At 28.8% G+C, this 57,671-nt stretch carries 50 protein-coding genes, 1 other RNA gene and 1 pseudogene (2 of these 52 running past the window's edge); 6 read left to right on the top strand and 46 right to left on the bottom strand.

Annotated elements, in window-relative coordinates:
- Nucleotides 1-1,259, bottom strand: the 5' portion of a protein-coding gene (locus EJL03_RS08060; protein WP_125153454.1) for a radical SAM/SPASM domain-containing protein. The gene continues 55 nt to the left of window position 1, outside the view; 1,259 of the gene's 1,314 nt are visible here — the first part of the coding sequence; its start codon is at nt 1,257-1,259; its stop codon lies beyond the left edge, outside the window.
- Between the two features lie 653 nt (nt 1,260-1,912).
- Between EJL03_RS08060 and EJL03_RS08055 the strand changes: the two genes are divergently transcribed.
- The 3 genes and pseudogenes from EJL03_RS08055 to EJL03_RS16815 form a co-directional block, all read left to right on the top strand.
- Nucleotides 1,913-3,148, top strand: a complete 1,236-nt coding sequence (locus EJL03_RS08055; RefSeq protein ID WP_125153453.1) for an MFS transporter — start codon at nt 1,913-1,915, stop codon at nt 3,146-3,148.
- A 354-nt stretch (nt 3,149-3,502) separates the two neighbouring features.
- A complete protein-coding gene (locus EJL03_RS08050) occupies nt 3,503-3,694 on the top strand; it encodes a hypothetical protein (protein WP_125153452.1) in 192 nt (63 codons plus the stop codon).
- Between the two features lie 15 nt (nt 3,695-3,709).
- Nucleotides 3,710-3,826: pseudogene (locus tag EJL03_RS16815) on the top strand (winged helix-turn-helix transcriptional regulator); the annotation flags it as partial.
- Between the two features lie 388 nt (nt 3,827-4,214).
- Here EJL03_RS16815 and EJL03_RS08040 read toward each other — a convergent pair.
- From EJL03_RS08040 to EJL03_RS16810, 12 genes are all read right to left on the bottom strand, one after another.
- Nucleotides 4,215-4,787 carry a restriction endonuclease subunit S gene (locus EJL03_RS08040; protein ID WP_125153451.1) on the bottom strand — a complete coding sequence of 191 codons (573 nt, stop codon included), beginning with the start codon at nt 4,785-4,787 and terminating at the stop codon, nt 4,215-4,217.
- Nucleotides 4,788-4,916: 129 nt separating this feature from the next.
- The gene (gene xerA, locus EJL03_RS08035; RefSeq protein WP_125153450.1) at nt 4,917-5,897 is read right to left on the bottom strand and encodes a site-specific tyrosine recombinase/integron integrase; all 981 of its coding nucleotides are present in this window, start codon (nt 5,895-5,897) and stop codon (nt 4,917-4,919) included.
- Nucleotides 5,898-6,078: 181 nt separating this feature from the next.
- Complete coding sequence (locus tag EJL03_RS08030; RefSeq protein ID WP_125153449.1) at nt 6,079-6,615, bottom strand: hypothetical protein; 537 nt, start codon at nt 6,613-6,615, stop codon at nt 6,079-6,081.
- A gap of 2 nt (nt 6,616-6,617) precedes the next feature.
- Entirely contained in the window at nt 6,618-6,851 is a 234-nt protein-coding gene (locus EJL03_RS08025) for a hypothetical protein (RefSeq protein WP_125153448.1), read from the bottom strand.
- Between the two features lie 64 nt (nt 6,852-6,915).
- Nucleotides 6,916-8,043, bottom strand: coding sequence for a restriction endonuclease subunit S (locus EJL03_RS08020; RefSeq protein WP_125153447.1), 1,128 nt, complete (start codon nt 8,041-8,043; stop codon nt 6,916-6,918).
- Between the two features lies 1 nt (nt 8,044).
- The gene (locus EJL03_RS08015) at nt 8,045-9,595 is read right to left on the bottom strand and encodes a class I SAM-dependent DNA methyltransferase (protein ID WP_125153446.1); all 1,551 of its coding nucleotides are present in this window, start codon (nt 9,593-9,595) and stop codon (nt 8,045-8,047) included.
- A 20-nt stretch (nt 9,596-9,615) separates the two neighbouring features.
- Nucleotides 9,616-12,924 carry a type I restriction endonuclease subunit R gene (locus tag EJL03_RS08010; RefSeq protein WP_125153445.1) on the bottom strand — a complete coding sequence of 1,103 codons (3,309 nt, stop codon included), beginning with the start codon at nt 12,922-12,924 and terminating at the stop codon, nt 9,616-9,618.
- A gap of 379 nt (nt 12,925-13,303) precedes the next feature.
- The gene (locus tag EJL03_RS08005) at nt 13,304-15,148 is read right to left on the bottom strand and encodes an FtsX-like permease family protein (protein ID WP_243108676.1); all 1,845 of its coding nucleotides are present in this window, start codon (nt 15,146-15,148) and stop codon (nt 13,304-13,306) included.
- Nucleotides 15,149-15,464: 316 nt separating this feature from the next.
- The gene (locus tag EJL03_RS08000) at nt 15,465-15,749 is read right to left on the bottom strand and encodes an ATP-binding protein (RefSeq protein WP_125153444.1); all 285 of its coding nucleotides are present in this window, start codon (nt 15,747-15,749) and stop codon (nt 15,465-15,467) included.
- Nucleotides 15,746-15,946, bottom strand: a complete 201-nt coding sequence (locus EJL03_RS16870; RefSeq protein ID WP_341472419.1) for a winged helix-turn-helix domain-containing protein — start codon at nt 15,944-15,946, stop codon at nt 15,746-15,748. The genes EJL03_RS08000 and EJL03_RS16870 overlap by 4 nt, the downstream gene beginning before the upstream one ends.
- A gap of 28 nt (nt 15,947-15,974) precedes the next feature.
- A complete protein-coding gene (locus EJL03_RS16865; protein WP_341472418.1) occupies nt 15,975-16,424 on the bottom strand; it encodes a response regulator in 450 nt (149 codons plus the stop codon).
- Between the two features lie 360 nt (nt 16,425-16,784).
- Nucleotides 16,785-16,961, bottom strand: a complete 177-nt coding sequence (locus EJL03_RS16810; RefSeq protein WP_125153617.1) for a helix-turn-helix domain-containing protein — start codon at nt 16,959-16,961, stop codon at nt 16,785-16,787.
- Between the two features lie 528 nt (nt 16,962-17,489).
- Between EJL03_RS16810 and EJL03_RS07985 the strand changes: the two genes are divergently transcribed.
- Nucleotides 17,490-17,930: a hypothetical protein gene (locus EJL03_RS07985; RefSeq protein ID WP_125153443.1), complete on the top strand. Its 441-nt coding sequence runs from the start codon at nt 17,490-17,492 to the stop codon at nt 17,928-17,930.
- 555 nt (nt 17,931-18,485) lie between these two features.
- Here the strand turns inward: EJL03_RS07985 and ssrA are convergent.
- From ssrA to EJL03_RS07855, 26 genes are all read right to left on the bottom strand, one after another.
- Nucleotides 18,486-18,838, bottom strand: a transfer-messenger RNA (tmRNA) gene (gene ssrA / locus EJL03_RS07980).
- A 153-nt stretch (nt 18,839-18,991) separates the two neighbouring features.
- Nucleotides 18,992-19,462 (bottom strand): SsrA-binding protein SmpB, encoded by a 471-nt coding sequence (gene smpB, locus EJL03_RS07975; protein WP_125153442.1) that lies wholly within the window; start codon nt 19,460-19,462, stop codon nt 18,992-18,994.
- 171 nt (nt 19,463-19,633) lie between these two features.
- Nucleotides 19,634-19,918, bottom strand: a complete 285-nt coding sequence (locus EJL03_RS07970) for a hypothetical protein (protein WP_125153441.1) — start codon at nt 19,916-19,918, stop codon at nt 19,634-19,636.
- Between the two features lie 105 nt (nt 19,919-20,023).
- Nucleotides 20,024-22,219: a ribonuclease R gene (gene rnr / locus EJL03_RS07965; RefSeq protein WP_125153440.1), complete on the bottom strand. Its 2,196-nt coding sequence runs from the start codon at nt 22,217-22,219 to the stop codon at nt 20,024-20,026.
- 195 nt (nt 22,220-22,414) lie between these two features.
- Complete coding sequence (locus EJL03_RS07960; protein ID WP_125153439.1) at nt 22,415-24,436, bottom strand: sodium-translocating pyrophosphatase; 2,022 nt, start codon at nt 24,434-24,436, stop codon at nt 22,415-22,417.
- Between the two features lie 104 nt (nt 24,437-24,540).
- Nucleotides 24,541-24,768 carry a preprotein translocase subunit SecG gene (secG, locus tag EJL03_RS07955; protein WP_125153438.1) on the bottom strand — a complete coding sequence of 76 codons (228 nt, stop codon included), beginning with the start codon at nt 24,766-24,768 and terminating at the stop codon, nt 24,541-24,543.
- Between the two features lie 236 nt (nt 24,769-25,004).
- Nucleotides 25,005-26,300 carry a phosphopyruvate hydratase gene (gene eno / locus EJL03_RS07950; protein ID WP_125153437.1) on the bottom strand — a complete coding sequence of 432 codons (1,296 nt, stop codon included), beginning with the start codon at nt 26,298-26,300 and terminating at the stop codon, nt 25,005-25,007.
- Nucleotides 26,301-26,373: 73 nt separating this feature from the next.
- Nucleotides 26,374-27,912 (bottom strand): 2,3-bisphosphoglycerate-independent phosphoglycerate mutase, encoded by a 1,539-nt coding sequence (gpmI, locus tag EJL03_RS07945; RefSeq protein WP_125153436.1) that lies wholly within the window; start codon nt 27,910-27,912, stop codon nt 26,374-26,376.
- A 79-nt stretch (nt 27,913-27,991) separates the two neighbouring features.
- Nucleotides 27,992-28,744 carry a triose-phosphate isomerase gene (gene tpiA, locus EJL03_RS07940; protein WP_125153435.1) on the bottom strand — a complete coding sequence of 251 codons (753 nt, stop codon included), beginning with the start codon at nt 28,742-28,744 and terminating at the stop codon, nt 27,992-27,994.
- 122 nt (nt 28,745-28,866) lie between these two features.
- Entirely contained in the window at nt 28,867-30,063 is a 1,197-nt protein-coding gene (locus EJL03_RS07935) for a phosphoglycerate kinase (RefSeq protein WP_125153616.1), read from the bottom strand.
- A gap of 116 nt (nt 30,064-30,179) precedes the next feature.
- Nucleotides 30,180-31,187: a type I glyceraldehyde-3-phosphate dehydrogenase gene (gene gap / locus EJL03_RS07930; RefSeq protein ID WP_125153434.1), complete on the bottom strand. Its 1,008-nt coding sequence runs from the start codon at nt 31,185-31,187 to the stop codon at nt 30,180-30,182.
- Between the two features lie 116 nt (nt 31,188-31,303).
- Nucleotides 31,304-32,335 carry a sugar-binding transcriptional regulator gene (locus tag EJL03_RS07925; RefSeq protein ID WP_125153433.1) on the bottom strand — a complete coding sequence of 344 codons (1,032 nt, stop codon included), beginning with the start codon at nt 32,333-32,335 and terminating at the stop codon, nt 31,304-31,306.
- Between the two features lie 105 nt (nt 32,336-32,440).
- A complete protein-coding gene (rpoN, locus tag EJL03_RS07920; protein ID WP_206427356.1) occupies nt 32,441-33,799 on the bottom strand; it encodes an RNA polymerase factor sigma-54 in 1,359 nt (452 codons plus the stop codon).
- Nucleotides 33,800-34,043: 244 nt separating this feature from the next.
- Nucleotides 34,044-34,979 (bottom strand): ABC transporter permease, encoded by a 936-nt coding sequence (locus tag EJL03_RS07915; protein WP_125153431.1) that lies wholly within the window; start codon nt 34,977-34,979, stop codon nt 34,044-34,046.
- Complete coding sequence (locus EJL03_RS07910; protein WP_125153430.1) at nt 34,972-36,063, bottom strand: ABC transporter permease; 1,092 nt, start codon at nt 36,061-36,063, stop codon at nt 34,972-34,974. The genes EJL03_RS07915 and EJL03_RS07910 overlap by 8 nt, the downstream gene beginning before the upstream one ends.
- Entirely contained in the window at nt 36,056-37,600 is a 1,545-nt protein-coding gene (locus tag EJL03_RS07905) for an ABC transporter ATP-binding protein (protein ID WP_125153429.1), read from the bottom strand. Before EJL03_RS07905 ends, EJL03_RS07910 begins: the two co-directional genes overlap by 8 nt.
- Before the next feature lie 59 nt (nt 37,601-37,659).
- Nucleotides 37,660-38,763 carry a BMP family lipoprotein gene (locus EJL03_RS07900; RefSeq protein WP_125153428.1) on the bottom strand — a complete coding sequence of 368 codons (1,104 nt, stop codon included), beginning with the start codon at nt 38,761-38,763 and terminating at the stop codon, nt 37,660-37,662.
- Between the two features lie 195 nt (nt 38,764-38,958).
- A complete protein-coding gene (locus EJL03_RS07895) occupies nt 38,959-39,798 on the bottom strand; it encodes a DegV family protein (protein ID WP_125153427.1) in 840 nt (279 codons plus the stop codon).
- A gap of 14 nt (nt 39,799-39,812) precedes the next feature.
- Nucleotides 39,813-40,280: a tRNA (uridine(34)/cytosine(34)/5-carboxymethylaminomethyluridine(34)-2'-O)-methyltransferase TrmL gene (trmL, locus tag EJL03_RS07890; protein WP_125153426.1), complete on the bottom strand. Its 468-nt coding sequence runs from the start codon at nt 40,278-40,280 to the stop codon at nt 39,813-39,815.
- 148 nt (nt 40,281-40,428) lie between these two features.
- Nucleotides 40,429-41,448, bottom strand: coding sequence for a spore photoproduct lyase (gene splB, locus EJL03_RS07885; protein WP_206427353.1), 1,020 nt, complete (start codon nt 41,446-41,448; stop codon nt 40,429-40,431).
- A gap of 36 nt (nt 41,449-41,484) precedes the next feature.
- On the bottom strand, nt 41,485-42,306 hold the full coding sequence (locus EJL03_RS07880; RefSeq protein ID WP_125153424.1) for a Cof-type HAD-IIB family hydrolase: 822 nt from the start codon (nt 42,304-42,306) through the stop codon (nt 41,485-41,487).
- Nucleotides 42,307-42,391: 85 nt separating this feature from the next.
- On the bottom strand, nt 42,392-43,195 hold the full coding sequence (locus EJL03_RS07875) for an N-acetylmuramoyl-L-alanine amidase family protein (RefSeq protein ID WP_125153423.1): 804 nt from the start codon (nt 43,193-43,195) through the stop codon (nt 42,392-42,394).
- A 173-nt stretch (nt 43,196-43,368) separates the two neighbouring features.
- The gene (locus EJL03_RS07870; protein ID WP_125153422.1) at nt 43,369-45,597 is read right to left on the bottom strand and encodes a transglutaminase-like domain-containing protein; all 2,229 of its coding nucleotides are present in this window, start codon (nt 45,595-45,597) and stop codon (nt 43,369-43,371) included.
- A complete protein-coding gene (locus EJL03_RS07865) occupies nt 45,594-46,739 on the bottom strand; it encodes a DUF58 domain-containing protein (RefSeq protein ID WP_125153421.1) in 1,146 nt (381 codons plus the stop codon). The genes EJL03_RS07870 and EJL03_RS07865 overlap by 4 nt, the downstream gene beginning before the upstream one ends.
- Complete coding sequence (locus tag EJL03_RS07860) at nt 46,736-47,683, bottom strand: AAA family ATPase (protein WP_125153420.1); 948 nt, start codon at nt 47,681-47,683, stop codon at nt 46,736-46,738. Before EJL03_RS07860 ends, EJL03_RS07865 begins: the two co-directional genes overlap by 4 nt.
- Before the next feature lie 120 nt (nt 47,684-47,803).
- Complete coding sequence (locus EJL03_RS07855) at nt 47,804-49,315, bottom strand: VanW family protein (RefSeq protein ID WP_125153419.1); 1,512 nt, start codon at nt 49,313-49,315, stop codon at nt 47,804-47,806.
- 137 nt (nt 49,316-49,452) lie between these two features.
- On the opposite strand from EJL03_RS07855, the gene EJL03_RS07850 reads away from it, so the two are divergent.
- A complete protein-coding gene (locus EJL03_RS07850; protein ID WP_125153418.1) occupies nt 49,453-50,493 on the top strand; it encodes a M42 family metallopeptidase in 1,041 nt (346 codons plus the stop codon).
- 40 nt (nt 50,494-50,533) lie between these two features.
- On the opposite strand, the gene EJL03_RS07845 is transcribed toward EJL03_RS07850, so the two are convergent.
- The 4 genes from EJL03_RS07845 to EJL03_RS07830 form a co-directional block, all read right to left on the bottom strand.
- Nucleotides 50,534-51,193 (bottom strand): class II aldolase/adducin family protein, encoded by a 660-nt coding sequence (locus EJL03_RS07845; RefSeq protein ID WP_125153417.1) that lies wholly within the window; start codon nt 51,191-51,193, stop codon nt 50,534-50,536.
- 89 nt (nt 51,194-51,282) lie between these two features.
- Complete coding sequence (locus EJL03_RS07840; protein WP_125153416.1) at nt 51,283-52,284, bottom strand: zinc dependent phospholipase C family protein; 1,002 nt, start codon at nt 52,282-52,284, stop codon at nt 51,283-51,285.
- 260 nt (nt 52,285-52,544) lie between these two features.
- Entirely contained in the window at nt 52,545-53,351 is an 807-nt protein-coding gene (locus EJL03_RS07835) for a TPM domain-containing protein (RefSeq protein WP_125153415.1), read from the bottom strand.
- 4 nt (nt 53,352-53,355) lie between these two features.
- On the bottom strand, nt 53,356-53,934 hold the full coding sequence (locus tag EJL03_RS07830) for a LemA family protein (protein ID WP_125153414.1): 579 nt from the start codon (nt 53,932-53,934) through the stop codon (nt 53,356-53,358).
- Nucleotides 53,935-54,127: 193 nt separating this feature from the next.
- Here EJL03_RS07830 and EJL03_RS07825 point away from each other — a divergent pair, with 193 nt between their 5' ends.
- Complete coding sequence (locus EJL03_RS07825) at nt 54,128-55,354, top strand: competence/damage-inducible protein A (RefSeq protein ID WP_125153413.1); 1,227 nt, start codon at nt 54,128-54,130, stop codon at nt 55,352-55,354.
- 80 nt (nt 55,355-55,434) lie between these two features.
- Here the strand turns inward: EJL03_RS07825 and EJL03_RS07820 are convergent, their stop codons facing one another.
- From EJL03_RS07820 to EJL03_RS07810, 3 genes are all read right to left on the bottom strand, one after another.
- A complete protein-coding gene (locus tag EJL03_RS07820) occupies nt 55,435-56,607 on the bottom strand; it encodes an NAD(P)-dependent malic enzyme (protein ID WP_125153412.1) in 1,173 nt (390 codons plus the stop codon).
- A 70-nt stretch (nt 56,608-56,677) separates the two neighbouring features.
- Nucleotides 56,678-57,298: an endonuclease III gene (gene nth, locus EJL03_RS07815; RefSeq protein WP_125153411.1), complete on the bottom strand. Its 621-nt coding sequence runs from the start codon at nt 57,296-57,298 to the stop codon at nt 56,678-56,680.
- 52 nt (nt 57,299-57,350) lie between these two features.
- Nucleotides 57,351-57,671: the 3' end of a lysophospholipid acyltransferase family protein gene (locus EJL03_RS07810; RefSeq protein WP_125153410.1), read on the bottom strand. The gene runs 381 nt beyond the window's last position; 321 of the gene's 702 nt are visible here — the last part of the coding sequence; its start codon lies beyond the right edge, outside the window — the gene reads right to left on this strand; it ends in the stop codon at nt 57,351-57,353.

The raw sequence follows: 57,671 nt of genomic DNA, 5'->3' as shown, positions 1-57,671 counted from the left end.
TGAAACCCGCATATAGGCTTATTCCCATTTTGTAATCGTGAAAAAGGGCATCCACTTCCACATATAGGCAAGTGATTACATTTTTTACATTGACTAGGGGTATCTAAAGTTAACCATTTTAAATATTCTTCATTTACAACTATTCCATCATAAACATTTCCTATACTCCTATTTTTAACTCCAACCAAATCCCAACATGTATAAAAATTACCTTCTGGATCAATAACTAAAGAATTAGCACAAATGGCAGCGCAAGATGTATATGCCTTACGAGGATACATATCATCAATAAAACTATTATTCTTCTTATTATGTATAATATTTAATAATTGTTTATGAACCATACCAAATTCGTCCTGAGTAAAACAATTACTAATATTCGCTTTACAAGCATCTGTTTGTTTAACAATAGGATAGAAGTATATGTTAACTTTATCTCCCCAACTTCTTTCATCTATTAAATAATCTATTAAATTAGGTATATCATGAAGATTTTCTTTATCTATATTAATTCGTATTATAACTTTAAGCAATTCCTTAATAGTTTCAATATTATTGGTAATAATTTCAAAACTATTTCCTTTACTTTTTAAAATCCTTCTTTTGTTATGTACATTCTTAGTCCCATCAATTGTAATTTGTACTGAACTAACATTACACAAATTTTTAAGTGTTTTAGCAGTAGCTTTATCTAATAAAATACCATTAGTAACAATAGATGAGGTGTATTTTATATTATTTTCATCACATATTTTTATAAGTTCTTTTGACAACTTTTTAATAGTATCCAAAGCTATTAAAGGTTCCCCTCCATACCACTTAGTTGTCAAAGTTTTTACTCCATTTTCCAATAGATAATTCTTTATAAAGTCTATTAGTTTTATTAAAGTATCTTCACTAATTTTACTATTATTTTTTTCTTCATAACAATATGGACATGCCATATTACAATTCATAGTTGGTGCAATTGTAAGTTTTAATTCTTTAGTACTATATCTTTGGAGTCTTTGAATAAGATTTATTCGTTCATATTCATCTATATTTTCGTCTACCAAAAAACCATTCTCTTTTAATATATTAATGTCTCTTTGTACTCTACCATCATTGTTTAAATTATCCTCCAACTTTTCTATGTTATTATATATTTTTTGAGTATCTTTATTCATAATTCCTAACGCTGTTGTATATCCATTAAAAAGAAGTTTATCACCATTTTTATTGGTGTAAACTTCAATATTATATTTAGATCTTTTTAACAATTAACTCACCCTCAAACTTTTTTAAAATAATAAGTATAGATAGAAAATCTATACTTATTATTTTATTCTAGTATTTATATTTAGAGTCTAGTGTATAACACAAATTTTAACTTCATCTTCTTTTCTAATTTTTATCATTGTCATTTTTCTCCACCCCCTTTGTTTAAATACTTCATAGCTTATTTATTTTTATCCATTACAAGATAATTAATTTTTTAAAACCTTGCAACAATGGATTTCATTGTTCTTTCACCCCATTTATTATTTAAATCTATAATAATACTATATATCAATATTTTAAGATACTTGTCCAATTATAAATAACACACTTAAATTGTTAAAATATTCAAAATAATGAATGATGTTGTCTTTAAAATATTATATAGTTATATATTATTTTTGTCAATATAATATATAAATTAATTTAAATTACAATTATAGAATTAATTTACATGTTTAAGAGAGCTTATTTATCCACTATGTACTTTAAAACGCATTACTATATAAAATGTGTTTAATTATATACCTATTGAATGGTAATTATAAAAATGAATAGTTTAAAAATAATTAATTCATTTTTCCCCTTAATAATTTCAACAAACTATATTTTAATGGTATAATTAGTAAAACAGTAAAATAATTGAGGAGAAGTTATGGATAAAAAAAATTTAAAAAATAAAAGTTTTATTTGTTTTATATTAGGTGTATTAGTATCTAAAATAGGAACAGAAATTCAAGCTGCAGCTTTTTCAGTATATGTTATGGAGCTTACAGGTTCAACTAAAGCTTTCGGATTTATTTTGGCACTAAGTATTATTCCCAAAATAGTTTGCGCTCCAATTTTTATGACTTTTATTGATAATCTCAATCCTAAAAAAGTGGTTTATGGAGTGGATATGTTTAATGGACTATTTTTATTATTTATATTTATATATAGCGAATTTTATACTTTAGGTATAGGTTCAATAATATGTATAAATATTATACTAGCAGTTACTATAACACTTTTCTCACCAGCAAGTAATACGCTTATACCACTTATTGTAGAAAGGGACAACTTGGTAAAAGCTAATTCAATAAATTCAGTAGTTACATCAGTTGCTCAAATACTTGGACCTATTTTAGGAATATATTTATTTGAAGTATTTGGAATTAAAATAATCGTACTAGTTAATGGAATTAGCTTTGTAATCTCAAGTATTTCAGAAATGTTCATCACATGTAAAGAAAAAAATGTAGAATCAAAAAAACGTAAAATTAGCTTTAAAAGTAGTATAATAGAACTTTATGATTATATTAAAGATCAAAAATCCCTTAAAAAAATTTTAATAATTAATGTATTCTTAAATTTTATAGTAAGTCCAATGTTACAATTAGGAACTATCCACATTGTGAAAGTATCCTTAAATCTCCCAAACATGTTTTATAGTATATTTGAAAGTATTCTAGTAGCAGCAATTTTATTAGGAAGTATTTTATCTATAAAAATTTCAAACAAATACCAATTGACAGATATATTTAAAAGGCTTATATATATAACCACCATATGTTTCATTATAGCCGCTATAACAATAAATGGTTCTATAAAAATTCCAAGTATATATAAGTTTGTAAGTATTCTTATTGTTTTCTCTTTAATAGCAATAGCTATAAGTTTATTCAATGTAATATTTATGGCATTATTACAATCTGAAATAAATATATCTATATTAGGACGTATAAGTTTAGCAATACAAGTATTATCAATGTCATCAATACCTTTAGGTCAAATATTTTTTGGATACCTTTTAGAAGAGTTAAGTACAAGTATTGTATTTATCATATCCGCAATACTTTGTTATGTTCCATATAAGTTGTCAATGTCAAAACCTAACTTAAAGAAATCATAAATAAAAGCATAGGAAAAACCCATCACAAATTTGTGATGGGTTTTATTGGTGGAGGCGAGGGGAGTCGAACCCCTGTCCGAAAGTAGCAACCCCTGAGCATCTCCTTATGAAAATGGAGCAAAGTGGGAAGCACTCAAAATATATATCAATCTAGAAGTTCATTATAATGAAGTATATGATATTTTATCAGAAACCATCAAGCTTCTAAAATGCAAGTATGGCAAACAAATTGCTAATATAGGAAGAGAGTTTTATGAATATTGGAATGAATATCAAAAAACTAATGATATTACTGAAGTGATTAGTGAAAAGTTAAATGTATCTTGGGGTCATAGTGCTTTAGGGACTATTGTAATGCCACTTCTATTTTTGCCAATGAATGTTACAATTTCTATTTACGAGTCAGAAGAACAGAATAAAGATATTATCCGGATGAGCATTTTGGTTGATCAACGTTTTGTATCCAGAAGTAGTACAATTAAAAAGGAAGATATTATTAATGTCGGCAAGCTTTTAAGCGATAAAAGTAAAGTTGATATATTGTAGTATGTTAGTAAAAAACCTGCTTATGGCAAAGAAATAGCAAATGAACTTAATTTATCTGCCGCGACAATTTCCTATCATGTAAATGCATTGATTAAGGTGGGTTTTTTTAAAAGAAAGTGTAAATTTAAATAGAGTATATTATAGTATTGACCAAGCTAGGATTTCATCCTAGCTCGATGATATGAAAAAATATTTTAATACGTTGTGAATTTATTTGGTAAATCTAACGAAATAGTATATAACTTCCATTTTTGTATACGTAAAAACGGACATTCTCTTCCGTATATAGGATTATAAGTAAATTTATTGCATTTATCAGGAGTATCTAAAGTTACCCATTTTAAATATTCTTCATTAAATTTATTAATATTTTATAAAATAAATCTATAAAACAGATCTGTATTATAAAACCATCTTATAGTTTTATATGTATATATTACCATATTATTTAAAATTCATATTTTAAAAACAAGAAAAACCCATCACAAATTTATGATGGGTCTTTTGATAAATCAAAACCTTACTCTAATTCTTTTAAACTACTCTCCATTTCAAATTTCAATTTGTCGACCTCGTTAACAAAGTCTGCAAACTCATTTTGAAGTTCTATTGGTGGAATTGGAATCATTAATCGTCCAAGAATTTGTTGATTTAAATTTTGTATGTTAGCACCTCTACCAGCCATATTTTTTCTCATAGAATCTGTTTTAAGAACTTGTAACAAATACGGTATTTCTAATTTTTCATCTGTTTTTCTATATCGAATGCAAAATCCACTATATGTTGTTGAAATTCCTTTTGGATACACAACTAAGCATCGTCCTACTAGAGCTTTATTCCCATTTGAACGCACAAACACAATATCTCCATCTTGTAGAATATATTCTTTACTTGGCTTCTGATTTAAACTTACTTTTCCTAAACTACTAACATCATCAATCTTTGATAAATCTTTAAAATCTCCAACACCTAAATATTGTAGTTCAATACCTGTTTCATCTGCACTAAAATTCATACCATTTTTACAACTACCACTATCTAAAAACGGTTTTAGTTCCCACCCTAATGGATTTTGGATAGGGTCTCCAAACATCTCGATAAATCTCGATTTAACTTAGAAATAAGTCTTCTTTAAAAGACATTAATCTAATAATCTTTCTTCTAAATAGGAATACTTTAAATACTCTGGGTTACTATAATAAACTTAAATTAATCTAAAATATTATCCTATATACTTCCTATGTGAAATCTTAACATTATTCTGATTTACCATTGCATACTCAAGTGTAGTATCTATTTTCTGATGTCCTAAAAGATGCTGCACCTGTTCTATAGGCATTCCCTTATCTATTGCCCTAGTTGCAAGGGTTCTCCTAAATTTATGAGGAAATACTTTACTTATATTTAGTTTTTGTCCTAACTGTCTTAATCTTATTTCTACACCACTTATTTTCAATCTTTTATAAGGTTTTAACAAAGAAACAAATAATGCTTCATTATCATCAATTCTACTTTTAAGATAATTTTTTAAATGTATTTTAGTTTTAGCATCAAAATATACTCTTCTTTCTTTACTACCCTTCCCTAAAACAATACATTGTCTTTCATTAAAATTAATATCTTCAATATTTAAATTTACCAATTCACCTACACGCATACCTGTAGAATTAAGCAAATCTATAATTGCAAGATCGCGAATTTCTTTACAGTTATCACGCATTATTTCTAAATGCTCATCTGTATATGTTTCCTTCACAATCTTTCCAGTTCTAATTTTATGAATCCGTCTTACCGGACTTTTTAAAATGTAATTCTCATCTTCAAGCCAAGAAAAAAAAGTGGATAAAATACGTCTTATATTATCAATAGTGACCTTACTACAATTACTATTTTTATGATATTTGGAAAGATAATTTCTTAAATCTTCTGTTGTAATGTGTTTTACTGGCTTTTTCAATATTTTAAACATATTATCTATAGTGGACTTATAATATTTTATAGATTTATCAGAACACCCCTCTACTCCTTTTGCACAAATAAATAGATTACAGTAATCAACTTTATCATCATATGACTTATTAGACCTACCCAAAAATATTAATCCATGGAAGTTTTCCATTAACACCTTATGAAGTTCCTCCATTTGAAAATTATTAAGTAAGCCAACCATTCTTTGTTCAATTTCAATGATTAATTTTTCCATTACAATCTTCCTCTCTTTATCTCAGTCTTAAAAAACTTATTCAAGAGCATGTCATCCATTATCTCTCATCTAGAAATTATGGAAATATTAAAAATATTAGCCTTGAAATAAAAATTTTAGATTGTAATATTATTGCCAGTTATAGAGAATAACTTTCCAGAATTTACTTCATAAATCTATATTAATCTTTACCCCTGTCAATACTTAGTTCATTTTCTACTTCCTTTATAACACGTTTAGCTCTTTTACTTAAATTTAAAGCTTCTTCAACTAAGCTATTTATATTTATTAAAACTTTAAATGCTATATCAATCATATCTTCACTATAAAATCTATTTTCTTTAGGATACCTATGTAATATGAAATTATTATCTAATAACTTTAACGCATTATAATCTTCTTTAGTAATTTCAGCCCCTAAATCAAGTTTAATAGACTCATAAATAAGTCCTGTTTCATGAATCAACAACTCTAATCCATACTCTTTGATAACAAATGACTTGAGTATTCTCTCAATAGTTCCATGTATCATCTCTAACTGCCTTGGATAAGATATGCCCACTTTATTAGCAAGTATCGCATCTCTAAACATAACATTAGAATCAGCTTTCCAAAACTTATAATTTTCCTTTTTTACGTTATTGGGTTTAAATTTTTTTAACTTTAGTGATTTATTGGTTCTACATTCCAATGTAAATCTATTAATCAATTCTTCCATAATTATCCTCTTAAGAAATCAACTAAAATATTAAATCCATACCCTTTAGCATAGTCTTCAATATTAGTAAGGATTTCTCCCATTTCTTTTGCTTTTATATTTGATTTAACATAAACTTGTATAACATAGTATCCATCTACTTCGCTGTATTTAAATTCTGATATTTTATCCAATATATTTTTATCTAACGTATCTAAAACATTATTAATTATCTTATTATATTGCTCTTTACTCACTTATAATCACACCTTTCTTATATCTTGCTATTATAGATTTCATCCTAATATTTATAATCTACTACTACTTAAACAATTCTCCCTTAAAAGCTTTTTGCATCAATGAATTAAAATTATCCTCTAATTCTTTTAAACTACTCTCCATTTCAAATTTCAATTTGTCGACCTCGTTAACAAAGTCTGCAAACTCATTTTGAAGTTCTATTGGTGGAACAATGACATTTTGTTCGCTCAATATTTTAAGATTTATATTTTTCTGTGCTGATTCTGGTGCTGAATCTTCTAATATTTTTTGCAAGAAAGACATCCAAAATTGAATAAACATATTATTAGTTTTTTCACTTGGAATGAAAGCAACTACACTATCTGGAAAACAAGCATCGAACGTTAATATACTCGTCTTTGCAATATTAGCAGCAATAGTAATGCATAATATGCCTTTCTTCCACATTTTACTCTGTTTAAGGCCTAATTCTGAATAAGTCTGTGTATACTCCTTTAAATATATTCCAGCATTTGCAATATCCCCAGTTTGAATTAAAGGATATGGGCCATTTAATAACTCTGGAGCATTTCTAGGTCTATGTTTTGATTTTCCTCTTGCTAATTCTCCTAACTCATTTAACTTTTCCTTATCCCATCCTTTTGAATTAATAACTGGGTCTCCAAACATCTCGATAAATCTCGATTTAACTAATTCATCTAATAAATTAATAGCTTCCTTTTTCTTTTCTAAAGCATTTTTAGCCTTTTCTAAAACCTCTACTATTTTCTTTTGAATTACCAGTTTTGGTACTGGTATTTTAGCTTCAGTCAAATTCCCAAGTTTTATATATTTTATAACTCCACCTATAGACTGATTTCTGAGGATATCAATATAATTATTCATATAATAGTATAAGTACTTTGTATCTAAATAAAGTTTATCTTTACTTTCAACTATATACGTTCTTTGATAAGCATCAAATTTCCCTTTATAATATTTAATATTTAAATCACCATTACCAGCTACTAAAACACACTCACAATCATATGAATACTTGTCAATTCTTAAAGTAGTTATAGAACATGTAAAAAAAGGATATTTACCATTTTCAGTGGATGCATTTGCATCTAACTTTCCTGTCTTTATATTGACTAAATCACCCAATTTTTTGATTTTAAATTCATTTGCTAAATTATTACCTACCATTTTACTTCACCATTTCCCTTATGATAGCTATTTCTTCTAAAATTGATTTTTCTAAAGATTCAATTCTGTCCAAAATAACACTTGGAGCGTCATACACTACTTCTTCATATTCTATCTCTTTATACTTATTTATAGATAAATCATAGCCATTTTCTACGATCTCTTCTTTTTCAACCCAAAACCACTTATCTTCTTTAGTTGGCTCTACTCCCTTATCTTTCTTTATCTCTCTCCATTTTTCTATTATATCTGGAATATCTCCATCTTTATCAAGCTTATTTCTCTTATCATCTAAAGAGAATCCATCGCTTTCCATATCATAGAACCATACTTTATTTGTCTCTCCACCTTTTGTAAATAAAAGAACTGCTGTAGACACCCCTGCATAGGGTTTAAACACCCCTGATGGCATAGATATTACCCCTTCTAGGGCATTTTCTTCTACTAAAGTTTTTCTTATTTCTTTATGTGCTTTTGTAGATCCGAATAAAACTCCATCTGGAACTATTACTGCACATCTTCCACCTAAATCTAAAATTCTATTTATAAGTTTCATAAATAATAATTCTGTCTTAGTGGTTTTAGCTCCCTTTACCAATTTAGCATTTATATCTTCTTTATCTACACTTCCTTTAAAGGGTGGATTTGCAAGTACTATTGTATATTTATTTTCTTCCTCATATATTTTTGATAATGTATCCATTTGCCTTATATTTGGATTATCAATACTATGAAGCATAAGGTTCATAGAAGCTATTCTTACCATGGATGGATCAAAATCAAATCCATAAAACATTTCACTTTTAAAATTTTCCCATTCATCCTTTGTCAGCATATCTCCAATTCTATTTTGTAAAACCCCATCTTCATCTATAAATACACTCTCTGGATTTGTGTATTTTTCCAAAATATACTCTAATGAATTAATTAAGAATCCAGCAGTCCCACAAGCAGGATCACATATTTTGTCCTCACTCGTAGGATCCATGAGTTCAACCATCATTCTTATTATGTGTCTTGGAGTTCTAAACTGACCATTTACCCCTGATGTAGAGAGTTTTGATAATAGATATTCGTATAAATCTCCCTTAGTATCTGCATCATCCATATTTATCCCATCTATGAGTCTAACAGATTCTTGAAGTAATGATGGCTTTGGTACCATAAACACAGCATCTTTCATTTCAGATGTAAAACTTGAATCTTCCCCACCCATGGATTTTATAGCCAAAAAAACTTTTTGTGATACTATATCAAACATTTCAAATACATCTAAATGTTTAAATTCTCTCCATTTTAATAATTCATAATTAAAATCTTCTTCTATTTTTCCCTCTTCTTTTAGTTTTTCTGTTAAATTCATGAAAATTGATTTATATGGTTTTTCCAGTCTATTAGCCTTCCTTTTATTAAAATTATCTATATCATCTAATCTTTTTATAAATAATAAATAGGATATTTGTTCTACAACAGTCAAAGGGTTAGATATTCCCCCTGACCAAAAGCTATTCCATAGTTTATCAATTTTACTCTTAATTTCTGCACTTAACATTATTATGACTCCTCCTAAATTTAAGATATAACCCTTACTCTAAACGGTGCTATTAATTCAAAAACATCATCCGCCATTCTCCCAAATATCCCGTCTACACCATTAGGATTAAAAGATATATATGGCTCTGCAAATAATTCTGCAAAGGATATTCCTTTATTTTTAGAAATGCGATTTTTAATTATTTCTAAAGTTTTAATCTGAGTTGCATTCATTCTTTGATGATGTTTTTGAATAAATTCTTCAAATCTTTTATTTAGCTCTTTTTTATCAACACCTACAAATTTTCTAATAATACTTACTATATCTTCTTTATCTATATCTGTTTTACTTGAAAGTTCCTCTACACTATAAACAAAATCTTCTCCTAATATTTTATAAATACTATGAAGTTCTGTTTGAGAAAGCTTTTCTCCCTTTCTAATTTTATGGATTACTATATTATTATTTAATTTTTCTTCTATGGCCTTTCTTACCCTATTTTCATATGGCTCCATATTAGCTCCATAAAGTACTGATCCAGCACTTATTTCTTTTACCACACCTCCAGTATCTTTTATATCCATTACCACAAAAGTTCCTTCATTAGCTCCAATATATTGCATTAAGTCTCTTAAATCTATTCTTATTTGTTCTAGCTTTTCATAGCTAAGATTGTCCCAACCCCATGGCCTTAATAAAGATTTTACAATTTCTCTTTTTGAGTCAAACTGATTTATATTTAGCTTCAACCTCGCAAGCTTTGCCATAGTAGAATTTATTTCTTTAACTAAATCCTTTTTACTCCCTACCAAAAAACTTTGAAGTATTCTATAAATTGAGTTATCAAATAAAATAGCATCTAAACTATCTTTAGCTACAATCCACTGTATTAAAGGTGATATTTCTAATTTTAGTTTTTTTATGAAATCATCACTTAAAGACTTCCAATATTCTTCTTTTTTTATATTGTCAATTTTTCTTCTATTTTTCTTTATTTCTATACTATCTTTTGGTAACTTATTTATATCTTCTTTTAGTTTTTCTACAAAATCTTTACATATATCTTCTCTATCCATAGACTTATATATTTTTAAAAGATTACACATAAGTTCAAACCTTACCTGCATAGATGTTTTTTGTGGTTTGGGAATAAAACCCTTTGGATTCATTTCAAAATACTCAAAGTTTTTATAAAAATCAAATATAGCAAACTCTGTTTTATCTATCCCATGTCCAAATAAATTATCACATCTTCTTGTTCCTCTACCTATCATCTGCCAAAACTTAACCTTTGAATAAATAGGCTTTGCAAATACTAAATTAACTATTTCAGGTACATCAATACCTGTATCTAAAAGATCAACAGAGATAGCTATTCTAGGAAAATCTTCTTCTTTAAATTTTTCTATAAGTATTTCCTTATCTTTTATCCCTGAATAAATAACAGCTGTCAATTTACCTTTATACTCAGGATACATTTCATTAAATAATGAATCTATTAGATTGGCATGTTTTTTAGTTTTTGCAAATATAATTGTCTTGCCTAAATAGTCTCCTACTTTAATGCCATTTTTCATTAATGTTTTTAATATGAATTTATTTGTATCCCTATTAGATACCTTTTTTTCTAAGGCATCCTTATTAAACTCAATATCATCACCATCATAGCCTTCATCTTCCACCTGTCTTCTTTGCTCTTCTGTCATTTCACTATACTTTATTCCTTTTCTTAAAAAGTTTGTAGTAGAATCAATTACCCTTGGTTCAATCAGATATGGTGGAATATGACTCCATGCCTCATCTATTGAAAAATTAAATGTTGGATCCTCATGCTCACAATCAAATAAATCAAAAGTATTTCTTTCTATAAAATCAACAGGTGTAGCTGTAAGACCTATGATACGTGAATCAAAATGTTCTAATATATCCCTATAGGTTTTATATATACTTCTATGTGACTCATCACAAATAATAAAATCAAAAAATCCCACACTAAAATCACTATAATAGTTTATCATAGTTTGATACGTAGAAAAATATAATGTTGCTTCTCTATTATTAGAATTTTTACCTGTAAACCTACAGGATATTTGTTCTGGCATATAGGTTTTAAAACTATTCTTATCCTCTTTTGCTTGCCTAACAAGTTCATCCCTATCAGCTAAAAATAGCACCCTTTTAGCCCAATTTGCTTCCATCATACCTTTAGCTAATGCTATAACAGTTCTAGTTTTTCCTGTACCTGTAGCCATTACTAAAAGTGCTTTCCTATGTCCTTTAGAATATTTCTCATATACTCTTTTAATCCCTTGTATTTGATATGGTCTACCTGCAATATTACTATCTATCTTAACCTTATTTAAATCTTTCATATACTTATGCTTAAAAAATAACTCCTCTAAATCTTCTAGAGTATAAAAACCCCATATTTGTCTTGGCTCACTATATAAATCATCCCACATATAGATTTCGTAACCATTTGTATAAAACACTATAGGTCTTATTTTATAGTCTCTTTCAATGGTATTTGCATATTCTACACATTGCTGCCGACCTATAATAGGATCAACGGAAGACTTCTTAGCTTCCACCACTGCAACTATCTTTCCTAATTTATTAAATAATACATAATCAACACGACCTTTTTTCCCCTGTTCTTTATGGTTTTCTAAAGGAAACTCTTCCCTTACTAACTGACTATTAAAAACATCCCACCCTGCTTCTTTTAGCTTTATATCTATAAGTTTCTTTCTAGTTTTTGCTTCATCAAGATCTAAACTTTCTTCAACTTCTTTTTCTATGATTTTATCCTCTTTTGTAATAACTGCTGTTTTTGCTTCTTCTCTAACTTTATTTAATTCTTTAAAATGCTCCTGTTTTATTTCTTCTTTTTCTTTTATATACTGCTCAATATTATATAAAGGTGATTTAAAAGTATTTTTTTTAGGTATTTTATATGTTAATGGTTTAATTGATAAATCTTTTGTTACCTTAATATAAAACCATGCAGCTACCTTGTACATAGAAACTAAACAGTCTAAAGCATGCTTTTTATTTTCATAACCTTCATGATTGGCTTTATTCCCATAGCGCCTTACCAAATCAAATAAGTTTGGTATGGCCTGATTTATTTTTCTTGTCCTTAAAATTTTAATTTTATCATCCTGAGTTGAAAATTCTGATACTTCTATATTTAAATCTGATAAAATATAATCTATTATTTTCTCACCAAACATACGCATTTTTAACATGGAAGCATTATCATCTATGTGAAGATAATTTTCTGCTTGTACGCCTAGTTTTGCTAATACTGGCCATTTATTTTCTAAAAAAGTAAAATTAGACATATTAATCCCCCTTATTTCATTTTACTTAGTGCCCAAGCACTTTTCCCTCCAATAAATCCCTTATAATACAATATTACCTCTTATTTAAAGCCAATTCAATTATATTATTGTAATTACAACCATTTATAGAATTATTTATTAATTTATCACTTCCCCCCAAATCCTGTGAGCTATTATCTCCTACCTAAAGAAGATAAAAGTATTACAGATGTTAGTCCTGAAATAAAAATATAGAATGTATACTAAAAAGACTAATTTAAAATTTAAACCCCTAAATTTTTACTTATACTACGCCCATAAATAAACAAAAGCCCTGAAGTGCATAAAACACTGAAGGACTTTTTAAAATTTATATATATTACTTAAAATAATTTTTCTTTTATCTATCTACTTTTATATTTCTTTTAAATGTATAGTAAGTTGCAAGAAAATAACTTACATAAAGCATAATCATAAGAAATATACCTATACTCATATTTACTACAAACATACTTTCTCCTATAAAAACTTTTATAAGCTCTTCATAAATTATATAATAATTATATATAAAAATTACAAAAGCTATTGTTCCTATTACTATAGGAATTGTAAAATATATACCTATTTGTTTTAACACTATTTTATTAATTTCACTTTCTTCTATTCCAAGTTTTTTTAAAACATTAAACCTATCTTTATGCTCTATAGAGTCTATAAGCTGCTGCAGTGCAAGTACTGTCAAGCTTATCATAAGTAAAACCGCCCCTAGAAATAATCCTAATATTCTCATAGCTAAACTAATATTTAATATTTCAGAGGTTTCCGCTGATTTAATTCTTCCATCAATGAACTTACCCACACTTTTATATTTTTTTAAAAGATCTTTATTATTTTTTTCAAACCATGTAGGGATATATTTGGTCTCAAATTCAAAAGCATCCTTATAATTCATATGATTTTTAGTTGTAATAAATAAATCTACCTCTACTAATTTAAGCTCTTTACATATTATATCTTTAAGTATAATAATATTTGTTACAGGATAATTATAAATAGCTTCCCCTAATGATTCTTTATAGTATGGGTTTTTACTTAATTTTAAATTATTTCCTAATATATTTATGCTTTTGTTTTCCTTTATAAATTTTTCTATCTCAGACTTATCAGTGATTTTATCCCATTGCACTGTGTACTCATTATCTTTTAAACTAATTTTATTATAGCCTTTCATACTTCTTAATTTATTAAAATCACTTAAACTTATAATAAATGGAGCAGTAGACTTTACATTCTTTTTTTGAAAATCCTCCTCCTTTTCAAAATATTTTTCTACTTCTTCATATTCCTTTAATTCTACCCCTATACCTTTCAAATGATTTATAATTTCCGAATAATTATAATTGGCCATATCCCCTATTTTATTACTAAATTTATCTACCCTATAAGAGTAGCTACCACTTCTTAATTCTATATCAAAAGGTATTCTATAATCTAAATATCCTAAAGACCACTGGGACATTAATAATGTAAGTATAATACTTATTGCTGAACCTAAAAATGCTATGGATACAGTTGCCATAAGCATTGGCGTTGTCCTTAGTTTAGATAATATTGTACCTAATAAAAAAAGATTAGTTCCTTCATATTTAAAATTTATACTTCTTTCCTTTATTCTTATAAGAATATAAGATATAGAATAAAATAATGCATAAGTAGCTATTACAAAGGATATTATGCAAACTCCCTCTGCCATAATCATCCTTATACTATTAGCTGTATAATTACTATAATTTGTTGATTTTTTTACATCCAATATAAATTTAGTAGAATAAGCAAAAATACCATAGGATATTATTGATAAAATAAATACCATTAAATGAAGGTTTTTACTTCTTTTAAACTTAAATTCACTTATTTTACTATTATTTATCATATCTATTAATTTTAATTTGTTTAAAACTTTCATATTAAAAATTCCAACTATAAAAAACATGCCTATAAAAAAAATAAATGTCTGAATAACCGTATCCAAATAAAAATTAAAAGAAAATATAATCTTTTGGTTAACGCTTATATAAACCATGGCTATGACAACTTGGGAAAAAAGTACTCCAATAAATATGCCACATATTATAGCCAAGATTCCTATAAAAACCATCTCTATAAAAAACATAATTGCTATATACATTTGTTCCATACCAAGTAATATATATGTGGCAAATTCCTTTTGTCTTCTTCTAATCATATACTTGCTAACATATGCAACTAATAAGGATAGAAAAGCTGTAATTACATAGGTTGAATATTTTAATATAGTTTTAAAAACTGAAAATTATAAGAATCTTCTGTGATTAGATTGCAGTTTGAGCTTGATAAAGATGTAAAGGCATAAAATAGACTTTCACACATAGTTATAAAATATATTAGGTAATCTTTAATAGATTTTTTTGCATTATTTAGCCATAACTTAATATACATCTCTTACGTCACCACCTAATAATGCAACTACATCTAATACCTGATTAAAAAATTCTTTTCTCTTACTTAGATTTCATTTAATATTAAAATAAGGTTACAATATCGTAATAATAACTTTCTTCATTAAAATTTACAAAACCTGCCTTTTGGAATAACAATCTTAACCTTTGTGTATTCATCTTTTTTGATACTATATTTATTAATATACCTAATTTATCACATAGATTCTTGAATAAATATAACCCTATACCTGTGGATTTATTATTTAATCTCCCTTTATTTCCTGTAAATCTTTTATCAAATACCCTTCTTATTTCATTACTTAAAATTCCACCTGTTTTATTTTTTAAATACTCCCTTACACTCATACCATATACCCTTGTCCTCTTTTTGTTTTAATATAATCTTTTATTCCTAATTCCTCTATTTTAGCTCTTATTCTAGTTATAATTACAGTAAGTGTATTATCGTTTACAAAAAGTGTATTGTCCCATAAATATTCTAAAATATCTACTCTTGATACTATTTTCCTATTATTTTTTAATAGATAATATAAAATTTTCAATTCATTTTTATTAAGGTCTACAGACTTATTATTCTATTATACTTTTCACCATATTTAAAATAATTTTATTATGCTGTAAACACTCTGCTTTATTTTCAGTAGGATATGCCCTTTTTAAAATAGAATCTATTCTAGCTAAAAGAATTTGAGTATTATAAGGCTTTGTTATAAAATCGTCCGCTCCTAACCTTATTCCCATTAACTCGTCAATATTTGTATTTCTATTTGTTACTATTATTATTGGCACCTTTGAAAATGTCCTTATCTTTGTACATATCTTAAATCCATCATCCTTAGGCAAATTAACATCTAGTAATATTAAATCTGGACTATGGTCTTTTACTTCCTTTGCTACCTCCTTAAAATCCATTATTTTTATTGCCTCATACCCAGATTTATTTAATAAATTATAAATCTCATTTCTTATTAATTCATTATCCTCTAATACCATTATCTTAAATATTTTTCTAATCTCCATTTAAAATATTTTATCTATAATATATGCATATTATACCACTAGGTATCTATTCAATATGATAAATAGACACTTTTATCTTGCATACTTAAAAAATAGTGGCATTAGATGCATTAATTTTTTACACTTACTTTTAACTCATATACAATAAAGCCATCATTTCTGATGACTTTATTACTATATTTTTTGATAATCTTTTTTTAAAAATTTATTTTCTTTTGTATACATGGCTGATGATTTAATATCTAAACAAAAAAGATTACAGGTATCAAACACAGAAGAATTTCTTCCGAATTGAGCTTGTAATCTTACTTACTAATATGATATAAAACATTGTAATTAAATGGGATATCAAAATGGATGTCATTGAACTATGTCTGAAATCTTTATTTTCAGCGTTTTACAAATTTTAATAAAATTTGATAACCTAATCTTAGAAAATGGTGAGTATATTAATATTATTAATGTAACAATATTAATATTTGTTTTGCAAGCTAAAATATTAAGTTTAATGTGTTTTAGCTTGATTTGTTTTTTAATATTAAACTTTAATGTTTTTGAGTAGTTATTATCTTATCATCATTTTCTAATACTGTTTCAATATTTGCCACTACATACATCCCCTTTAAAAATTATTATATATTCTTTATACTTTATCTCAGGAGCTCAATTATATAACCTACTATTATTAAGGTTAACACTTTTTTCTATAATTATAAATAACATATGTTCTCGTTTTTATTATTTAAATTAGATATCTAATTTAAATATTTCTTTATTTTTGATATAATGATTATATGAAATAATGTACTAAATTTTTAAATTTATAACATATAAGGTATATATCATTAATATTAACACTGGTGCTATTTAGTATACTAATTTTAAATAATTCAGTAAATCCAGTTAATGTAGAAGGAATAACTTTTATAAATATACCTGTTAAATGATAAGGAAGTACAAAAAGAGATAACACTAATTTAATAACTAAGTATAAACTTATAAATCTATTAAAAATCAGTAAAAAAACCGATTTTTAGACATCTATAATCAAATTATACAAGGGGGATGATCATTATAAAGAAAAAAATAATTATAGCCATACTCATTGCATCAATTGCTTTAATTTCACTTTTTATGTATCATGGTAAAAACAATGAAAAAATTGATATTTATAATATAGTAAAAGAAACATTTTTAACTGATAAAGGATATTATGATGAATTGTCTAAACATGTTTCAGAAAATGTATTTAAACATACAAATATATATACTGTCTATGGGCTAAATAATCCAAAATACAATAAACCTTTCAAAATAAATTTTAATCTAAAAGAAAAATTACAACATAAGAAAAACAATTTAATTTTTGTGAAAATGATTTATACCGTTGAAATAAATGATTCACAAAATAACACTATAGGAGGATCTTATGATGTACCAATTACATTCACTGTTAAAAATGAAAATGGTAATTTGTACATTATATCAAAAGAGGAAAAAGCTTAACTAACAAATAAGTTATAACTTTTAATATATGTGAAAACACAAAAATATCTCTTAAGCCCCTAAATATACTTGGATAATTGCTTTTGAATTAGATATAATAAGAAAAAGCGATTGGAGGTAACTTATGAGAGGTAGAAGTTATACAAAAGAATTAAAGGAATCAATACTAAATGAGGTTAAAGAAGTAGGCAACGTTTCATTCGTTGCAAGAAAACATAGAAAGACGTGAATGCGGACTGATTATAAACCATAAAAAAGTATACAGACTATGCAAGGCCCTTGATGTTCTAGAGAATCAAATAGTTTAAAAAACTAAGATTAAGCGTACTATGCTAATAGATGTATAACAGGCTCTAACCAATTGTGGAAAATGGATATCAAATATGGATACATGGCTGATGATTTAATATCTAAACAAAAAGATTGCAGGTATCAAACACAGAAGAATTTCTTCCGAATTGAACTTGTAATCTTACTTACTAATATGATATAAAACATTGTAATTAAATGGGATATCAAAATGGATGCGAAATAGCTTCTATCCGTTAATATGTATGGTGGAGGCGAGGGGAGTCGAACCCCTGTCCGAAAGTAGCAACCCCTGAGCATCTCCGAGCGCAGTCCTTAATTTAAAATTCCCTCTACCAGACGCCTAAGGACAGGCTTCTGATTTCGGTAGCTTCATAATTTCCGTTCCTAAGTCAAAGCTTTCTTAGGCTCGGGACCCCACTGTCGACGCCAGGCCCTAAGTCGTGGGACTCTTAGGCTGACGAGCTGCAACTATTAGGCAGCTAATGCTAAATTATCGTTTGCGTTTATCGCTTTTCCCAGTTTTTTAACGCGGGTCCAGGAACCCTCGGCTCGCTTCTCAGAGGCAACTTACCCCCGTCGAAACCATTTACGCCCCCATGTTATATGGGTTTTAAAATGATTAATGCACTGGATATTTTAACACTTCTTTAAAATACTTATTTTTTTGTTTTGTCTATGACAACTATTATAATATATCAATTTTAGATATTTATCAATAGCAATTATTAGATAAGTTTTAAATCTACTAATTAATATCTATTTCTTTCCTTCATTTGTCTATCTATATCTCTTTTAGCTGCTTTTTCAAGCATGTCATTTCTCTTGTCATAATTTTTCTTACCTCTTGCTACCCCTAGATTAACTTTTACTTTACCATTTTTTAAATATAAAGATAAAGGTATTAAAGTATAACCTTTTTGTGCAGTAAATGAAGCCAATTTTAGTATTTGTTCTTTATGAAGTAAAAGTTTTCTTTCCCTTAAAGGATCTCTGTTAAAAATATTTCCCTTTTCATAAGGGCTTATATGCATATTGCATACAAAAACTTCTCCATTTCTTATATCCGCATAACTATCTTTTAAATTAGCTTTTCCAGCTCTTATAGATTTTACTTCTGTTCCTACTAATTCTATACCGGCTTCAAAAGCTTCTTCTACAAAATAATCATGTCTAGCTTTTCTATTTTCTGCAAGAGTTCTATTCCTTGTATCCTTTCCCATAGAAACACCTACTTTTAGTTAGTATATTGTAATATCTTATTATAACATACTTTTTAAAAATAAAAAACTTTTAAGTTATATATTAAATATTTTCATATGTAATAAAAGTATTAAAGGAATTTGTTATATAACAAATTCCTTTAATTTTTAATAATGATGCCACATAAGTAATTATTCTTTATTTTTTAGTTCTAAAAATATAGGGGCTATATTTAGTAAAATAGATATAATTGTGAGAAACCATAATGCCTTTTCCATTGTAGGTATAACATCTAATAAAGCCAACCAATCCTCTCCGTTTACCAACTTGGATACAGCACTGTATTCTGCACAAAGTGTCAATGCTGTAAATGACAATCCAAATGCCATAGCAAGTTTATAGTCTTTTCCTGTTTTATACATATAAAGATTTATAAAAGTTGCTACTATAGCAATAACCCCCAATATTATCCACATGATTATACCTCCATTATTATTTTTTAGTTACACATAATTTTACCAATCTGACTTAATAATAAGAATATTGTAACATATGTTCCCGTATAGTCCAATTTCCTTTAATTATTTTTCCTCAATAAATTCTGTTACCTCAGATTGATCCCCTTTTCCTTCACTATGAATATGATCATTATTTGAATTTTCTTCTTCCTTTAATAATTCAAAATAAATCTCATGAGCATCTAAGTCTACTTTATCTACTATTACCTTTACTTCGTCTCCTAATCTATGAATATTTTTGCTTCTTTCTCCTACTAAACATAAATGTTTTTCATCATAAATATAATAATCATCCGTTAGCGTGCTTATATGCACTAAACCTTCTATTGTATTAGGAAGTTCTACAAATAATCCAAAAGCAGTTACAGATGATATTATTCCCTCATATGTTTCACCAATTTTATCACTCATATACTCAGCTTTCTTTAAATCATCTACTTCTCTTTCTGCCTCTTCTGCTAATCTTTCCATATCTGAAGACTGGTTTGAAGCCTCCTCTACTTCCTTTTCTAATCTAACGGATCTTTTATCATTAATTTTTCCGTTTATAAACTCTTTAATTATTCTATGAATCATAAGATCTGGATATCTTCTTATTGGAGATGTAAAATGACAATAATATCTTGCTGCAAGCCCAAAATGTCCTATACATTCTGGAGAGTATCTAGCTTGTTTTAATGAACGTAAGAGTAATGTATTAATAACTGTCTCTTCCTTCTTTCCCTTAACCCCTTCAACTATAGATTGTAAAGATTTTGGGTGGATCTCCTTTGTAATCTTAACCACATATCCCAAGTTATGAACAAACTCATTGAAATGATTAAGCTTTTCTAAATCTGGATCTTCATGTATTCTGTATACAAATGGTGTGTTTGACCAAAACATATGCTCTGCTACAGTTTCATTACACACAAGCATAAATTCCTCTATCATTCTATTAGCTACAGCCCTCTCATAAGGCTTAATATCTATTGGTTTTCCAAGTTCATCTAATATAATCTTACATTCCTCAAAGTCAAAATCTATAGCTCCCCTTGAAATTCTCTTTTTATAAAGTATATTACAAAGTTCTTCCATAAGGCTAAACTCTTCTAAAAGGTTATGATATCTTTTTATAAGCTTTTCATCTTTATCTCTTAAAATTTTTGTTACATCTGTATATGTCATTCTTTCACTAGTCTTTATTATACTTTCATATATTTCATGATTTACAACATTACCAGTCTTATCAATATCCATAATGCAACTTAATGTAAGTCTATCCACCTTTGGATTTAAACTACATAAACCATTAGAAAGTTTTTTAGGAAGCATTGGTATTACTCTATCTATAAGATATACAGATGTTCCTCTTTTAAAAGCTTCTTTATCTAAAGGATTTTTATCCTTAACATAGTGAGTTACATCTGCTATATGCACTCCTAATCTATAGTTACCATTTGTTAGCCTTTCTATAGAGATTGCATCATCTAAATCTTTAGCATCTTCCCCATCTATGGTAACTATTTTTAAATTTCTTAAGTCAACCCTTCTACTGTACTCTTCCTTTGGTATTTCCTCTGATATTTTTTCTGCATAACTTTCAACCTTTGGTGGGAACTTTTCAGGGAGTTTATGTTTCTTTATAATTGTTAATATATCTATTCCCTTATCTCCTTTTTTACCTAGTATATCTATTACCTTTCCCTCTGGACTTCTCCTTTTATCAGGCCATTTTGTTATCTCTGCTATTACTATTTGTCCCGCTTTAGCTCCCTTAAAACATGATTTAGGAATATAAATATCATGATAAATTCTTTTATCGTCAGGTACCACAAAACCAAAATTTTTGTTGTCTTCAAATACCCCTATTACAGTATTATTAAATCTTTCAATTATCCTTATTACTTCACCTTCGCATTTTTTACCTTCATTTTCTTCCCTTAAAATCTTTACCATAACTCTGTCACCATTCATGGCACCATTTAACGCTGAAGAAGGTATAAACACATCAGGCCTTTCCTCATCTGGTATCAAAAAAGCATATCCTTTTTGATGTCCTTGAAGCTTTCCTATTACTAGCCCCATTCTTTCTGGTACTCCATAGTGTTCCGTTCTAGTTTTTACTATTATTCCGTCCTTTTCCATAAAACTTAATGTTTTTAAAAATTCTTCAAACTCATGTTTCTTTATATCAAATACTCTTGCAAGTTCTTTAGCATTCATAGGTTTATAAGCCTGTTCTTTCATAAAACTTACAAGAGATTCTTGTATACTCATATTACACCTCCAATGTATTTATAATTTTATATATTATTAGTTTAGCTAAAATTACATTAAATTATTCAGTTTCATTATTTATCTAAATACTATAGTAAATCTATCCACCCGTCAAGGAACAAAAGAAAAAGGTATATGAGATTAGAATCTATTTTAAATAATGTTAATTCTAATACACATATACCTTTTATATTATTATTTTATAAATTTAAATAGTATTCCACCATATTTTAATATAACAGGCGCAAACACAAGAGAAACTATAGTCATAAGTTTTATTAGTATATTCATAGCTGGTCCCGAGGTGTCCTTAAAAGGGTCTCCAACTGTGTCTCCTACAACAGCTGCCTTATGGGCATAGCTTCCTTTTCCTCCATGTGTTCCACCTTCTATATACTTTTTAGCATTATCCCAAGCACCACCTGCATTAGCCATGAGTATGGCTACTAATACTCCTGTAGCTACTGCTCCACCTATAAGTCCTCCTAACGCTTCTTTGCCCAGGATTAATCCTACACCTAAAGGCACTATTATAGCTAATACTCCCGGTATAACCATTTCTCTTATAGCTGCTGACGTAGATATATCTACACATTTTTTATAATCCGGCTTAGCTTTTCCTTCCATAAGTCCCGGTATATCTTTAAATTGCCTTCTTACCTCTTCTATCATTTCATTAGCAGCCTTTCCAACAGATTCCATTGTTAATGCCCCAAATAAGAAAGGTAACATAGCACCTATAAATACTCCTATTAAAGTAATAGGATTTAATAAGTCTATAACTTTAAGCTCAACTGCCTGAGCATAGGAAGCAAATAAGGCCAAAGCTGTAAGAGCTGCAGAACCTATTGCAAAGCCTTTACCTATAGCTGCTGTAGTATTTCCTACAGAATCTAATTTATCCGTTACTTCTCTAACTTCATGTGGAAGTTCTGCCATCTCCGCTATACCACCTGCATTATCTGCTATAGGTCCATAAGCATCTACTGCCACAGTTATTCCAGTAGTTGATAGCATACCAACTGCTGATAAGGCTATACCATATAACCCTAATACTCCATCTTTACTTCCACCCATTATAAAATAAGATAATAAAACTCCAATACATATTAAAATAATAGGCCATAATGTAGAATACATTCCTACTGCAAGTCCTGATATTATAGTTGTGGCCGGTCCAGTCTCTGATTGATTAGCTATTTTTTTTACTGAATCATACTCGTCTGAAGTATATATTTCAGTGATTTTTCCTATTAACATTCCAACCACTAGTCCTGTAGCCACTGCTCCAAAAGCTTTAAAATTACCGAAAACCATATTACTTAATATAGCTGCTGAAACTATTACTATAGTACCACTTATATACGTTCCAGAGTTTAACGCCCTTTGAGGATTGGAAGCTTTGCTTTTCCTAGCAAATAATACTCCTAGGATAGATGCTACTATACCAATAGCAGACAATAAAAATGGATAGATTATACCCGATTTATCTCTAAACACTACTGCTCCTAAAGTTAATGCAGATACTATTGACCCTACATAAGATTCAAATAAATCTGCTCCCATACCTGCTACATCACCTACGTTGTCACCTACATTATCTGCAATCACCGCAGGATTTCTTGGGTCATCCTCTGGTATACCAGCCTCTACCTTTCCAACTAAATCTGCTCCAACATCTGCAGCTTTAGTATAAATACCTCCCCCTACACGAGCAAATAATGCTATAGAACTAGCACCGAGTCCAAATCCCGTAACAAAGTCCATATTACCACCAAAAATAAAATACATAAGTCCTAATCCAAATAACCCAAGTCCAACAACTGACATTCCCATTACGGAACCACCAGAAAAAGCTATTTGTAAAGCTTTACTTTGACTATGTCGTGCTGCCTCAGCAGTCCTAACATTAGCCTTTGTTGCCACATTCATTCCAAAGTATCCTGCTAAAATGGAAAATAAAGCTCCCCATATAAAGCACACCGCCGTTTCCCATTTTAAAAATAAAGCTATAACTGCACTCACTATTATGATGAATGCAGTTAGATATTTGTACTCTGTTCTCAAAAATGCCATAGCACCTTCATGAATATGGCTAGATATTTCCGCCATTTTTTCATTTCCAGGGTTTTCTTTCGAGATAAAATTGCCCAAAAACAATGCAAATATTAATGCCAAAATACCTGCTGCAATAGTATAGACCAAATAACTATTCATAAGCATATCCCCCTAATACTTATTATGTTTTATTTATATTTTATTAATTAATAAAATATCAACAATAATTATACCCTTTAAACCCCTATTTAATACATAAAAACCTATTTTACAAAATTTAATGCTATTGTTACTGCTGCAAATATTATTGCCATAACTATTGTAAGTCTTGACATTGTAGACTCAAATGTTCTACTTTTATTCTTGGAATAAAAAGTATCACTACTTCCGGTTAATAAACTAAAACCTTGAGTTTTAGCTGGTTGCGCAAGTACAGCTACAATTAAAACTATAGATGTTATTATTTGAATAACCACTAAAAAGTTTTTCATTATTATTTCTACCTCCAAAATAAATAATATAATTCTCCCAATTATGATATTAATATTTTAACATAACTTTCATTATTGAACAATTAGGGTGACAAAATATAATACTAAAATTTCCATGAATATTTAATAGTTTATAAAATATATACTTTATATAATGTAAACTTAATAAAAATATAGGGTCTATATACATTAATTAATGTTAATAGACCCTATATTAAATAAACTATTTCTATATATTATCTTTGTACATTATAAAACGCTTTTAACCCTCTGAATTCAGCAACATCTCCTAATTCTTCTTCTATTCTTAGAAGTTGGTTATATTTTGCAACTCTTTCACTTCTTGCAGGTGCTCCTGTTTTAATCTGACCTGCATTTACTGCAACAACTAAATCAGCAATTGTAGCATCTTCAGTTTCTCCTGATCTATGAGAAACTACTGCTGTATATCCTGCTCTTTCAGCCATTTCTATAGCATTTAATGTCTCAGTTAATGTTCCGATTTGATTTAATTTAATAAGTATTGAATTAGCAACTTTTCTTTCAATACCCATACTTAATCTATTTGTATTAGTAACAAATAAATCATCACCTACAAGCTGAACTTTATCCCCAACTTTATCAGTTAATATTTTCCATCCTTCCCAGTCTTCTTCTGCCATACCATCTTCAATAGATATTATTGGATATTTTTCAACTAAATTAGCATAGTACTCTACCATTTCCGCTGGAGTTAATACTTTACCTTCTCCTTTAAGATTATATTTTCCATCCTCAAATATCTCAGATGATGCTGGATCTAATGCAATATATATATCTGATCCTGGCTTATATCCAGCCTTTTCTATAGCCTCTACTATAACTTTAATAGCCTCTTCATTTGATTTTAGGTTTGGAGCAAATCCTCCTTCATCACCAACACCTGTATCATATCCCTTTGATTTTAATAAAGATTTTAATGCATGATAAACTTCAGAACTCATTCTTAGTGCTTCACTAAAACTACCTGCTCCAACAGGCATAATCATAAATTCTTGAAGGTCTACATTGTTATCCGCATGTTTACCTCCATTTATTATGTTCATCATTGGAACTGGTAAAACTTTTGCATTTACTCCACCAATATATTGATAAAGACTTAACCCTAAAGTTTCTGCTGCTGCCTTTGCACAAGCAAGTGATACTCCAAGCATAGCATTAGCACCTAACTTTGCTTTATTATCTGTTCCGTCAAGTTCTAACATAGTTTTGTCTATTAAAATCTGATCAAAAACATTCATTCCTATTAATTCTTCAGCTATTGTAATATTTACATTTTCAACAGCTTTAAGTACACCTTTACCATTATATTTTGATTTATCTTCATCTCTTAATTCAACAGCTTCAAAAATACCTGTAGAAGCTCCCGATGGCACTGCAGCTCTTCCTACTGTACCATCTTCAAGTATTACATCAACCTCCACTGTAGGATTACATCTTGAATCAAGAATTTGTCTTGCCACAACATCAATAATTTCAACATAGTTTTTCATAAAAATATTCCTCCCTTTATTATAAATAACAAATAATAATTTTTTATTAACTTAATTATTTATTATTTATTTTTTATTTGTTAATAAGACTTTTACCAGTCATTTCCTTAGGTATTGTTACACCCATCTCATCTAATATGGTTGGAGCAATATCAGCCAATATACCATCTTTTCTTAATGACCTACCTAATGAATGATTGCTTACATACAGATATGGTACTTTATTTGTAGTATGTGCAGTCATAGGTTTACCATTTGAGTAATCTATCATTTGCTCTGAATTACCATGATCCGCTGTAATAAATACCGTACCATCTTTTGACAAAATTTTATTTACCACTTTACCAATACAAATATCTACATCTTCTATTGCCTTTTTAGCTGCCTCAAACACTCCAGTGTGACCTACCATATCAGGATTAGCAAAATTTAATATTATTAGGTCATATACATCTTTATCTATTCTTTTTAACACTTCGGTGGTAACTTCATAAGCACTCATTTCAGGTTTTAAATCGTATGTTGCAACCTTAGGTGATGGAATCAGAGCTCTATCTTCTCCTATATTAGGCTTCTCTACACCTCCATTAAAGAAAAAAGTAACATGGGCATACTTTTCTGTTTCTGCTATTCTAAGCTGTTTTAAACCTAACTTGCTTACATATTCCCCCAAAGTATTTTCATAAGTTTCTGGCTTATAAGCTACTTCTACATTCTCTATTGTTTTATCATACTGTGTCATTGTAACAAAATTTAGATTCATTGTTTCTCTCTTAAATCCATCAAATACTTTATCATTTAATGCTCTAGTTATTTGTCTTGCTCTATCTGGTCTAAAATTATAAAAAATTACTGAATCTCCACTTTGTATAACGCCTGTAGGTTTTCCATTCTTTAGCACTACAGTTGGAAGAACAAACTCATCAGTTTTATTATCATGATACGATTTATCTACTGCCTCTAAAGAAGAATTACAATTTTCTCCTTCTCCTAACACCATTGCATTATATGCAAGATTTACTCTTTCCCATCTTTTATCTCTATCCATTGCATAGTATCTTCCCGATACAGTAGCTATTTCTCCAAGTCCTAACTTTCTCATATAATCCTCAATATCTGATATATACTTTTTGCTTGAAGAAGGCGGTACATCTCTCCCATCTAAAAAAGCGTGAACATAAACATTATTTAATCCCTTTTCTTTAGCAATTTTTAAAATAGCTTTTAAATGGTCTATATGAGAGTGTACTCCACCATCAGATAAGAGTCCTAATAAATGAAGTGAAGAATTATTTTTTAAAGCTTTATCCATAGCCTCATTTATCTCTAGATTTTTAAAAAACCTACCTTCTTTTATATCCTTACTAATTCTAGTTAGCTCTTGATAAATTATTCTTCCAGCTCCTATATTTAAATGCCCTACCTCTGAATTTCCCATCTGTCCTTCAGGAAGTCCTACGCTTAATCCACTAGCTTTTAATTCAGTATGAGGGTAATCATTTAAAAAGCTAGTATAATTAGGTTTATTAGCTGCCTCTACAGCATTTCCGTCAGCTTTATCTGTTATTCCAAATCCATCAAGAATCATTAGTAGCACTGGTTTTTTACTCATAATTTACCCCCTGTTTTTATTTAGAGTTTATTATAATTGAATACTATTTTGTAAACCCTAAATTTAAAATACCATAAAACTACTTGTTATAATTTACAATTGATGCAAAGTCTTCTGCCTTAAGGCTAGCTCCTCCAACTAATGCACCATCTATATCTGACATTGCCATCTGTTCTTTTATTGTAGCTGGTTTTACTGAACCACCATATTGTATTCTTATTTTTTCAGCTACCTCTTCTCCATATAAACCTTTTACAGTATTTCTAATAAAAGCAATAGTATCATTTGCTTGTTTTGATGTAGCTGTTTTTCCTGTTCCTATTGCCCAAATTGGCTCATATGCAATAATCATACTTTCAACTTGATCTTTTGTTAAACCTTTTAAATCAAGTTTTATTTGTCTTCCTATTACTTCCTCATTTATTTCATTCTCTCGTTCGTAAAGACTTTCACCTACGCAAAGAATAGGAATTAGATTATGACTAAAAGAAGCTTTTATTTTTTTATTAACAGTTTCATCTGTTTCATTAAAATATTGTCTTCTTTCACTATGCCCTATAAGAACATAATCTATTTCCATAGCTTCTAACATACCTGGTGAAACTTCTCCTGTAAATGCTCCTTTTTCCTCAAAGTGAACATTTTGTGCCCCAACTTTTATATTACTTCCCTTTACAGCCTTCTTTACCGAATCTAAGCATATAAAAGTAGGACAGACTACTACCTCACAATCTGCATCTTTAACTAATGGTCTTAATTCGTCTACTAGTTTTAAAGCCTCATCTATTGTATTATGCATTTTCCAATTGCCTGCTATTACAGCTTTACGCATTAAAAACACCCCTTCTTTAAATAAAATGTAGAAATAAAAAATTTAAATTTGTGTGAAGATTTTCATCTTTTTAATACAAACATTAACCCTCACCATTTAGCTATAATTAATAATTTAACAATTTATTTATCATTAAGTGCTGCTATTCCTGGAAGCTCTTTACCTTCTAGAAATTCTAATGAAGCGCCACCACCAGTTGATATATGTGTCATTTTATCTCCAAAACCCAACTGATTTACAGCCGCTGCACTATCGCCCCCGCCTATTACTGTAGTGCCATTTGAATCCACCATAGCTCTTGCAACTTCTATAGTCCCTTTAGCAAACTTTTCAAATTCAAATACTCCCATAGGTCCATTCCAAACTATAGTTTTAGCATCCTTAACTTCCTTAGCATATAGCTTTGCAGTTTTAGGTCCTATATCAAGCCCCATATAGCCTTCTTTGATATTCTGATCTTCCGTTACTACCGCCTCTGAATTCGCTGAAAATTTATCTGCCACAACATTATCTATTGGTAAAAGTAGTTTTACCCCTTTTTTACTTGCTTTTTCTATCATTTCTTTAGCATACTCAACTTTATCTTCTTCAACAAGGGATGTTCCGATACTATATCCCTGGGCTTTTAAGAATGTATAACTCATTCCTCCACCGATAATTAATGTATCTACTTTTTCTAATAGGTTATTTATTACATTAATTTTATCTGATACTTTAGCTCCTCCAAGTATTGCAACGAATGACCTTTCCGGATGCTGCACTGCATTCCCCAGAAACTTTAATTCCTTTTGAATTAGGTAACCACAAACAGATACAGGTACAAACTTAGTTACACCAACTGTTGAACAATGAGCTCTATGAGCAGTTCCAAAGGCATCATTTACAAATACATCTGCTAAAGAAGCTAATTCTTTTGAGAAATTTTCTTCATTTTTAGTTTCTTCTTTTCTAAACCTGGTATTTTCAAGTAAAATTATATCTCCATCTTTAGCGTTTTCTACCGCCTTTTTAGCATTTTCTCCAACTACCTGATTATCAGCTGCAAATAAAACTTCCTTGTTTAAAAGTTGTGATAATCTTTTAGCCACCGGCTCTAAAGATAACTCTTTTTTATATTCACCTTTTGGTTTTCCCATATGTGAGCATAATATAACCTTTCCACCATGATCTGAAAGGTATTCTATTGTTTTAAGAGCTCCATTTAATCTGTTTTCATCAGTTATTTTTCCGTCTTTTAAAGGAACATTAAAATCACATCTAACAAGAACTCTTTTTCCCCTAACATCTATATCTTCTATAGTCTTTTTATCAAATCCCACATAAACCATCCTTTCTATATATAAAAAAGGGTTTTGTCTTATAGCCATTAACTACAAACCAAAACCCTCTTCAGTTTATTCCTTAACTATAAGTTAAACAAACCTATTACTATAAATTATAGTCTGTCAGCAACATACTTAGTTAAGTCAGCTAATCTGTTTGAATAACCCCATTCATTATCATACCATGAAACAACCTTAACTAATCTCTTGCCCATTACCATAGTTGAAAGTCCATCAACTATTGAAGATCTTTCATCTCCTCTGTAATCTACTGATACAAGTGGTTCATCACTATATCCTAAGATTCCCTTCATATCTGTTTCTGATGCCTTTTTAAAAGCTGCATTAATTTCCTCTGCAGTAGCATCCTTTGATATTGTACAAACTAAATCAGTCATTGAAACAGTTGGAGTTGGTACTCTAACTGCCATACCATTTAATTTTCCTTTTAACTGTGGAAGAACTAATGCAACTGCTTTAGCTGCCCCAGTAGTTGTTGGTATCATAGACTCTGCTGCCGCTCTTGCTCTTCTTAAATCCTTATGAGGTGCATCTAAAATCTTCTGATCATTTGTATAAGAATGTATAGTAGTCATAAGACCTTCTACTATTCCAAATTCTTTGTCTAATATTTTAGCAAATGGTGCTAAGCAGTTTGTAGTACATGAAGCATTTGAAATAATATTATGTTTTTCAGAATTGTAATTTTCTTCATTAACTCCTAACACTACAGTTATATCTTCATTTTTAGCTGGTGCTGAAATAAGTACCTTTTTAGCTCCTGCTTCAATATGTGCCTTTGCCTTTGTAGCATCTGTAAATAATCCTGTTGATTCTATAACAATGTCTACTCCTAAATCCTTCCAAGGTAAATTTTTAGGATCTCTTTCTGCATATATTCTAATTTCTTTTCCATCAACTACTATTGAATTTTCTGTAGCTTCTACAGTTCCATCAAATTTTCCATATAATGAATCATACTTTAATAAATGTTTTAATGTAGATGGGCTTGTTAAGTCATTTATAGCAACTACTTCTAATTCACTACTATAATTTTTTACTAAAGCCTTAAATACATTTCTACCTATTCTTCCAAAACCATTAATACCTACTTTAACCATTAAAAAAGACCTCCTTAAATTTTAAAATAGTTCTTCAATTTAATATGTTGTGGCATAAAAATATTTTAAATACAATATATTTTTATATTGTATAACTTAATCAAATAGTAATAATATTATAAATTGCTAAATAACCTTAGCACCTCTCTTGCTGCACCTTCATCTGTAATTAGAATTCCGTTAGGATTATGTAATTCTGTTGAAATTATAGCCTCTGCCTTAGATTTTCCTCCCGCTACTGCTATTAAATGAGGAATATCCTTTATCTGATTATTTTTTATTCCCATAGTTGGAGTAGAATATACTTCTTCCCCTGCTCTATTAAAATAATAACCAAAAGCCTCTCCTACAGCTCCATTACATTCAAGTGCTTCTATCTCTTTAGTACTTAGCCCTCTTCTTCTTGCCATATCATCTGCTCTACCGATACCATAAACTAAAACATCTGCACTATATATTACATCTAAAACTTCCTTTACTCCCTTTTCCTTAAGCATAGCATTTATAGATTCTTTACTTAAATTATCTGGTACATGTAGTAGCTTATAATTAGCATTAATTTTATTTGCTAAATTAGATACAAGAGTATTTGCCTGAGTTTCAACATTTCTGCCCATGCCTCCTCTTGCAGGTACTACAGTAATATTTTTAAGATTATTAATTTTTGAAATATTATTAACAACTTCTCTAACAGTACTACCTCCTGTAAGTGCAACAATATAGTCATTTGATAATATGGACTTAAGATAATTTGCAGAAGCTTTACCTAATTCACTTACAACTGTGGTATCTTCTTCCACATCTCCAGCAACTATTATTACATTTTTCAGTCCCAGTACCCTCTTTAGAGATTTTTCTAACTCAGATAAACCCTTCATCTCATGAATAAAATCTTTAAGTTTGTCTATTATCTCTTCCCCTTCTGAAGTAACTATCATCCCCGGAACAGTTATTTCTATAAAATTTTGATCTTTTAAAAAATTTATTTCAGTTCTAACCACTCTTTCGCTGATCTCTAAATTCCTAGCTAAAATTCTTCTTCCCACTGGCTGACTGTAATAAATATTTCTTAAAATAATATATCTTTTTTCAAGTAACTCTATTATTTCAGGAACAATTTTTTGTTGTAATTTTAATATATCTTCCAAACAAAAGCACTCCTCTGGTCATTAAATGTCCCGGTAATTATTTTTTAATCCCAGTTATATTATAAACCAAATATTATTATTTTCCAATAGTAAATATAAATTTTTTTAATACCTTCTTCTACCCTTAGAAGACTTGAGTCCAATTTCCTCTCTGTATTTTGCCACAGTTCTCCTTGAAATATTCACTCCGTTTTCTTTTAAAATATCGCATATAGCCTGATCTGATAAAGGACTTTTTTTATCCTCTTTATCTATTAATTCATTTATAGACTTTTTAACCTTTATTGAGGATAAATTTTCTTTATCTCCTTTAAAAGGTATAGCTGTAGTAAATAAATCCTTTATTTTTATTGTTCCTCTATTTGTATGTATATATTTATCCTTTATTGCTCTACTTATTGTAGATTCATGCATATTTAATTTTTCTGCAATTTCCTTTAATGTCATAGGTTTTAAATGATTATCCCCTAAATCAAAATACTGTATTTGCTTTTCTAATATTTCCTCTAACACTTTATATATAGTACTTTTCCTTTGATCTATGCTTTTCATTAAAAATATAGCACTGTCCAATCTATTTTTAACATAATCTATTGCTTTTTTATCATCTTCATTTTGTATTATTCCCCTATACAATTTATTAATAGTAAGTCTAGGAGTCAAATCATCATTCATAATAATATGATAGTCTCTTCCTATTTTTTTTATATAAGCATCTGGTACAACATATTTTACTTCCTCTCCAGTATAAAACCCTCTAGAAGGCTTAGGTTGAAGGGTTTTTATAAAGTCTCCATACTGTTGTGCTTTTTTTATATCTATACCTAGTTTTTTCGCAATATTCCCATATTTGTTTTCAGCAATATCCTGAAGGTGATTTTCAATAATTAAATATAATGTCTTATCCTTTATCCGCTTTTTTTTGCATTGAATACTTAAACACTCTTTTAAATCCCTAGCACCAATACCATCCGGTTCTAAATCCTGAACTATATCTAATGCATAATTAATCACATCTTTAGATATCTTTAACTGCTCTGCTATACTATCAGTACTCTCGCATAAATAACCTCTATCATCTATATTTTCAACAATATAATTACATACAACTTTCATGCAATCCTTTTCATCTGATTCACTTATTTGTTCCCTTAAGTATTGCTTTAAAGACTTCTCTTCGGAAATAAATGTAAAGGGAGACACTTCTTCTTCATCTCTATTTACAAAATTAGAATGTCCATAATTATCAAATTCCAAATACTTTACCATATCTTTATAATTTATCTCTTCTATTTTTTCACTTTTTTCTACTTCTTTAATTTCAAGCACAGGATTCTCCTCTACTTCTTTCTCCACATATTTTTGTAATTCATAAGAGGACAATTGTAATATTTTTATAGATAATTGCATTTGTTGAGTCATTACTAATTTTTGTTCTTGAGTCATAGTTAAATTAAAATCAATATTCATAACTATCAACACCCTTTCCCATTAACATTATAACACTAAATTCTTTCCTTTGTTAAAAATTATTAAGGGGCTTTTATATACATTAAAGCTCTATTAATTTATTCCCTTTTAATTACTAAAATGAAAGCTTTATGTTATATTTTTATTTTTAACAAAAACAAGGCTGTATATTAAACAGCCTTGATATTACTAATAGTAAAGCGCTACCATATTTAAAAAGTTTAAACTAAATTCATTATTATCTTTCACCTTTTTCATATGGTACACCATCTGCTGCTGGCGCCTGAGTTTTCCCAACAAATCCAGCTAGAACTAACATTGTTAATATATATGGAAATGCTTCATAAACTTCACCAGGTAATGTCCACCCAAAACCTTTAGCAAACAATTGAAGCGCATCTGCAAAGGCAAATAAAAGTGATGCCCACATAGCATTTATAGGCTTCCAGTTACCAAAAATCATAGCTGCTAAAGCTATATATCCTCTACCACTTACCATTCCCTCTCTATAAAGATTCATTATTCCTATAGATAAAGTTGCACCTCCAAGTGCACCAAGTATTCCAGATAAAATAACACACAAATATCTAATAGTATAAACATTAACTCCTAAAGTATCTGCAGCCTTGGGATGCTCTCCAACAGACCTTATTCTAAGTCCAAGTGGGGTTTTATATATAACGTAATGAGATATAAATACTAATATTATAGCTATATAAACAAACCAATTAAGTTCTTTAAGTAAAGGTCCAATAATTGGAATGCTACCCATAGTTTCTGTCGGATATGGAATAGAATCAACAACACTTGTTTGAGACGCCGTACCAAAAAACTTTACTATTAAAAAACTCATAAGAGCATCTGCAAACACATTTATACCTACACCAGATACAACCTGATCCGCTTTTAAATTTATACTTAAGTAAGCATGTATAAAAGACATAACAATTCCCGCTGCTATAGCAAATATAACTCCTATCCATGGACTCCCTGATATATATGATCCCAGTACAGCGAAAAAAGCTCCTGTAATCATAATACCTTCTAGTGCAATATTTACAACTCCTGATTTCTCTGAAAATACTCCACCTAAAGCTGCAAATATAAGAGGCGTTGCAAGTCTCAATGTGGCTCCAAGAATTCCTATTATTGTTGTAAAAAATGAACTACTCATTTGCCAATGCCTCCTTTTTTTTCATTCTCTGAGATATTAATTTAAATGCGTATTCTCCTGCTATAAATAATATTATTATACCTTGAATTAAATAAACTATAGTCTTTGGTATTCCTGCGAGCATTAATGTTCCTGAACTATAATTTAATGCAGCAAATAAAATAGCTGAAAATATTACTCCTATAGGATTGCTTTTAGCAACTAAAGCTACCGCTATACCATCCATACCATAACCTGGAAAACCTCCAAGTTGCATAGATTGATGCTGTACTCCCATTACATGCGTTGCTCCACCTAGTCCCGCAATTATACCGGATATAACCATTGCAAGTATAATATTTTTCTTTATGCTTATACCGCCATATTCCGCTGAGGTAGGACTTAGCCCTACTGCCCTTATTTCGTATCCCGTAGTTGTCTTCCACAAAAGAATGTATACTAAAAAGGCAAATACTATGGCAATAATTAAACTTACATTTAGTCTATTAAATTGCCCTAAAAATCTAAATAACTCAGATGATTTTTGTATGTTTGGGGTAGTAGCTGAATCTTGCATATGAAAAGGCCCCATAGTAAAATAGTTCGATACACTTTTAGCTACAAAGTTAAGCATTATAGTATTTACAACTTCATTCGTTCCAACTCTTGCTTTCAAATATCCTGGGATTCCAGCCCACAAAGCTCCTGCAACCGTTCCTGCAAGAATTGTCAATGGAATATGAACTATTGCTGGTATTCCTGGAATAAGTCCCACTAAAGTTGCAATTATCATACCCATAATAAATTGACCCTCTACACCTATATTAAAGAGCCCAGTTCTAAAGGCAACTGCATGGGCAAGACCTGTAAATATAAGTGGAGTTGCAAAAACAAATGTCTCTATTAAATTCGCCTTAGAACCAAAACTTCCCTTCCATATAGACTTAAAAAGTAATCCAGAAGCCTTAGTAAAATTATAGTCTTTTGCCCACATTACAAAGAATACTGAAATAAACAAAGCCAGTATTATTGATATAGCAGATATGGAAAAACTTTTTATAATTTTTATATGATTTTTACTTTCTATATTCTCTTTATTACTCATTTTCCATACCTCCTTTCTCATTATCTTTTAATTTTCCTCCTGCCATAAGTATTCCAAGTTTTTGTTCTGTAGCATCTTTTGTATCTAGTATATCTACAATTTCCCCATCATAAATAACAGCAATTCTGTCTGATAATGCCATTACCTCATCTAACTCTAAAGAAACCAAAAGAACAGCTCTTCCTTTGTCTCTTTCTTCTATTAACCTTTTGTGTATATATTCAATAGCTCCTACATCTAATCCCCTTGTGGGTTGTGCTGCTATTAACATATCCGGATCTTTCTCAATTTCCCTTGCTACAACCATCTTCTGCTGATTTCCTCCAGATAGTGAAGCTGCTGTTACATCTTCATTAGGAGTTCTTACATCAAAATTATCTATTATAGTTTTAGCATGCTTTCTTATTTTGTCATAATCCATCATTATACCCTTACTAAAAGGTTTTCTATAATGAATTCCCAGTACAGAATTTTCAAGTAAAGAATATTTAAGTACTAAACCTCTTTTATGTCTATCCTCTGGTATATGGGATATTCCAGCCTCAGATATTTCTTTTGTATTTTTATTTGTGATTTCTTCACCCTTTAATATTATTTTCCCATCTATAACCTTTCTAAGACCTACAATGCTTTCTATAAGCTCTGTTTGTCCATTTCCATCAACCCCTGCTATACCCAAAATTTCTCCTGATCTCAAATCTAAATTTAGCCCTCTTAATGCAGGAAGTCCTCTATGGTCTAGAGCCCTTAAGTTTTCTATTTTAAAGATTACATCTCCCTTTTTAGCACTAGATTTATTAACTACTAAATTAACCTTTCTTCCTACCATCATTTCTGCTAATTTATCTATATTTGTATCCTCTGTTTTTATAGTATCTATATATTTACCCCTTCTTATTATAGTTACCCTATTACTCATGCTCATAACTTCTTTAAGTTTATGAGTAATAAGTATTATAGATTTACCTTCTTTTATTAAATTTTTTAATATTATTCCAAGTTCTTCTATCTCCTGTGGAGTAAGTACTGCGGTAGGTTCATCTAAAATAAGTACTTCTGCTCCTCTATATAAAGCCTTTAAAATCTCCACCTTTTGCTGTTGTCCAACTGTTATATCTTCTATAACAGATTTAGGATCTATTTTAAAACCATATTTATCTGCTAATTCTTTTGTATCCTTTTCTGCCTTTTTGATGTCTATGTTAAATGCTCCTTTTTTAGTTTCCTGTCCTAAAATCATATTTTCTGCCACAGTAAAATTATTAACTAACATAAAATGTTGATGTACCATTCCTATACCAAGCTTTATAGCGTCTTTAGGACTTTTTATATCCACCTTATTATTATTTATATAAATCTCCCCTGCCTCTGGTTGATAAAGTCCATAAAGTACATTCATAAGTGTTGTTTTCCCTGCTCCATTCTCCCCTAGTAAAACATGGATTTCTCCTTTTTCTAAATCAAAATCTACACTATCATTAGCTACAGTTCCAGGAAAAATTTTTGTAATTCCTTTCATTTCCACAACCTTTTCCATATAAGTCCTCCTCCTACTTTACAAAAAAAGCTAGATGCATAAGCACCTAGCTATATATTCTAAATCTGTGGAACCTTAAACTCTTTAAGTTCCTTTCTTGTTGCTGGAACCTTAAATTTATCTCCTTTTATTGCTTCTTTGTACTTATCTGATAATTCTTGTGCTTCTTTTGTTACTACTTTTTCATTTATTGTTGGAGCTACTCTTACTCTATCTTCTTTTATTCCAAGTACTATATGTTTTCCACCCTGGAATTTATCTTCTTTTATAGATTTAATAACATCTATTACAGAATCTCCTACCTTTTTTTCCATTGAAACAATTATTGTATCTTTATATTCCTTTAACTTTGGATCTGCAGCCTGGTCTGAATCAACACCTATAGCATATTTATTGGATTCTTTTGCTGCCTTAAATAACCCAGTACCTGCTCCCCCTGCTGCATGGAAAACTATATCGCAGCCATTGTTGTTATAAAGCATTTTTGATGCTTCATATGCCTTTTGCTGGTCATCAAATGAGTTTACATACTTTACATTCTTACCAGGAGTTTTCGCATCTACCGGCATTAATGCCTTACCTGCTTCAGGATTAACTGACATAACTCCTGCTATAAAACCTGATTCAAATCTATTTATAACGTCTCCTTCCATTCCACCTAAAAAACCAACTTTATTAGTTTTAGTTAGCTTTCCAGCTATAACACCAACTAAAAAAGAACCTTCTTGTTCTTTAAATGTAATAGATACAGTATTTGGTGATTCTACTACTTGGTCAACTATCATAAATTTTTTATCTGCAACTTCTTTAGATACTTCTATCATAGGATTTTTCATCATAAATCCACACCCAACTACTAAATCAGCACTTCCCGCCATTTGTTTTAAGTTAGGTTGAATTTGGTTTTGCTGTTTTGATTCAATTGGAGAAATCATTTCAACTCCTAGCTCTTTTTCCGCTTTTTGTATACCTGCATAAGCTGATTGATTAAAAGAACCATCATTAATTCCACCTTGATCCGTAACAATACCAACTTTAATCTTTGTTTCCTTTGCCTTATTATCAGATTCTGCTTTTTTCTCTCCACTACCACCACATCCAGCAAACAATGATAAAGACATTACTGCAGCTGCAAGTAGTGACACTACTTTCTTCTTATTCATTTTGATACCCCTCCTATAAAATTATAGAAATTTTAGACAGTACTATAAGTATTCTACATTTTTTCAAAATTTCCTTCTAAAAATACAGGACTAAACTGAAAATAAATTTATTTTTAGCATAAAAATTTGTAAAAAACAACAAATAAAAAAACAATGAAGATACATAAGTAAAATCATTGCCTTTTATAAATAAAATTAATAATCTTCTATGAAAAATATTCCGCAAGCCCTAGGTCCAGAGTGCACACCTACTACACATCCCACTTCACATTTTATAAAATCCATGTTTTTATGAACCATGTTCTCACTAAGAACTTCTAATATATCCTCATCATCGATATGAAGTAATATAGGAGTCTCATCTTTCTTTATACCAATTGTATCTAAAGAGTCTAGTATATGCCTAATAGCTTTTTTACTTCCTCTAACTTTATCTAAAACTACCATTTCACCTTGTTCAACATTCAAAATTAATTTTATATCTAAAATATTCCCTATAATACCTGCAGTCTTAGACAATCTGCCACCTTTAACTAAATTATCTAAAGATTCAAAAATTAGAACACTTTTTACATGAGGAATTGTTTTTTTAATTTTTTCTTCTATTTTTTCTATATTAAAACCTTCCTCTTTTAATGTTGCAGACTTTATCACTAATAATCCTAAGCCTGAAGTAACATTTAAAGAATCTATTACTACTATTTGGTCTGTATCTAACATTTCCTTTGCTATACAAGCTGATTGATATGTTCCACTCATTTTAGAGGATAAATGTATTGAAACTATTTTATATCCTTCTTTTATATATCTTTTATAACATTCTAAAAACCTTTGAGGGTTTACTTGAGCTGTCCTCGGAAACTCATCATATTCATCCATTTTGTTTAAAAGTTGTTTAAGATTTATATCTACTCCATCTTTATACGTCTCTTCCCCAAAAGTAACTAAGAGTGGTAGCACCTCTATATCATATTTTTCTATTATATCTCCTGGTAAATCTGATGTACTATCCGTTATTATTTTTATTTTTTCCACTTAGTGAACCCCTCCTATTTCATATTTGGGAAATTCATCTGCCTCAATGCTTCATAAGTAACAATGGCCACTGTATTAGAGAGGTTTAGTGATCTAGTGGTACTACTTATCATAGGTACCTTTATACACCTATCTTTGTTATCTTCTCTTACTTCATCTGGAAGCCCTGAAGATTCTCTTCCAAATACAATAAAATCTCCTTCTTTAAATTCCACATCTGCATAAGAATTTTCTCCATGAGTCGTGGAAAAATAAAATGTACTATCTTTGTATTTTTTTCTTAACTCATCAAAAGATTCATGAATTTCTAAATTCAAATAAGGCCAATAATCAAGTCCAGCTCTTTTCAAATGTTTTTCATCTAAACTAAAGCCTAAAGGCTTTATTAAATGAAGTGTACAATTAGTCAACACACAAGTCCTAGCTATATTACCTGTATTTTGCGGGATTTCAGGTTGAAACAAAACTATATTTAAATTCAAAATTATTCCCCCTTATAATAAAACATTAAATCATATTATCATTAAAAAATACATTAACTATATTACTCTAATAAATATAAATAGTAAAGTTTATATAATACAATTAAGCTTAAATTCTATATTAGTTAAATATTAGGCTAGAATATATCTATATAATATAATTTATGCTTTCTTTCCCGAATAAATCTGAAATATTATTTAAAAAGAATTCTTTTAATCCTGTCATGTCCTCATCCTTATAAATATACTTTCCATAACCAAACTGACCGAATTTAAATTTTCTTATTTCCTCATCCATTGGAAGCATTGTTTTTGGAAAAACATTTAATATATTTTCCTTAGCCCTTTTAGTAAACCTATGAGATATAACCTCAAACTTTATGTTATATCCTGAAAGACTGTTGTGTATATCCTGTAATATAGAATAATATTCATGTTGCCAGTCTTCATATATAAAAACCGGAGCAATTATAAGCCCTATAGGATAACCACTATCAGCAACTCTCTTTGCTGCCATTAATCTTTCATTAAAATTAGGTGTTCTGTGTTCAAATTTTTTTATAACACTATCTGTATTCAAACTAAATCTTATGGTAGTTTTACCATTGTGATTTAGTGGTAAAAGACTATCTATATCTGTATACTTAGTTACAAACCTAAAATAAGCTTTATCCCTTTTTCCAAAATACTCTATACACTCTTTTAGAGCATTACTATAAGGTTCTACCGGTATAGGATCCGATGTTGCTGCTCCTTCAAATATTGTTATTTCAGGTTTTCTTTCATCTATATACTGTGCTGCTTTGTTTAATATTTCATCTGTATTCACATGTATTTTTATATATGGTTTTTTACCCATTTGAGTGTTTAAATAACAATACTCACACATTCCCATACACCCACTTACTATAGGTAGCTGATAATGAGCAGATGGTTTACATGATTCAAATTTTAATGTTTTCCTTACTCCTACCACTAAAGTATTTTTTCCTTCTAAATACTTTTGTATATCATCTCTACCAGGTATTCCAGTTATTCTACCATTTTTAGAATACATTATCTCAACATTTAATTTTTCTTTAAAATCTTTTAATAATTTCTCACCTAATTTATATTCTAATGCCTTTTCTTCGAATATAACTCTTTTAGGAATAAACATACTACTCAACCTCCTTATAGGTAGTATGCTTAAATATGTTTTAATTTATAAAACAAATTTATAAATAGCTTTGGCCACTCCAGATTCATCATTTGTAACTGTCACATAATCAGAGTTTTTCTTTATATAATCCGATGCATTACCCATGGCTATTCCAAGTCCTGCAAACTTTATCATGGATAAATCATTTTCACTATCTCCTATACATATTATATCTTCTCTATTTATACTATAATGTTTTGCTAATATGTTTACAGCCTTTCCTTTAGAAACTCCCTTTTGCATAACTTCAAAATTATTTTCCCAAGAACTTACTACCTCTAGGTCCTCTTCCTTTAACATTTCCATCTTAGCTAGTTTTAATTTATCAATATCCTGATCTATAGCTATACATTTAAGTATTTCTCCCTCATACTCTTTGAAAACATTCTCCCAATTTTCAACTAACTTTATTTTAATTCTCCTATACCTTGGCAAAGTTTCATTCATCCTAGAATAAAATTCAGAAGAATAAACTATTTTTTCAGTAAATATACTATCATAGCTATTAAAATGTGGATAAATATTATATTTTCTTAAAATGTTCATTATTTTATTACAATTGTCATTTCCTAATAAAGATTTGTAAATTACTTTATCTGTATTCTTATCTCTTATATAAGCTCCATTTGATGCTATAACTGGTGTTTTAACTCCTATTAAGTCTGCAAAGTATGCTGCCGATGTAAAAAGTCTTCCTGTACAAACAGCTATTAGAACACCTTTTTCAGTAGCTTTTTTTATAGCTTCTATATTTTCTTCATTAATTACATGTTTACTATTAAGTAAGGTTCCATCCATATCAATACACATCATTTTATACGGCAATTAACAACATCCCTTTCCTCTTTTATTGCTTTATATCTTATTATAACAAAAATTATAAATATTAATTTAAAACATTATGTTAGTTTTATCTATTACAGTATTCTATAATACCTAACGCAATATTTTTTGCCGTAATTTTTAATGCCTTATCCTTATTAAGCTTGTCCCTGTCATCTGGATTAGTTATGAACCCACACTCAACTAAAACACATGGAGATTTACTATATCTTAAAACGGCAATATTCTGCCTATAAATCCCCCTATCATACCATAAACCGCTTTTAGCATTGGAATTTTGTATAGTTTTTGCAAGTTTTATCCTCTCATCTCTTTGATATCCCTTATAATCATAATAATATGTTGATATACCCTTATATTTACTTTCTTTGAATGAATTCACATGAATTGATACAAATATTTCAGGTTTTTCTTTATTTACAATATTACCTATTTCCCTTAATGGAATAAATTTATCCTCATTTCTTGTCATTAAAACTTTATACCCTGCATATTCCAAATAGTTCTTTGTATATTTAGAAATTTTTAAATTTATGTCCTTTTCATATAAACTTCCCATAATAGTTCCCTTGTCTTTCCCACCATGTCCAGCATCAATTACTATTAACTTTTTATTAAAAATAATATTGTCAATATAATTTAAATTCTCCTCATCACCTTCTTCTATTTCCTTATCTTCATCCTCATGCAAAATTTTATCTCCTATTTTATTTTTATCACTATTTTCTTTACTAGCTACCACTACATATGGGTTTTCCTTACTAGCTACCACATTTTTATTACACTTAATATCATAACTTGAAAATAATACCATAATCAAAACAAAAAAAATAGATCCTTTTAAAAATTTTTCTTTATTAGTTATCCTCATAGTACCTCACTATCCTTTTATATAAGATTATTTTTGCGGGTAAAATTCTATATTTAACTGTTAATTACATAATTTAGCTAAAACCTGTTATTTTATATTATACCCGCAATCCATGGTAAAATTACTCAAAAATATTATATCATATTAATTAAACTTTTTACATATAATAGAGATTAATATGTAAAAAATTTACAAACACTATATCTAATTATTCCCTGTTGTTTTTTTATATACTCCTCTATAAACATATAAATAGGTTCTTTAAGTTCACTCTTATAAAGAGTATGATATTTATCACCATAAGTCTCTTCATACACTATATTACATAATTTTATCATACACTCCCTTAAACCAGAATCTTCTATTTTACAATAAAATTCTAATGCCCCCTGATTTTCTGGTTTAATTATATCTAGATATTCTAACCTATGTTTTATATATAAATATAAAGGAATAATACTTTTATCTTCCATAATTTTTCTATGTTTATATTTTAAAAATATTATTTTAAAAATAAATATTAAACCTATAAAAAATATAGCTCCTTTTAAAACATCTAAATTAGAAATATTTATATTTTTTTCTCTATTTAAAACTAATTTTTTATTATTATCCTTATAATTTATAGAGTCTCCATTTGTATTTATCCCTTTTGTTTTTCCCTCTACTTCATGTATATTTACCGTTTCATAAGTTTCCTCTGATGCTGAAGGTACTACATCTAATATAGACCATGTGTCACCTGCTGGAGATATTAATACTTCAGTCCATGCATGAGCATTCTTATTAGTAACTATATATAAACCTTTATCATCCTTAATATATGGCATGTTAAACCCTTCTATATATCTAGCTGGTACCCCTGCAATTCTACACATTATTGTTGCTGCTGTAGCAAAATAAGTACAATATCCTTTTCTTTCTTCAAACAAAAAATAATCTATAAATTCCTTTCCCTCAGGTATATTAGATACATTAAGTGAATACTTATAATTTTTATTTAGATACTCATATATTTTTATTACCTTTTCTCCTGGATTACTTGCATCCTCTGTTATATCCTCAACCAGTTTGTATACCCTATCTGATATATTTTCAGGTATTTGTAGATACTTAACATACTGGTTCTTTTTTTCAGGATATATTCCTTTAAATTTTTTATATTCATAGCTAATTAGATCTGACATAAATTCCTTTTTACATTCTACACTAGTAGATATTACGGAATACTTTCTACTATCATCATAAAATCCTACTGTATATGACTTATTTACTACATTAGATGATATTAAATTATTTTCATCGTTGAAAAATACTTTTCTGCCATTAGAAATAAGCTCTGTAGTATAAAGTGGTGAAAAAAAAGTTGATGTTTTTATATATGTAGGGTAAATAGTTATATACTTAAATCTACCTTCACCTTCTATAGAAAATGTCATACTACCTTTAGGTTTTGGTAAAGTATTTTCTTTATTCATAGATTTATAATTATCTTCACTAATTCTCCAGGAAAACCCATCGTAATAATCTTTACAACTTCCCTTTAAATAATAGGGACTATCGCATTGAACTCTAAATACTTCATTGTTATTTAAATTTATTGGTCCCCCCAACTTTTTATTTAAGTTATTATACCCAGAACTAATAAGACTATAAGAATTATATACATCCTCTTTATTAGGAATAAATCTATTAAAAACCTTTCTTTTAGAATAATCATTAATTTTTCCATATTCTCTTTTAGGTAAAAAACTTTGTATAGAAATTGCAAATATACTTATGATTAATGTATATATTAGTATGCTAGTAAAATTTATTGTTCTATCTGCTCCAATAAAAGAAAAAACTTTTTTTCTTTCAATATAATTATTTGAAATAAATGTAATTATACTCAGTAATATAAAATAAGGAATACACTCTCTTACCTCTTGTACATATCCATAATGCCATAAAAATATAATACTTATTATATTTGAAAATATAACAAAATTTTTATAAATAAACTTATCTATAAAAAATAAGACCATAAACAAAGAAGGAATTACTAACATTAAAAGAAATTTATATTGATAAAAAAAAGTTTGCTGAAAATTATGTATACAATTACCTAATTCAACTATATATTTTGAGTTTATATAAATCATGTGATTAATATATTCCTTACAATAAAACCATATAAATAAAACTATTATTATAGAAGATATAACAAAAACTTTTGAATATATTGTATCTAATATTAAACTATAAAAACAGTATACTATAATACATACTATAATTATTGCAGTAAAAAAAGCATAAGAAAATTTATCTATTTTAAAACATGCCGCCATAAGCTTTATGATAAATAATAGATTTATATAAATTAAAGCAAAACTTTTTAAATCATGTCTTAAATCTTTCATAATATATCCTTTCCTATACAATATATCTGGTAATTTTTCATAAGTATGATATTTTCGTAATACTTTGGGTTTTCAGAAGAATAAAATACCACAAACTTATAACCCATTTTTTTTATATTTATAAAGTTTTTTCTAATTTCATCATTAATTTTAGGAGTAAATATTAATATAGAACTATTACTAGGTATTTCTTTTATCTTATTAAGAATAAAAACATTAAAATCATTTTTTCCTTTACTTTTATTTTCTATAAAGTAATTCATCAAAAGTTGAATTTTACTTTCCCTATCTATAAAAAAATGCTCCTCTTTATTATTGTTTATATAAATATCTATAGTTCCATTTCTACTTTTTATAAATTTTACTAATGATATAGTCATCTCTATTAAATGTTCCTCTATAAACTTATCTTCCTTATAGTTTTCTATATATTTCATATCAAGCAATATAATATATTTATCAGATGATACCTTATCAAAATTTTTAGTATGTAATCCTCCATATTTTGCACTAACTTTCCAATGGATTCTTCTTAGATCATCTCCTGGTCTATATTTTCTAATATCACTTATAGAATAACTATCTATGCCATCTCCCACTTTACATATAGCTAAATCATCAGTATAACCATTTAACATAAATACATTAGTTAAAGCATGAACTTTAGGGTATACATAAAAGTCTATATTTTTTTTAACATTTCTTTTAATTATAATTAAAGATAATATACCTTTAGCACACATATATAAATTGCCAAAATCATATATACCTCTTATATTAAATTTAACTTTACTTTCAAAACTTTTACTACTCTTTGGTTTTAAATCCATTAAATAACCATTATATTTTTCATCCATAGAATATAAAATTTTATTCTTTATTTGAACATAATAAATAGGTAAAACACTACCATTTTTTATGGTAGTCACTACTTTTATCTCATCCCCTGTAGTTCCTACTTCTCTTTCAAATTTTACCTCAATATATATTTTATCCTTAATAATAATTATATATATATAAGATATAATAAACATAAACAGTAAAGTATATAAAATAGAGTAGGCTAAAATACCTCCTATTAAATATGCATATAAAAAGGATATTACAATAAAAAAAATAAATGTCCTATTGATATCTATCATAATATATTCCCTTCTATTTCTGGTACGGATACAGAGTTTAAAACATCTTCTATAATTTCATTTACCTTATAGTTTTGTGCCTTTGCTAATGATGACAATGTAACTCTATGACAAAATACAAGTAAAATATTTTCTTTAATATCTTCTGGTATAACATAATTCCTTCCCTTTATAAAGGCAGATGCTTGACATACCCTTAATAGCGCTAATGATCCCCTAGGACTTACCCCTAAAGATAAATATTTATTATTCCTAGTAGCATTTGATATATTTACAATATATTCATTAATTTTATCTGCTACATATACATCCTTTACTTTCTTTTGTAAATTAACTAAATCACTCCCAGTTGCCACACTAGAAATATCCTCCAAAGGATTATTATTCCTATATAATTTTAACATTTTACTTTCATATTCTTTATTTGGATATCCAACATTTACTTTTATAATAAATCTATCCAACTGTGCCTCTGGAAGAATATAAGTCCCCTCATACTCTATTGGATTTTGGGTAGCCAGGACTATAAATGGCTCCCTTAATTTATAGGTTATATTACCTTCTGATACCTGTTTTTCTTCCATAACTTCTAATAATGCAGATTGAGTTTTAGGTGATGTTCTATTTATTTCATCAGCCAAAACTATATTGGAAAATATAGGTCCTTTTATAAACTCAAATTCTCCATTTTTTTGATTGTATATAGATACACCTAAAATATCTGATGGTAGCAAATCAGGAGTAAACTGAATTCTTTTGTATGATAAACTAAAAGTTTTAGCTAAAGCTTTTACCAAAGTTGTTTTTCCAACACCTGGGACATCCTCTATTAATACATGCCCATCTGCTAATATCCCTTTTAATATATTAAAAATTTCCAATTCTTTACCTATTATAACCTTCTCTATATTATAAATTATTTCTCTTATTAAAGTTTCCTGCATAAATAACACCTCTTCTTTAATTATGATACTTTTTACTAATTATATAACATAAAAAAGAAAGCATGTAGTGTTTATCCTTATCTCACCACATGCTTATCTATTATATTTGCTTTTTTCCTATCATTTTTTTACTTTATCTTTAGGAGTTTGTTGTGTAGGTTTTTCTTTATTTTTCTCATCTTTATTAGTGTCATCTTTTTTATTATCATCTTTATCTGGTTTTTTATTTTTCGTATCCTCTGGTTTAGGATCAGGTTTTTTAGCCCCTACTTTGGCTAAACCCTCTACTGGTCTATAAAAATCATCAGAAATAAGTTCTTGATTTATAATCTTTCCATTCTCTAAAGTATTTTTATAAACTCTTACTTTATATCCCGTATATGCATTTTGTATAATCTCTTCCTTTCCCTCTGGAAGACTAGAATCATTTTCAGTTTTCATATTAGCATTTATAGTTTCATAAACCTCATTCCAAATAGTATAGGTTTTTTTATTCAACTCTGAATTAGAATATAAATTAAATATTAAAGTACTCCCATTTGCAATTCCTTCAATATAAATAGGATATGGAAGTGTATTTTTAAATTTATAATCTATATTCCCCCAATCCACTGTAGCATCTCTTCCAAGTGGTACATAACTTGATGGTAAAGTATGATGAGTTCTTTCTGTAGGCTTTATATTACCTAGTAAAATAGTATTATATAACGTTGATGATACCTGACAAATTCCTCCACCTAAGCCTGAATCCACTTGATTTCCAACTATAACCGATGCAGACTGATATCCTCTTTCCTCTGTTCTTTCTCCTACAATTTTATTGAAACTAAAAATTTCTCCAGGCATTAAAACAGTACCATTTATACTTTTTGTACAAATTTCAATATTATTAGCCCTTTGAGATGAAGATATAGATCCATAATCTGTATAAAATGTAGATATTAATGAATTTATAGATGAAATTTTGTCTGAGGTTACTTTAGGAGTAACTTCTTCAATATGAGCTTGTACTTCTACATCCTTACTAGCATCTCCATTCATGCTATTTTGTATATCCTTTTGAAGTTTATCTTTATCTAACTTTTTACCATATTTATGTTTAATTAAATTAATCTTTCCAGATTCATTATTAATGGATGCATTAACAGGCTCTTTGTTAACCTGTTTAGCTATATCATCTATAAATCTTTTTACTACCTCTTTATCATAGGAAAATCCTGTGCCTATACATTTGTCATCAGGATCAACTATGATTTTATACTTACTAAAAATATTTAAGTCTTTCCCATAATTAAAAGCTTCCTCTAATGCCTTATCTAAATTATACTTAATATTTAACTTAGAAAATTCTAATGAAAAACTTTTATTATCAGTGTTCACTACTATTTTTCTATTTGGAAGTTTATCTACATACTGATCCATTAATAATTTTTTAGCTTCTTTTAAAGATTTTCCTGATAAATCTACATTCTCGATTCTAGTTCCGGGATAAAACAAATTACTATACTTCTTTACAGACCTATGCATATAACTCATACCAGCAACTGTAACCCCTAGTAAGATGGCACCTGTTATAATTACACCAATTATAATTTTCCTTTTGTTGAATTTTTTACTTGTTTTTTCTACCATAAGCATCACCTCTTCAACTTACACTTATTAATTATACTATAAATACTCCTTAATACAATCATCGTAAAATTATTCTAACATTAAACTTTTTACTATGATAAAATAAGAATAAATATAGATATGAAGGGGGTTTACACATGAATTATAATATATCAGAAATCAAAAAATACTTAAAAAATATATTATCTATTGCCAGTCCAAGTGGCTTTACAGAAGAAATAATTGATTATCTAAAAAAAGAATTAGATAATCTAAAAGTATCTTACCAAGTTACAAATAAAGGTGCCCTATTAGTTACACTACCTGGAGAAAACCATACCAATAAAAGGGTTTTTTCTGCTCACGTAGATACATTAGGAGCCATGGTAAAAACCATAAAATCTTCAGGTTGTCTTTCTATAACTCCTCTAGGGGGATTTATGATGAATTCCATCGAAGGAGAGAATTGCTTAATTAAAACCTTAAATGGTAAAACATATTCCGGAACTATTCAAACTATAAAACCTTCAGTTCATATAAGTGGAGATGATGCTCGTAACCTTAAAAGAATAGATGAAAACATGGAAATAATATTAGATGAAAAAGTATTTTCCAAAGAAGATACCAAATCCCTTGGAATAGAAGTAGGTGATTTTGTTTGCTTTGATGCTAGAACGGTATTTACAAACAGCGGATTTGTTAAAAGTAGACATTTAGATGATAAAGCTAGCGTAGCCATACTCCTTTACACAATTAAATATATAAAAGAAAATTCTATTAAATTACCCTATACCACTTGTTTCTATATAAGTAACTATGAAGAAGTAGGTCATGGAGCATCCTCCTCCATTCCTAGTAACACGAAAGAATTTATATCTGTAGACATGGGAGCTCCAGGGCTTGATCAAAATTCTTCCGAATACGCAGTATGTATATGTGCTAAAGATTCCTCTGGGCCCTATGATTTATCCTTGAGAAAAAAATTAGTTGATTTATGTGTCAAAAATAACATAGATTATAAAATTGACATATACCCTCACTATGGTTCAGATGCTTCTGCTGCACTACGAGCGGGATGGGATTTAAAGACTGGTTTAATAGGTACAGGTGTATTTTCATCCCATGGTTATGAAAGAACCCATATGGATGGAATAACCGCTACATTAGACTTGATTATTAAATATTGCCAGACTGAATAAAAAATAACTCACAGTGTTTTAAACACTGTGAGTTATTTTATTACATATTATTTTGTCCATAATTAGTATTATAGTACTCTATCATCTTTTGGGCATCTTCTACACTTAATAGATGTACATGTCCTAATACCTTAGCATATAGATATATTTTTGAGGTCTTTTCAATTATCATTGCTGCCTTATAAGCATCCTCTAAAGTTTTCCCTATACCTACTGCTCCATGGTTCTTCATTAAAGTACCATTTCTGTCACTTAATGCTTCAACTATATAATCTGCTAACTTATCTGTGCCAGGTAGTGCATACTTTGCAACCCTTAGATCACCCCCTAAATGCTGAACCATATCCTCTACTATCATAGGTATACTTACTCCAGCTACAGCAAAAGCAGTAGCAAATGTACTATGGGTATGAATTATAGCATTTATCTCTTCTCTTTCTTCGTATATTCTCATATGCATTTTAAGTTCAGAAGTTGGTTTTCTTATTCCCTCTACTATACTTCCTTCCTCATCCAATACTATCAAGTCATTAATAGTAGTTTTTTCATATTCCATTCCAGATGGAGTTACTATATACAAACTCTTTCCATCTGTATCTTTTACTCTCAAACTCAAATTCCCCCATGTACCAACAATTAATTTTTCATTATATAACTTTAATGATACTTCTACTAATTGCTCTTTTTCAGATTCAAACATTTCTATCCCCCCATAAATTATATAAACTCATTCTTAAGCTAAATAGATTTTATGGTTAATTATACCACTATATTTTATTTTTCACAGATTTATTCTTCATTATTATCAAATATACAATCATAATATATCATTTTCTTTTCTTTAGCTATTTCCTTACCGGATTCATAGGATAAGTTAGGAAATACACCCTTTAAGCTCTTACTATTTCTTTCCCCATTAATAAACTCTATAGCCCTATTTAACATATTTGTAGCCATATTTACCCCATTAACATATAATTCATCTACACTCTCATTATGAACTTCATTTTTATCACAAGGATGAACCCACTTTCTATGTTTCATATTTAGATAATCTATATTCTTATTTTCATCGTTATATATTGATGCAGTTAGCTTTAATGGTTTTTTTATAATTTTTTGCAATTTATATAAAAGTTTATACTTTTTTTTACTAGGATCAACTACTAATTTAAACATTTTTCCCATGCCATTATAACAGTATAAGATTAAATCTTTTCCTATATCTATATCATAAATATTATGAATTCCATTATAGTAAAATTGTTGTATAGCATCTATTATTTTTTTATGAAAAAGAATTTCTTCATAAATAGGTGTCTCATATGCATTAAGTCCCATTTCTCTAAATAGATTAATGGATCCAATATTAGTCTCTAACCTTTTATGATACACATCGTATTTTTTAGTATGTGATCTTTCTTTATTATACACTCCACCAAAATAATATATATATGGATGAATACTTATATCTAAAGCATAATGAGTTATAAATCCCATAAGGTAGGTAAATATTATATTAAAACTTTCATCTTCTTTTTTACCTTTAGCCCATTTTATATTATATATTATAAAGTCACCTGTTTTAGAAGTATGTAATAACTCTCCTAAATTTTTTAGCTTCTTTCGCCTATTAGGAAATAAAGTTAAGTAATAAGTAAATAAGTCTGGTCCTTGGGCCGCTAAATTAAAAATTTTAATATTTTTCTCTATAATTCTTTTATACTCGTTATTATCTATGCGATTTAGAACATCTTTTGCTCCAAGAATATGAGTCCATGCATCTGGCATATTTATCCCCTCTTTATTTCAGAATATATGCTTATATTTCTCATATATAGTTTATATTATTCAATACCATAACAATAAAAAAACACCCTCAATATTTGTATTATTACATTGAAAGTGTTTTTTTAATAAACATAATTCTAATATTTAAAGGAGAATTTAGATCCTCTATAAATCCTAGAACTAATTATGAAAGGTTCTAGCCAGCTTCATATTAAGTCTATGAAGTATTAAAGTGTGAGTGAGGATGCATTATTCGTAATTTACCAATCTCCTGAAGATCCTCCGCCTCCAGAAGATCCTCCTCCAAAGCCGCCAAAGCCGCCTCCACTGCTTCCTCCACCGAAACCGCCAAAACCTCCGCCTCCACCTTTTGGGCCTCCTCTCCCGTTAAAGAAGGAACTCCAAAATATAAAGGAGAAAATTTGTTTTGTAACCCTACCTCTATTTAAAATATTATCTAAAACAAATAAGGCTATAATTATACCTACTATTCCCTTCCCAGCTAAGGAATTTTCTTTATTGTTGGTTTTAGGTACATTAACTGGTTTATTTTTATCTAATTTTACATCATATTCTTTAGCTATAGCATCTGCAAAAGCGGAATAACTATCTTTTATTCCCTTATCATACTCCTTATTTTTAAACGCTGGTTTAAATAAAGTTTCCATAACCCTATCACTATATACATCTGTTACAGCTCCCTCTAAACCATACCCTACTTCTACTCTTCTTTTTCTTTCTTTTAAAGATACTAGTACAAGTAATCCATTATCCTTTCCCTTTTGCCCTATTTTCCAATCATTAAATAGTTCATTAGCATAAGATTCCACATCATTGTCTTGTAAGGAATCTATTATTACAACTACAGCCTGGGCTCCTGTTTTATCCTCTAACTCTTTACCAACAGATACTACATATTCTTTAGTCTTATCACTTAGAGTATTAGTATAATCATTTACATATTTTAAGTCCGTCTTCTTAGGCATATTAATTTCAGCTTTAACAGGGAAAACAGAAAATATCAATATGAATATCAATATTCCTAAAAAACTTTTTACCTTTTTCATTAAATTATTTACCTGTATTAAAGTCTACTTTAGGAACTTCTTTAGCACCTTCACTGGCTTTATAGTAGTCTTTCTCTCCAAATCTAAAAATAGATGCTATTATTGAACCTGGGAATTTCTTTGTTTTTGTATTATACTGATCCACAGCATCATTATAGTTCTTTCTTGCCACTGCAATTCTGTTTTCTGTTCCCTCAAGCTCTACCATTAAAGCCCTAAAGTTCTCATTTGATTTAAGGTCAGGATATCTTTCAACCACAACTAAAAGTCTTGATAATGCATTTGATAATTCACTATCAGCATTAGCTTTATCCTTTATATTCATGTTTTGTCCGCCAAGTTTAGATCTTGCATCGGCGATATCCGTAAATATATCCTTTTCCTGTTTTGCATATCCTTTAACTGTTTCAACTACATTTGGTATCAAATCAGATCTTCTTTGAAGATTTGTATCTATATTTGACTCAGCTTTTTTTACGTTTTGTTCAGAACTTATCATGCCATTGTAGCTTGATATAATAGGAACTGTTATTAATAATATTATAGCTACAACTATAAGCACGTTTTTTAAACTTTTATTCATTATTATCCTCCTCAATTAATCATAACCATAGTTTATGAATTAAATTTAAATTTTATTATTAGTTTATTAAATATTGTACTTTACAACCTAATGTGTTTCAAGATATATACTATTTAATTAATAATAAATTAAGAATATGATAATATTATACTATAGCATTTATAAACAGAAAATAAATTTCGGAGGTGTTATTATGAAAGCTGAAATAATAGCTGTAGGTACAGAACTTTTGCTTGGAGATATATTAAATACCAACGCTCAATATTTGGCAAAAAGATTAGCTGATATGGGTATAAACGTTTATCACCAGTCTGTAGTTGGTGACAATCCATTAAGAGTAAAGGAGGAATTTTCACTTGCCTTTAGTAGATCTGATATAGTTATAGCTACAGGTGGACTTGGTCCTACAAAAGATGATTTAACTAAAGAAATTGGAGGAAAATTTTTTAATAAGAAAATGGTTCTACATAAAGAATCATTAAAAGAAATACAAGATTACTTTAAAGAACAAAATAAACCCTTAACAGAAAACAATAAAAAACAAGCTTACTTCCCTGAAGGTTCTATTATTCTTCCTAATGATTTTGGAACAGCTCCAGGTTGTATAATAAAAAACCACTCTAAAATATTAATACTACTGCCTGGTCCTCCTAGAGAAAATATTCCTATGTTCGAAAAATATGCAGCTTCCTACTTAGAGAAACTAACAAACTATGTACTTGTTTCAAAAGTTTTAAGAATATGCGGACTAGGTGAATCTACTGTAGTTACAAAAATATCAGATATAATAGATAACCAATGCAATCCAACTGTAGCACCTTATGCAAAACAAAATGAAGTTACCTTAAGATTAACTGCAAAAGCTAAAACTAGACAAGAAGGCCTCAATTTAATAAAACCTGTAGAATTAAAAATTAAAAACATTTTAAAAGATAGTATTTACGGTGAAAATAATATAACCCTTGAAGATACCGTTGCAAAAAAACTTATAGAAAAAAATTTAACAATCTCCATAGCCGAATCCTGTACTGGTGGCCTCTTATGCGGTAAATTAATAAATTACCCTGGTATTTCTAAAGTATTATTAGAAGGCGCAGTTACCTATAGTAATGAAGCCAAAATAAAAAGACTAAATGTAAAAAAAGAAACTCTAAAAAACTTTGGTGCTGTTAGTAAAGAAACCGCCATGGAAATGGCTGAAGGTATAGCAAAATCCTCCCACACCCATATAGGGCTTTCTACTACTGGTATTGCCGGTCCTTCAGGTGGCACAAAAGAAAAGCCTGTGGGACTAGTTTATATAGGATTATATATAAAAGGTACTTTATCTTATATAAAACTAAATTTAGCTGGTAATAGACAAAACATAAGATACAGTTCTGTAATCGCTGCTCTAGATTTTTTAAGGAGAAATCTTTAAAAATTACAAATTCATAACTATAAAATAGTTATTGGACTTCTCATAATGCTCTTTATACATTATGAGAAAGCCCTATATTTTTAAAGTTTAAAATCCCCAACTTCTTTTGCAATTTTTCTTACTTCTTTTGCTACTGATTCACATACATCTTTATTAAAAGGATCTGGTATAATATAATCATCATCCAACTTTTCATCACAAATAATATTTGCAAGTCCCTTGGCTGCTGCAAGCTTCATTTCATCATTTATTTCTTTAGCTTTTACATCTAAAGCTCCCCTAAATATACCTGGGAATACTAAAACATTATTTATCTGGTTTGGAAAATCCGATCTTCCAGTGGCTACTATCCTAGCTCCACCCATCTTTGCTTCATCTGGCATTATTTCTGGTGTAGGGTTTGCCATAGCAAAAACTATACTATCCTTATTCATAGTAGATATCATTTCTCTTGTTACTATATTAGGTGCAGAAACCCCTATAAACACATCCTTATTCTTAATAACATCTTCCAGTGTACCCTTTTCTAAATTTCTATTTGTTAATTTTGCAATTTCGGTTTGTGAAGAATTTAATTTATTATCACCTTCTACTAAAGCTCCAAAAATATCACACATAACTATATTTTTAGCTCCTGCCTTTAAAAGCAATTTGCAAATTGCAATACCAGCAGAGCCGGCACCATTTATAAGAATTTTAACTTCTCGTAAATCCTTTTTAACTAATTTTAATGAATTAAAAAGCCCTGCAAGGACTACAATTGCCGTTCCATGTTGATCATCATGAAATACTGGTATATCTAATTCTTTTTTAAGCCTATCCTCTATATAAAAACATTCTGGTGCCTTTATATCTTCCAAATTTACTCCACCAAACATTGGTGATATGAGCTTTACAGTTTCTATAACTTTTTCTGGATCCTCTGTATCCAAACATATAGGGAATGCATCAATTCCAGAAAACTCCTTAAATAACAAAGCTTTCCCTTCCATTACTGGTATGGATGCACTAGCACCTATATTTCCAAGTCCTAATACTGCGGTTCCATTACTTACAACTGCCACAGTATTACTTTTCATTGTATATTTATAAACCTTTTGCTTATCTTTTGCTATCTCAATGCAGGGTTCTGCAACACCCGGAGAATATGCTAAAGATAAATCCTTTCTATTTCTCACAGAAATTTTACCTTTTATCTCTAATTTACCAATATTATCACAATGTAATTTTAATGCCTCTTCTTTTATGTTCATATTATATTGCTCCATAGGTTTAATCTTACTATAGTAAAATTAAAGTCTAAAAAGCCCCTCCTCCCATAATTTATAAATAACTACAATATGGTGCTATAACACAGTCAACACATCTAGGTTTTCTTGATTTGCATACAGTTCTTCCATGCCATATTAAGTAATGATGAGCATCACTCCACATATGTTTTGGTATGTTTTTCATTAAATCTTTTTCAACTGCTTCTGGTGTTTTACCTTTTGCTATTCCTATTCTATTAGATACTCTAAACACATGTGTATCTACTGCAATTGCAGGTATTTTAAAAGCATTTGATAATACCACATTAGCAGTTTTTCTTCCTACTCCGGGAAGCTTAATAAGTTCTTCCATGGTCTTTGGTACTTGTCCATGATGTTTTGTTATTATTTCTTTGGAAGTTCCTAGTATATTTTTACTCTTATTTTTATAAAATCCACAACTTCTTATCTTTTCTCCCAATTGTTCCTGTGTTAACTCCACCATTTTTTCAGGTTTATTATACACTTTAAACAACTCTTTTGTAACAATGTTAACTCTTTGATCTGTGCATTGAGCTGACAAAATGGTAGCTATAAGAAGTTCATATGGGGAATTAAAATTTAACGCACACTTGGCACCAGGATAAGTTTTACTTAAAATATCTAGTACCTTATCTATATGTTCTTTTTTCATACCCTCACCACGCCTCTTCTTATTTCAAATTAAATTTTTTATCCAATCTTATCTACCTATCATAAACCCCTCTATATTCCTTAGGCAAAAGATTAGCTATACTTGTCATCATATAGTTTAGTACTCTATCTTCATAAGTATGTTTTTCTTCACCTTTTTCTCTTTTAGGAATATTTATAGGTTTACCAATATTTAAACTTACATCTGCATGTTGAAACTTTTCTTCTGCCATATCTTTTTCATTTATAGGTAGTAATTTCTCTGTACCAATCATTCCAATAGGAACGACTGTAGCTTTTGATAACTTTTGTATTAAAACTACTCCCTTTTTAGCTTCTATCATACTTCTAACTCTACTTCTTGTTCCTTCTGG

The sequence above is a fragment of the Clostridium rectalis genome, assembly GCF_900626095.1.
In the GTDB taxonomy this organism is placed as follows: domain Bacteria; phylum Bacillota; class Clostridia; order Clostridiales; family Clostridiaceae; genus Clostridium_AS; species Clostridium_AS rectalis.
This window is presented reverse-complemented; position numbering and strand designations above follow the sequence as displayed.

Excerpts from the sequence above, each read along its gene's own strand:
- EJL03_RS08055 (WP_125153453.1), top strand. The coding sequence starts at position 1,913 with ATGGATAAAAAAAATTTAAAAAATAAAAGTTTTATTTGTTTTATATTA.
- EJL03_RS08050 (WP_125153452.1), top strand. The coding sequence starts at position 3,503 with ATGCCACTTCTATTTTTGCCAATGAATGTTACAATTTCTATTTACGAG.
- EJL03_RS08040 (WP_125153451.1), bottom strand. The coding sequence starts at position 4,787 with ATGTTTGGAGACCCTATCCAAAATCCATTAGGGTGGGAACTAAAACCG.
- xerA (WP_125153450.1), bottom strand. The coding sequence starts at position 5,897 with ATGGAAAAATTAATCATTGAAATTGAACAAAGAATGGTTGGCTTACTT.
- EJL03_RS08030 (WP_125153449.1), bottom strand. The coding sequence starts at position 6,615 with ATGGAAGAATTGATTAATAGATTTACATTGGAATGTAGAACCAATAAA.
- EJL03_RS08020 (WP_125153447.1), bottom strand. The coding sequence starts at position 8,043 with ATGGTAGGTAATAATTTAGCAAATGAATTTAAAATCAAAAAATTGGGT.
- EJL03_RS08015 (WP_125153446.1), bottom strand. The coding sequence starts at position 9,595 with ATGTTAAGTGCAGAAATTAAGAGTAAAATTGATAAACTATGGAATAGC.
- EJL03_RS08010 (WP_125153445.1), bottom strand. The coding sequence starts at position 12,924 with ATGTCTAATTTTACTTTTTTAGAAAATAAATGGCCAGTATTAGCAAAA.
- EJL03_RS08005 (WP_243108676.1), bottom strand. The coding sequence starts at position 15,148 with ATGATTAGAAGAAGACAAAAGGAATTTGCCACATATATATTACTTGGT.
- EJL03_RS08000 (WP_125153444.1), bottom strand. The coding sequence starts at position 15,749 with ATGAGTGTAAGGGAGTATTTAAAAAATAAAACAGGTGGAATTTTAAGT.
- EJL03_RS16865 (WP_341472418.1), bottom strand. The coding sequence starts at position 16,424 with ATGGAGATTAGAAAAATATTTAAGATAATGGTATTAGAGGATAATGAA.
- EJL03_RS07985 (WP_125153443.1), top strand. The coding sequence starts at position 17,490 with ATGATCATTATAAAGAAAAAAATAATTATAGCCATACTCATTGCATCA.
- smpB (WP_125153442.1), bottom strand. The coding sequence starts at position 19,462 with ATGGGAAAGGATACAAGGAATAGAACTCTTGCAGAAAATAGAAAAGCT.
- EJL03_RS07970 (WP_125153441.1), bottom strand. The coding sequence starts at position 19,918 with ATGTGGATAATATTGGGGGTTATTGCTATAGTAGCAACTTTTATAAAT.
- rnr (WP_125153440.1), bottom strand. The coding sequence starts at position 22,219 with ATGAGTATACAAGAATCTCTTGTAAGTTTTATGAAAGAACAGGCTTAT.
- EJL03_RS07960 (WP_125153439.1), bottom strand. The coding sequence starts at position 24,436 with ATGAATAGTTATTTGGTCTATACTATTGCAGCAGGTATTTTGGCATTA.
- secG (WP_125153438.1), bottom strand. The coding sequence starts at position 24,768 with ATGAAAAACTTTTTAGTGGTTATTCAAATAATAACATCTATAGTTTTA.
- eno (WP_125153437.1), bottom strand. The coding sequence starts at position 26,300 with ATGAAAAACTATGTTGAAATTATTGATGTTGTGGCAAGACAAATTCTT.
- gpmI (WP_125153436.1), bottom strand. The coding sequence starts at position 27,912 with ATGAGTAAAAAACCAGTGCTACTAATGATTCTTGATGGATTTGGAATA.
- tpiA (WP_125153435.1), bottom strand. The coding sequence starts at position 28,744 with ATGCGTAAAGCTGTAATAGCAGGCAATTGGAAAATGCATAATACAATA.
- gap (WP_125153434.1), bottom strand. The coding sequence starts at position 31,187 with ATGGTTAAAGTAGGTATTAATGGTTTTGGAAGAATAGGTAGAAATGTA.
- EJL03_RS07915 (WP_125153431.1), bottom strand. The coding sequence starts at position 34,979 with ATGAGTAGTTCATTTTTTACAACAATAATAGGAATTCTTGGAGCCACA.
- EJL03_RS07910 (WP_125153430.1), bottom strand. The coding sequence starts at position 36,063 with ATGAGTAATAAAGAGAATATAGAAAGTAAAAATCATATAAAAATTATA.
- EJL03_RS07905 (WP_125153429.1), bottom strand. The coding sequence starts at position 37,600 with ATGGAAAAGGTTGTGGAAATGAAAGGAATTACAAAAATTTTTCCTGGA.
- EJL03_RS07900 (WP_125153428.1), bottom strand. The coding sequence starts at position 38,763 with ATGAATAAGAAGAAAGTAGTGTCACTACTTGCAGCTGCAGTAATGTCT.
- EJL03_RS07875 (WP_125153423.1), bottom strand. The coding sequence starts at position 43,195 with ATGAGGATAACTAATAAAGAAAAATTTTTAAAAGGATCTATTTTTTTT.
- EJL03_RS07870 (WP_125153422.1), bottom strand. The coding sequence starts at position 45,597 with ATGAAAGATTTAAGACATGATTTAAAAAGTTTTGCTTTAATTTATATA.
- EJL03_RS07865 (WP_125153421.1), bottom strand. The coding sequence starts at position 46,739 with ATGATAGATATCAATAGGACATTTATTTTTTTTATTGTAATATCCTTT.
- EJL03_RS07860 (WP_125153420.1), bottom strand. The coding sequence starts at position 47,683 with ATGCAGGAAACTTTAATAAGAGAAATAATTTATAATATAGAGAAGGTT.
- EJL03_RS07855 (WP_125153419.1), bottom strand. The coding sequence starts at position 49,315 with ATGGTAGAAAAAACAAGTAAAAAATTCAACAAAAGGAAAATTATAATT.
- EJL03_RS07850 (WP_125153418.1), top strand. The coding sequence starts at position 49,453 with ATGAATTATAATATATCAGAAATCAAAAAATACTTAAAAAATATATTA.
- EJL03_RS07845 (WP_125153417.1), bottom strand. The coding sequence starts at position 51,193 with ATGTTTGAATCTGAAAAAGAGCAATTAGTAGAAGTATCATTAAAGTTA.
- EJL03_RS07840 (WP_125153416.1), bottom strand. The coding sequence starts at position 52,284 with ATGCCAGATGCATGGACTCATATTCTTGGAGCAAAAGATGTTCTAAAT.
- EJL03_RS07835 (WP_125153415.1), bottom strand. The coding sequence starts at position 53,351 with ATGAAAAAGGTAAAAAGTTTTTTAGGAATATTGATATTCATATTGATA.
- EJL03_RS07830 (WP_125153414.1), bottom strand. The coding sequence starts at position 53,934 with ATGAATAAAAGTTTAAAAAACGTGCTTATAGTTGTAGCTATAATATTA.
- EJL03_RS07825 (WP_125153413.1), top strand. The coding sequence starts at position 54,128 with ATGAAAGCTGAAATAATAGCTGTAGGTACAGAACTTTTGCTTGGAGAT.
- EJL03_RS07820 (WP_125153412.1), bottom strand. The coding sequence starts at position 56,607 with ATGAACATAAAAGAAGAGGCATTAAAATTACATTGTGATAATATTGGT.
- nth (WP_125153411.1), bottom strand. The coding sequence starts at position 57,298 with ATGAAAAAAGAACATATAGATAAGGTACTAGATATTTTAAGTAAAACT.